Here is a 57671-nt window from a genome sequence, read left to right on the forward strand (position 1 = left end):
GATGAGGGTGACCTTGGTGCCGAACTTGGTCAGAAAGATCGCCTCCTCCATCGCGGAGTCGCCGCCGCCGACGACGGCGATGTGGTGGTCTTTGAAGAAGAAGCCGTCGCACGTTGCGCACGTGGACACGCCGCGGCCGGTCAGCTCCGTCTCGCCGGGGATGCCGAGGTGGCGCGGGGCGGCGCCGGTGGCGAGGATGACCGCCTTCGCGGAGTACTCGGTGCCCGCCACGCTGACCTTTTTCAGCTCGCCGCTGAAGTCGACGCTGTCCACCAGCTCCGGGCGCAGGTCGGCGCCGAACTTCTCGGCCTGGGCGCGCATCTCGGCCATGAGGTCGGGCCCCATGATTCCGTTCTGGAAGCCGGGGTAGTTCTCCACCTCGGTGGTGTTCATGAGCTCGCCGCCGAACTCGTAGCCCTCGAACACGAGCGGGTTCAGCTCCGCGCGCGCCGCGTAGAGCGCCGCGGTGTAGCCCGAGGGCCCGGAGCCGACGATGATGAGGTCGCGCACCGGCTCCTCGGACTCGTGCGAGGCGGGCGCCTGGGTCTCCGGGTCCTGCTTCAGAGTGACAAAATTAAAACCAGGGTTGGTCATTGGGTGCTACATCTCCCAGGTCGGCGGTCGAAGGTCGGCTGGCGGGGGCTTTCCGCCACCCGGTCAGTCTACTGTTGGCGCCGTGGGAGGGCGAGTCGCTCGCCCGCCAGCTCGGTGGCCTGTGCCAGAGCGGCGCGGGCCCGGGCGCGGCGCGATTTCACTGTCCCCGGCTGCACCCCCATCTCGCCGGCGGCGCTGTCGATGCTCAGCCCCATGACGTCGATAAGCAGCAGGGCCTCGCGCTGCGCGGCGGGCAGGGTGGCGAGGGCCTGGCGCACAAGGATGGTGCGGTCGAGGTGCGTCATCGGGTCGTGCGCGAGCGCCGGGTTGGCGTCGGCGTTGCACTCCCCGTCGTCGAGGCTGACGTCGCGGGAGCGCTTGTCGGCGGCCCGGACGTGGTCGAAGCCGGTATTCATGACCGGGCGGTGCAGCCACGTCGACAGCGTCGAGTCCGCGCGGTAGGTGTGCATGCTTCTCGACGCCTTAAACAGCGCCTCCTGGAGAATATCCTCCACGTCGTTCTCGTTGCGCGAGTAGCGGCGCGCGATATACGTCAGCCTGGTCTTGTGGCGTTGGACGATCGCCGCGAAGGCGCGCGGGTCCCCGCCCATGTAGGCCTCGACGAGCTGCTGGTCCGAGCGTTGCGCAGCGGTGGTGTCCGACATGTATCCCCCCAAAAAATGTGTGTGCCCCACCAGCATGCCCGCGCCGCCCGCCCCGGCGCAGGCAAGCCGTGCACACTAGAGTGCGCTTACTCGGGGAACGTGTGCCCGATGAGCGTGACCTCGCGCAGCTCGACCTCCTCCGGCAGCCACAGCACGACGCCGCGAAGGCGCTCCTCCTCGTCGACGTCGATGCCCTGCTGCCCGCCGCGCAGCGTGCCGCGGCCCAGCTCGGGGAAGCCGTCGAAGTCGGCCTGCTCCGGGGCGCTGCTCGGCAGTGCGAACAGGGCGTAGGGGCTGCCGCCGGCGGCGGCGGCAGCGTCGACGATGACCTGCTCGAGCGTGAACGCGGCGTCGTAGCTGAGCAGAAGGCCCACCCCGGGCTGCGAGGTCCACGTGGTGGCGCGGTCGCCGTCGGCGACCGCCTCGATCTCGATCCTTTCGCCGGACCCTGCGGCGTCGTTCCACAGCGTCGCCGTCAGCGGTGCGACGATCACGGCTGGGCCGCCCGCTTCGGCGCCCTCCTCGACCTGCTCCTCCACCTGCTCGATCTGTTCCGTGTTCACCGGCGAGTCCGGGTTGTCCCCGCCGATCACGTCGATGAGGTAGGCGGTCAGCGCGGCGGCGAGGACGACGGCGCCGATGACGAGGGAGAGGATGAGCACCAGCGAGGCCGGCCGGTAGGCCCGGCGCCCGAAGCCGCCGGAGAGCGCCTCCGGGTCGGGCTCCGGCTCGGTCTGCTCCGCCTCGACGGCCTCGCTGAGGTCGTGCACGCCCCGCGGGGGCTCGGATTCGTCGTGCTCGTCGCTCTCGCCGTCAGCGTCGCCGGAGCCGATCGCCTCCAGGGTCGCGGCGATGCCGCGGAAGTCCTCGGGGGTCGCGGAGTCGGCGTCGGCCAGTTCGCGGGTGGCGGCGTTGACGTCGTCGAGCTCGTCGGAGGTGACGTCGCTGGTCAGCAGCGCCAGCGCCGAGGCGAGCGCGCCCGCGTCTTCCTCTGCGGACGCCTCGGGCAGGACCGCCGGGAACGCGAGGCGCACGACGCCCTCGGTGGACACGCGCAGCCTGTTGCGGTTGTCCAGGCCGAAGGGGACGTTGACGTCGTGGGCGGCCCCGATGGCGTCGGCAAGCGGTGCGAGCGCGTGGGCGACTGCCTCGGGGTGGAGGGTGCGGCCGGATTCGGCGACGTCCTTGAGCGTGGCGCCCGGGATCCAGTCGGCGACGACGAGCGCGCCCGTGCGGTAGGACAGGATCTGAATGTTGTCGGCGACGGCGGGGTGGTTCAGCCCGGCGAGCTTGCGGGTGCGCCGCGCCACCCCGGCGGCGTCGAGCGCCGCCTGGCGCGGGGTGGCCGGGGCCAGCGGGGCCGTGCCGTTGGTGTCCACGAAGGTGAGCGCCACCATGCGCTCGGTGGACACCTCGCGGGCCTGCCAGAACCGCGCGCCGGTCGTCGCGCCGTGGTCGCGGATGAGGCGGAAGCGCCCGTCGGAGACGGACGCGCCCGGCACGAGGCGGGGGCCGCGCACCACGCCGGCGGACATCGGCGGCGGGACCGGGGAGGCGTTGAAGGTGTCCACGGCGAGGAACTGGTTGGACACGTCGCGCGGGTCGATCTCGCCGACCTCGAGGGCCTTGTCCTCGTCGTAGCTGATGAGGCGGCTCATGCCCGGGATGCGGGCGAGGGCGCGGCCGAGGTTTTGCACCTCCGGCAGGCGCGAGCGCGACAGGACGAGCCCGGTGATGATGAGGAAGGTCAGGCCCAGCACGGCGATCTCGACCAGGAACCCGATGGATGGCGCGCCGATGAGGCTGCCGAAGGCGACGGCGAGGTCGAGCCCGGCGACGTCGCGCACGAGGTAGCGCAGCACGAGGGTGGCGACGATGCCGACGACGGAGGAGCCGGCCGCCCACGCGGAGGTCCGCAGCACCGTCGGCGCCTCCAGGGTGCCCAGCTTGCGCTTGAGCAAAAACGCGCCGATGACGGCGCCGGCGATGAAGCCGAAGCCGTTGGCGGTGCCCAGCAGCACGACCACGTTCTGCGGCGACTGGGCGACGAACGGGGCGAGGTAGCTCAAGACGACCTTCGTTGCGGTGATGCCGGCGATGATGAAGGTCGGCGTCCACGCCTCCTCGCGGGCGTAGAAGACGCGCAGGTGCAGCATCACCAGCGCGTACGGGATGAGCGTGAACGCGGAAAAGCTCACCGTCAGGCCGAGGGTGCGGGCAAGGTCTGCGTCGAAGTTGCCGTAGGCGAACAGGGCGTGACCGATGTCGGGGCCGAGCGCCGTCATGAACACGATCATCGGGATGAGCGCGATGAAGGTCAGCTGCGTGCCGAGGGTCAGGTCGCGCACCACGGCCTGGTGGTCGCCGTCGGCGGCGTTGCGCGACAGGCGCGGCATGATGGCCGTCAACAGCGTGACGCCGATGACACCGTAGGGAACCTGCAGCAGCATCCAGTGCTGTTGGTAGATGAAGGGCGCGCTGCCCTCGGCGACGGAGGCGATGCGGGTGGTCACCACGTAGCCCAGCTGGCTGATGGCCACGTAGGCGATGATCGCCAGGGCCATCGTGCCGAAGGCCTTGAGGCGGTCGTCGATGCCCCACAGCGGCCGCAGGTCGATGCCCAGCTTCCGCAGCGCCGGCAGCATGATGAGGCACTGCACCACGACGCCCAGGGTCGTGCCCAGGCCCAACAGCAGCACGTGCGGGTTGTTCACCGCAGCGGGCGCCGCCGGGCTGAGCTGGCCCGGCACGAGCATGTACAGCAGCAGAACCGCGATGGAGACGAGGTTGTTGGCCACCGGGGCCCACGCGCCGGGGCGGAAGTGAGACTTCGTGTTCAGGATCGCCATGAACAGGGAGAACATGCCGTAGAAGAAGATCTGCGGCAGCAGCAGGTAGGCGAAGGAGGTGGCTTGGACGACGTTGACGCGGCCGTCGTCGTCAAGCATGACCCGCGTGAGCAGCGGGGCGGCGAGCAGCGCGATGACGGTGGCGATGCTCATGAGGGTCAGCGTCAGCGTGAACAGGCGCCGGATGAAGGCGGTGCCGCGGTCGGCGTCCTCCTTCTCCGCGCGCACCAGCACCGGCACGACGAGCGCGGTGAGCACGGAGCCCAGCACGATCTCGGTGATGAGGTTCGGCAGCGTGTTCGCGGTGTTGAACGCGGAGGCGACGGGCCCGCCGAGCGCGGCGCCGATAAGAACGGTGCGGATGAAGCCGGTGATGCGGGAGATGATCGTCGCCACCGCCATCGAGCCGGTGGAGCGCACCACGTCCGCGTTCGTCGTCTCCTCCCCCGTCCCGGCGGGGTCGGGCGGGGCGGCCAGCTCCTGGCCGGACGGGCTGACCGTCAGCGCGGAGCGGTCCTCGCCCGCGACCTCCTCCGGGGTCGGCTTCTTCGCGCGGGGTGCGGGAACGGGCGCCGGCGGCGCGGGGGTGACGATGCGTCTGCGCAGGCCAGCCCGGGGTGCGAGCGGTTCCTGGGGGGTCACGATGGGGGCTTCTCCTCTGGTGTATCCGGGCCACGCGGTGGCGCCGGAGCTGAGCGGGATGCGTCTACGGGCTCGTCGGACCGGGCTCGTCGGACTGTGCTGGAGCGGCGGGCCGAGAGGCGGGTCGAGAGGCGGGTCGTGCGGCGGGCGGAGAGTGCGCGGCCGTCGGCCCCCGGGCGCGCCGCCTGCGCCCCGCGGTGAACAGCAGCAGCATCGCTAGCACCACCGCCAGCGCGCCAAGCAACACCCAGCCGCGGGCCTCCACGCCCGCGGTGCGCACCGTGATGTCCACGGGTTGTGAGATGGGCACGCTGTTCGGCGAGGCGAGGAAGAGCTGCAGATTGGCGGGGGCGTCGCCCGGCAGGTCGGCCGTCATCTGCACCGTGTAGGAACCGCGGGCCGGGATGCGCAGGGTGCGCGGCACGTGCAGCCGCGCGCCCTCGGGACCGGTGTAAAGGATCTGGGTGTCCACCGGCAGCGGCAGCCCGTTCTGGGCCACGATGACCAGCGGGGAGGACGAGGAAGCACGGGTGTAGACGTTGCCGGGCGGGATGAGCGTGACCGAGGAACGCAGCGTGTTGAGCATGTCGCGGCTTCCCGCCAGGCGCTCCCGCGTGGCCTTTTCCGCCACCGGGTAGAAATCGCGCGCCCGCCGGCCCGTCGCGCTCAGCGCCACAAGCAGGTCGCGCCGCAGCGGCAACGTCGCCTCGTAGCGGGTGAGGGTGATCGCGGGGTCGTCGATAAGCAAGCCCGACAGGTCGTTGATGAAGCGGGCCTGCTGCCCCGCCGCGAGGATCTCCGAGTCGGCGTAGACCGCCGGGTCCTCGTGCGGGCTCCCCGTCGCGGCAGCCGGGGCGACGCTGGGGGAGGAGCCAGGTAGTCGTCGAGGGGCATCGGCTGCGCGGTCGTGGACACGAGGTCGCCCACCGCCGCCATGATCGTCGCGGCCGAGGCGGGGTCCCAGGAGGCGGGCGGGGTGACCAGGACCGGCTCCGGGGTCCCCTCCCCCGCCACGGAGCGCGAGGCGCGCACGGCGAGGCGCACGCCCGAGGCGGCGTTGACGGCGCGGGCGTGCAGGGAGTCGTCCTCCAGCGTGGAGCGCAGCCACGGGCGCGAGTAGCCGGTGGTTTCCGGGTGCGGCCCCACCTCCGCCAGCGTGGAGGCGAGCGCGTGCTGGTACTCCACGGCGAGCACCCCGGGGGACAGCCAGGCGAAACGCTCGGAGTCCCCGGGCAACTCCCCGGGCGAGGTTTCCGACTCCCGGAGGGTGTTCGACGCCACGAGCACGCGCACCGGCGTCGTCGGCGCGGGGGCGGCCGCCCCGGGCGCGCCGGGCAGGTCCTGGCGGTCCAGGGTCGTGCGCTGCTCCCCTTCGACGCGCCGGCTCGACGAGGGGTTCGCCGCCGTCTGCGCCGCGTCCCACGCCTGGCTCATCCCGCCGGTGGGCACGGTGGAGCGCGTGTGGTCCGCCCAGCCGAGGCCGGGGGCGACGTCCTGGCCCACGTAGCCGAACCCGGGCAGCACCACGTTGAACAGGCCCGGGTTGTCCAGGACGCGGCCCAGGGTGAACGGCCCGCGCTCGATGGCCTCGCGCATGAGCCACACGTCCCCGGTGTTCGCCACGGCGTTGAGGTCGGCGTTCGCCCAGGGCAGCGCCATGAGGCAGTGCTCGGCGGCGATGCCGGCGAGGCGCTCGAGCCACGCGGCGGCGTCTTCGCTGCCGCGGCCCGGCTCGCCCTCCGGGACGTCGTCGTCGCTGCCCCAGCTGTCGCGGAGGCGCTTCGGCTGCTGCGCAATGTCGGGGCGCGTCGAGGAGACGATGTAGCCGCGCGACATCCGTTCGGCGGTGTCCACGAGCGCCGGGTCCACCGCGAGGCAGGTGGCCGCGGCGACGGCGGGGTCGGAGGCGGCGTCCTCGTAGACGTCGACAAGCTGGCTCAGCCGCCCGCCCTCGGCGAGCTCGCCGGCGAGGGCGTCGGAGGCGAGCACGAGCGGAGGTGTCTCGGGCGCCTGGCCCGTCTCGCCGGGCACGATGTCGATCGGCGCGGACAGCGGAAACAGCATGGTAAGCCCGGGCCGGGGGCCGGAGTCCTCGCCGCGCACGTCGAGGTGGAAGCGCTCGGTGTCGAGCAGCCCGGTCTCGTCCGACAGCGCGAACATGAGCGGGTAGGTGGCCAGGCCCGGCAGCGGCAGCTCGTCCTCGAGGATCTCCAGGCTCAGCTCCGCGTTCTCCCCCGGCGCAAGCTGCGTATCGACGCCCCGCGGGCGCCCCACCACCCCGTACTCGGCGACGTCGGCGATCGCGGCGGCGCGCTGGTCCTCGGGCGAGCCGGTCGCCGGCCCGCGCCGGGGGGTGATGCTGAGCCCCGTGAGCGTCTCGTCGGAGGTGTTGGTCACCCGCAGCGTCACGGCGACGGGGTCGTGCGCGGCGATGGCCGCGGGCCCGGCGACGAGCTCGACGGTCGCGCGCTCGCCCTCGCCCGGGCGGATGTTGGGGTTGGCCCACTGCTGCGCCACCGCCGGGTTGGACGGGTCGGTGGGGATGGCGATGCCCCCGGCGGGAGCAGCCGCGGCGGGGCTGAGGGCGAGGGCGCCGGCCAGCGCAGCGGCGCATACCTGGGGCGCGCGCCTCATCGGGGGGTCGCCCTTCCGGCTTTGGCTTCCTTTCTGGCCAGCGCGGGCATCCTGTCGTGGGCGATGCGGGCGAGCTTGCGTTCGTCGGCGTAGGCGAGGCGCTCGATGAGTTCGCTCATGGGCACCCAGGCCACCTCGGTGACCTCGGGGTCGTCGTCGTTGAGGACGCCGTCGACGTAGCGCAGCAGGTTGTGGTGCACGGTTTTGTGGATGCGCACGCCGTCGGAGACGAACCAGTAGTCGATCACGCCGAGGGTGTCAAAGGCCTCCCCGGAGATCCCGGTTTCCTCCCACACCTCTCGCTCGGCGGTTGTCCATTGGTGTTCCCCGTCTTCGACGTGGCCCTTCGGCATGGACCACAGAAGGCGCCCGCGCTTGTCCAGTCGGCCGATGAGCGCGACGTAGATGCGCGAGAGGTCGACGTTGCCGCCCGGCCCGACGGCCTCCGCCATGCCGGAGACCACGAGCCCGCCTGCCGACGTCTCGTCGCGCGTCTCCATCGCCGAGTCGTGCTGCGGGGGGCGGCGTTGCGCCGGGGCGCTGGCGCGCCCCCGCCCCGTGCGGCCGCGGCGGGAGGAGTTTTTCTTCCGCTTCTTCGCGGCCTCTCCCCGGTTGGTCTTCTCGTGAGAGCGCTGCCCTTTTCCGGCAGGACGAGACCCGCGGCGGCGCCGTCCGCGCCTGCGGGGACCCTCGCCCTGGGGGCTGGTGGAGTCGCCCGAGCTGGGCCTCGTTGTGTCACTCATTCGCTACATCGTATCCCCCCGCGCGAGGTTGTGGTATTTAGCAGGGCTGGGAGGAGGCGCGTTGTGGCCGGGTAAGGTGGTGTGGGTGACAACGCCAGACAACTACGCACCCGTGTTCGACCTCCCCGACCCGGCCGACCCCCTCGCGCGCGAGGCGTTGCTGGCGCGGGCGCAACGGGCCGTCGAGAAGCTTGCTGACGTGCTGGAACCCCTGGCGGCCCGCTTCGCCGAGAAGGGCGAGTCCCTCTACCTCGTGGGCGGGCCCGTGCGCGACGCGATGCTCGGCCGGCTCGGCCACGACCTCGACTTCACCACTTCCGCCCGGCCCGAGGTGATCCGCGAGGTGCTCGAGGCGTGGGGCGAGAAGGTGTGGGACACCGGCATCGAGTTCGGCACCGTCTCGGCGGTGCGCACGGGCCAGCAGGTGGAGATCACCACCTTCCGCTCCGACCTGTACGACGGCGTGACGCGCAACCCCGAGGTCACCTTCGGCGACACGCTGGAGGGCGACCTTGTGCGCCGCGACTTCGCGTGCAACGCCATGGCCATCGAGCTCGCGCTCGACGGCGGCGCCCTTGCCCCGCGCTTCCACGACCCGGTCGGGGGCGTCGAGGACGTGTTGCGCCGCCGCCTGGATACCCCGCAGAAGCCCGAGGTCTCGTTCCGCGACGACCCGCTGCGGATGTTGCGCGCGGCCCGCTTCGTCTCCCAGCTCGGCTTCACCGTGGCCGACAGGGTGCGCGCCGCGATGGAGGGCATGGCCGAGGAGATCGGGCGTATCACCGCCGAGCGCGTCCAGGCCGAGCTGGACAAGCTCATGCTCGGCGCGCGCCCCTGGGAGGGCATCGACCTGCTGGTGGAGACGGGACTCGCCGAGATCGTCCTGCCCGAGGTGCCCGCGCTGCGCCTGGAGATGGACGAGCACATGCAGCACAAGGACGTCTACCGGCACTCGCTGACGGTGCTGCGCCAGGCCACCGAGCTCGAAGACGAGGGCCCGGACCTCAAGCTGCGCTGGGCGGCTCTGCTTCACGACATCGGCAAGCCGGACACCCGCGCGGTCAAAGAGGGCGGCGGCGTGAGCTTCCACCACCACGAGGTCGTGGGCGCGAAGATGACGCGCAAGCGCATGCGCGCGCTCAAGTACCCGAAGCACGTCATCGAGGACGTCGGCCAGCTCGTGTACCTGCACATGCGCTTCCACGGCTTCGGCGAGGGCCAGTGGACGGACTCGGCGGTGCGCCGCTACGTCACCGACGCCGGCGAGCTGCTGCCGCGGCTGAACAAGCTGGTGCGCGCGGACTGCACCACGCGCAACCCAAAGAAGGCCCGCCGCCTGCAGCGCGCCTACGACAACCTGGAGGAGCGCATCGCCGAGCTCGCCGCCAAGGAGGACCTCGCCCGGGTGCGCCCGGACCTCGACGGCAACGAGATCATGCGCATCCTCGACCTCGAGCCGGGCCCCGCCGTGGGCCGTGCCTGGAAGCACATGAAGGAGCTGCGCCTGGAGCGCGGGGAGCTCGAGCACGACGAGGCCGTCGCCGAGCTGAAGAAGTGGTGGGAGGCCGAGAATGGCTGAGTACTTTTACGCCGACCGGTTGTTTAACGCCCTCGAGCGCAGCGAGCCCGAGGCGGGCTCGCTGCTCGTCGCCGCGCCCGGCATGCTGTCCGACGCCTTCGCGCGCACGGTCGTCCTGGTCCTCGGCCACTCCGCCGTCGGCACTCTCGGTGTGGTGCTTAACCGGCGCAGCGAGGTGGCGGTGCAGAACGTTCTGCCCGAGTGGGAGTCGCTGACGGCGGCGCCGCGGGCGCTCTACATCGGCGGGCCGGTGCGCCCCCAGGCGGGCGTGGCCGTTGGCGTGACCAAGAACGGCGTGGCTATTGAGGACTACCCGCAGTTCACGCGCCTGGCCAACCGGCTGGTGCACCTTGACCTGCACGCCCACCCGCTCGAGGTGGAGGACGCCCTCGAAGGGGTGCGCATCTTCGTGGGCACCGCGCAATGGGAGCCCGGCCAGCTCGACGGGGAGATCGAGCGCGGCGACTGGTTCGTCGCGCCCGCGCTTCCCTCCGACGTGGTAGCGCCCGCGGCGGTCGACCTGTGGGGTGACGTGATGCGCCGGCAAGCGATGCCGCTGCCGCTGTTTTCCACCTTCCCCGCCGACATCCAGGACAGTTGAGGGGGCCCGCGGTGTCGACCCCGGCCGGAGCCCCGCGCGGGCGCGAGATTCGCGAGGGCATCAAGGACGCGTGGCCCGTCGCGTTCGGCCTCATCCCGCTCGGCCTTGCCCTCGGGCTCCTCATCACGCAGGCGGGTTTTGCCTGGTGGTGGGCCCCGGTTTTCTCCACGGTGATCTACGCGGGGTCGATGGAGTTCCTCGCCCTCAACATGATCCTCTCCGGCGTGGGGCCGCTTTCGGCCCTGGTCACGGGGTTCATGGTGAACTTCCGGCACATCTTCTACGGCCTGACGTTCCCGCGCCACCTCATCCGCTCTCGGCTGGGCCGGGCCTATTCCACGTACGCTCTCATCGATGAGGCCTACGCCATCGCGTCGGTGAAAACGGCCCGCTCGGGCACGTGGCTCCTCACCACCCAGATCATGTGCCAGGCGATCTGGGTCGCGTCGAGCACGGCCGGCGCGGTGACCGGGCGTGCCCTGCCCGAGGATCTGGAGGGCCTCGGCTTCGCCCTGACCGCGTTGTTCGTCGTGCTGGCCTACGAGGCCTTCCTCGCCTCGCGCGACCTCTCCCCTGTTCTTCTCGCGGGCGGCTTCGCCGTGGCGTGCGCCGTGTTCTCCCCCGCGAACGTGCTCATGGTCGCGCTGAGCGCCTACTTCGTGCTCCTGCTCGTGCGCTTCTGGGTGCCGCGCGTGGACTCGGCTCTGCGGTGGGAGGTGCGGTAGATGGGTCTGCCCGTGGGCGTCTCCCTCGCCGCGGTCGCGGCCGTGCTCATCCCCGTCGGGCTGGTCACGCTGCTGCTGCGAGCACTCCCCTTCCCCTTCCTGCGCCTGTTCAAGGGCAGCCCGCTCACCGAGTTCCTCGGCGTGTACATGCCCGTCGGCGTCATGACGGTCCTCGTCGTGTACACGCTTCTCGACGCCTCAGCACTGCCCGGGGGCATCGCCGCCGGCCTCCTCGCGGTCGCGGTGACCCTCGGGGTCCACGCATGGCGGCGCTCCGCCGCGCTGTCTGTGGTCGCCGGGACGGTGTTTTACATGGTCCTGGTGAACCTTGTGTTCTGAGTACGGTGTTCTAGAGGTTCGGGAACTTCGCCCTCGCTTCCGCCCACAGCCCCTCGAACTCCTCGGCGCTCAGGGGCGTGGCGGTGATCCCCTCGAAGGCGGCGTATGTGTTTGGGTGGGGGACGACGTCCGCCGGCTCGTTGGCCTGGCCGTGGACGCGACCCTCGGCGTAGGCGCCGGTGATCGTCTCGGCAGGGTCGAGCTCGATCATCCGCACCATGGTGCACTGGGTGGGTGAAAGCTCCTCGAGCTCGGCGATATTGAGCAGCTGGGCACCGAGGTCGGGCACCTCGTAGAGGATCCGAACGTAGTGTTTCACGTGAAACATCTCCTAGACGCGGGGCGGGGGTTACGCTTCTCGAGCGTAGCGCGCCGCCGTCGCGGAGCAGATGATGAGCTGCACGAGGTGGTAGAGCATGAGCGGCACGATGAGGATGCCCAGCGCCGCCCCGCCGAAAATGACGCTGGCCATCGGTAGGCCCGCGGCCAGCGACTTCTGCGTGCCGCACATCTGGATGGCCACGCGGTCCTCGTAGGAGAAGCGCAGGGCGTTCGACACTGCCTTGGTGAGCCAGAGCATGGCGTAGACGAGGAGGAAGGCGACGGCGACGAGCAGGAGGATCTCCCACACCCGGACCTCGCTCCACACTCCGGAGACGACGCCCTGGGAGAAGGCGGCGTAGACGACCATCCAGATGGAGCCGCGGTCGACGAGCTTCGTGGCCTTCGCCCCCGCAACCTCGCCCGCACGCGGAACGACGTTGTGGGCGATTTGCCCCAGGACGAAGGGCAGCAGCAGCTGGAGCCCGATGTTGAGGAAGACGGTGGCGTCGACGTGGATTCCCTCGCCCGCCCCCATGAGCAGCATGACGAGGAGCGGGGTGACGACGACGCCCACCATGCTGGACAGGCTCGCGGCGACCACCGCGCCGGAGACGTTACCGCGCGCGATGCCCGTGAGCGCGACCGAGGACTGCACCGTCGAGGGCACAAGCATGGCGTAGAGGATGCCCTGGTAAAGGGGGTCCGAGATGAACGCCGTGGTGGGCCGCAGCGCGAGCCCGACGAGCGGGTAGACGAGGAAGGTGCAACCAAGGATGAGGAGGTGCAGCTTCCAATGGGTTAGGCCGCGCACGGCCTCGCGCGTGGACAGCCGGGCGCCGTAGAGGAAGAACAGGAGGGCGATGGCCACTGTGGTGGCCACGTCGACGACCTCGGCGAAGGTGCCGCGGGCGGGAAGGAGCACCGCGAGCACGGTGGCGACGAGGATCCCCTGGATCAGGGGATCTTTCAGGAAAGAAGGTACGCGCATGGGCACTAGTGTACGAAGCCGCCGCGCGTCAGTGCCCGTCTGGGCTTACGCCTCTGGGCCTACGCTTCTGGGCCTACGCTTCTGGGTCGGTGGCCACGAGGCGGTCCCCCTCCTCGGCGAGGTCAATCGCGCGCAGCCCGCGCAGCGCGGGGCCGGCGAGCACCTCCCCGTCGGCGATGTTGAACACCGAGCCGTGGGCGGTGCAGCGCACCGTGTCGCCCTGGACCTGGGTGATTTTCTGGAACTGGTGGGGGCAGCTCGCGGAGTAGGCGACGAACTGGCCCTCGGTCGGCTGGGCGATGATGACTCGGTTGAGGATCACGGCGCTGCCGACCGGAACCTCGGTCTTCGCTACATCCTCGGAGGGATCCCGGCCGCAGGCGGCGAGGAAGGCTCCGGCGAAGGTGGACGCGGTACCGAGGAGAAAGAGGCGGCGGGAGCAGGTCATGGTGACTGATAGTAGTGCCTCAGCGCGTCGCGCTCTTCATCTCCGACACGAATGTGCGCAACGCCTCTTTCAGCTCCCCGAGGTCGGAGTGGGCCTCGATGAGCGCGGCGATCGCCGAGCCCGTAATCGCGCCCGCCGCCCCGGCCTGGATCGCCGCCCGCACGTGCTCGGGTCGGGAGATGCCGAAGCCGAGCAACACCGGCGCCCCGCCGTAGCGGGCAACGTTGTCGACGACCTCGGCGAGCCCTTCGACGGAGGAGGCGCGCTCGGTGCCGGTCACGCCGTCGCGGGAGATGGCGTAGATGTAGCCGCGCGATTGCGCCGCCACCCCCTCGAGCGTGGCGGACGAGGCCTTGGCCGGGGCGATGTAGATCGGGTCGATGCCGTGGGCGGCGGCCGCGGCGCTGAAGGGGCCGGACTCGCGCACGGGGACGTCGGGAAGCAACATGCTGTCCGCCCCCGCCTCGGCGAACTCCCGGTAGAAGTTATCGAGGCCGCGGGTGAACGCGACGTTGGCGTAGACGAGCATGCCGATCGGCAGGTCGGGGAATTCGGCGCGGATCGCGCGGACCTGCTCGAGCGCCGCGTTGACCCCTCCTCCGTTGCGCAGCGCGCGGATGTGGGCCTTCTGGATCGTCGGCCCGTCCGCGACCGGGTCGGAGAAGGAGACGCCGAGCTCGAGGGCGTCGGCACCCGCCTCGACGACCGTGCGGACGATCTCGAGGGCGGCCTCCGGGGTGGGGTCGCCGAGCATGAGGAAGGGCACGAAGGCGCCCTCGCCCTTCTCCGCGAGCGCGGCAAACGTGGTTGCGTAGCGCGACATGTCTAGGTGTCCTTTCCGCGCGTGGTGGTGTCGATGACCCAGTCGGGGTGCTGCTCGAGGGTGGCGCGCACGTGTTCGACGTCCTTGTCGCCGCGCCCAGACAGCGAGACCACAATGGTCTCGGGCTCGGTGGCCTGTTCGGCCCGCTGGAGCGCGTAGGCCAGTGCGTGTGAGGACTCGAGCGCCGGGATGATGCCTTCGTAGGTGGACAGCAGCTGGAACGCGCGCAGCGCGTCTTCGTCGGTGACGGGTACGTACCGCGCTCGTCCGGTCGCTGCCAGGTGGGCGTGCTCGGGGCCGACCGCCGGGTAGTCCAGGCCGGCGGAGATGGAGTAGGACTCCTCGACCTGCCCGTCACTGTTGCGCATGAGGTAAGAGCGCGTCCCGTGCAGGATGCCGACGGTGCCCGCGGCGATGGCGGCGCCGTGCTTGCCTTTGCCCACGCCCTCGCCACCCGGCTCGGTGCCGATGAGTTCGACGCCCTCGTCGTCGATAAAGTCGGCGAACATGCCGATGGCGTTGGAGCCGCCGCCGACGCAGGCGACGACGGCGTCGGGCAGGGCCCCGGTTCGGGCGAGGACCTGGGCGCGCGCCTCCGTAGAGATCACGCGGTGGAACTCCTTGACTATCTTCGGGAAGGGGTGCGGCCCCGCCGCGGTGCCGAGCAGGTAGTGGGACTCGTGGAAGGTGGCCGTCCAGTCGCGCAGCGCCTCGTTGACGGCGTCCTTGAGCGTGCCGGAGCCGGAGTCGACGCCGACGACCTCGGCGCCCATGAGACGCATGCGGAAGACGTTGGGCTCCTGGCGGGCCATGTCGGTGGTGCCCATGTAGATGACGCACTCCAGCCCGAGCAGCGCGCAGGCCAGGGTGGTCGCGGTGCCGTGCTGGCCGGCCCCGGTCTCGGCGATGATGCGCGTCTTGCCCATCTGCTTGGCCAGCAGCGCCTGGCCGATCACCTGGTTCGTTTTGTGCGCGCCGCCGTGGACGAGGTCTTCGCGTTTGAGGAAGATCCGCGCGGGGCTGTCGCCGAGCGGCAGGTTGCGGCACTCGGTGAGCGGGGTGGGCCGGCCGAGGTAGTCGCGCAACAGCGCGCGGTACTCGGTGAGGAACTCGGGGTCCTCCCAGGCCTCGACGAACGCCCGCTCCAGCTGGTCGAGGGCGGGAAGGAGCGACTCGGGGACGTACTGCCCGCCGAATTCGCCGTAGTACGCGGGCAAGATGGTCCGCCCGCCGTGCGCGTTATCAATCATGGTTGTGCCTCTTTAGTAGTGGAAGTTTCGTATCGTCTGAAAGGCCGCGCGGATTGCGGCGGCGTCCTTGCGCCCGGGCTGGCCGGGGTACTCCACGCCGGAATTGAGGTCCAGCCCCGCGCACCCGACGCGCAGCGCCGCCTCGGCGTTTGCGGGCCCGATCCCGCCGGCGAGGAGCGCGGAGTCCTTGACCTCCTCGGGCACCTCGGCCCAGTCAAAGGCCTCGCCGGAGCCGCCGTCGTGCGCGTCGAGCACAAGCTTATCGACGTCGCCAAGCAGCGCCGTGGCCACTTGCGCCCCCTCGGGTTCCGTCATGGAGACGGCGCGCCACACCTCGGTCCCCTCCCCTACCTCGGCGCGCACGCGGCGCACGAGGTCGACCTCCGCCTCGATCGAACCCTGGTAGGGGGCGTGGACCTGTGCGGCGACCACGCCGTCCTGCACCAGCTCGTCCCACCCGGTGGTGCGGCGGGAGACCGCGACGTAGCGCAGGTTCGGCTCGTGCGCGATAATGTCCGCCGATGTTTCACGTGAAACATTGCGCGGCGAGGACTCCTCGAACACGAGCCCGCCGTACACGGCGCCGGCGGCGCGGGCGGCCTGGGCGGCACTCCAGGTGGTCAACCCGCAGACCTTATTGGCGCCGTAGACGAGAGAGCGCGCCGCGAGATCTACGTCGGGCTGGCCCGTGAGCTGCGAGCCGACGAGGAAGCCGTCGGAGTGCCCGCCGAGGCGGCGCACGGTCTCGGCGTCGCGGATCCCGGACTCCGAGACCACCAGCGTCCCCTCGGCGACGAGCGGCGCGAGGCGCGCGGAGCGCTCAAGGTCGATGGAGAGGTCGTGGAGGTTTCGGTGGTTAATGCCCACGATCCGCGCGCCCAGGCGCTCGGCGCGGCGGGCTTCCTCCTCGTCGATCACTTCCGTCAGCACGTCCATGCCCAGGCGCTTCGCCTCGCCCGCGAGCTCGCCGTAGGTCGCGTCATCGAGGACGCTGAGCATGAGCAGGATGGCGTCAGCCCCGAAGTAGCGCGCGGCGTGGACCTGCACCGAGTCGACGATGAAGTCCTTGCACAGCACGGGCAGGTGCGTCGTGGCGGCGACGGTGGCCAGGTGGTCGTAGTCCCCGCCGAAGCGCTCGGGCTCGCAGAGCACCGAGATGCCTGCGGCGTAGCGCGAGTAGGTCGCGGCGATCTCCCCCGGCTCGTAGTGCGCGCGGATGACGCCGAGGGAGGGCGAGGCCGCCTTGCACTCCATGATGTACTGCGCCCCAGGGCGGGCGAGATTGCCGTACAGGGAGCGCTCGGAGCGCGGCAGCGTCGCCGGGTCGACGTGGGCAATGCGCCGTTTAATTTCGTCAAGGTGACGGTAACGCGCCTGGACGATACCCTCCAGGACCGTGGGCATGTTAGGCACTGTAATCGGCCTCCTCGTGCGTCTCGAGCCACTTTTGCACCGCGCCGCCGGAGATGAGCTCGAGCGCGCGGGCCGCCCCGGCGGCCAGTGTGTCGGCCGCGCCGTAGAGGTAGAACATCGCGCCCGCGGAGGCGGCGATCGCGTCGCGGTGCGCGTCCGGGCCCTCCCCCCGAAGGTCGCGCGCATCGCGGCGGCGTTGGCGGGGCCGTCGCCGCCGGCGAGCTGCCCCAGGGTGTAGCGTGGCAGGCCGAGGTCCTCGGGCGTGACGGTGTACTGCTCGATCGCGCCGTCCCGGGTGAGTTCCCACACGAGCGTCTCCCCGTGCAGCGCGATTTCGTCGGTGCCGGCGCCGTGGACCACGAGGGCGCGGCCGCGCCCGAGCTCCTTCATGGTCTCTGCTATTAATTGGCCCAACCGAGGGTTGGCAATGCCCATAATTTGAAACTCCGGGCGTCCGGGCGAAAGCAGAGGCCCGAGGGTGTTGAAGATGGTGGGCACGCCGAGCGACTTGCGCACTGGCTGCACGTGGGCGATCGCCGGGTTGTAGGCCGGGGCGAAGAGGAAGGTGAAGTTGGAGGACTCGAACTGGCGCACCGCGCGCTCCGGGTCGAGGTCGAGGGGGATGTTCAGGGCCTCGAGCACGTCCGCAGAGCCCGACTTCGAGGACACGGAGCGGTTGCCGCACTTGACCATCCTCACCCCGCCGGCGGCCGCGACGAGCGAGGCCGCCGTGGTGATGTTGATGGTGTTTGCGCCGTCGCCGCCGGTGCCGGCGGAGTCCATGATCCCCTCCCCCGTCACCGGGAACGGGCGCCCGGCCCGCAGGAAGGCCCGCGCCGCCCCGGCGATGTCGGCGAAGGTCTCGCCGCGGGTGCGCACCGTGGCCAACAGAGCGGCGATGTGGACGTCGTCGTAGTCGCCCACGGTGAGCGGGGTGAAGGCCTCGATGGCCTCGTCGAGGGTGGGCGCGGGGTTGTCCAGGAAGCGCCGAAGCACCTCCAGTGCCTTGTCGCTCGCCATTATGTCGTGCCTTTCTTCATAAGTTCTGCCACGCAGCGGTCCAGGATCACGGGCCCGCCGGGGGTGAGGATGGATTCGGGGTGGAATTGCAGCCCGATGGACATGCCGTCGTCGGTTTCGGCGGCCATGACCACCGGGCCAATCGATGTGTCGGTGTGGGCCAGCGCGCGCATTCCGGGCGGCACCTCGGTGGCGCCGAGGGAGTGGTAGCGCGCCACGGGCACGCTGCGCCCGGCCCGGCCGGGCACGTCGTCGACCGTCAGGCCGCGGAAGAGTGGGCTGGCCAGGCCGGCGTCGTTAAGCTCCATGCCTATCGACGCCCCGTGCACCGCCCCGCACGGCCGCACCCGCCCCCCGTGGTGCTCGACGAGCGCCTGGTAACCGAGGCACACGCCGAGGATGGGCACCCGGCCCTGCGCCAGCGCGATGAGCTCCATCATGTTGCCCGCCTGCGCCGGGTACCCGGGCCCCGGCGAGAGGATGATCAACGCGGGCTCGGCGCGCATGATCTCGGCGGCGGTCACGGTGTTGCGGTAGACGGTGGTGTTGTAGGCGGCCAGCGAATCGACGAGGTTGTAGACGAAGGAGTCCTGGTTGTCCACGAGGACGATGCGCTCGCTCATCGGGTCACCTCCAGCTGCGCGCCGGCCGCGGCGGCGATGGCGCTTAACACGGCGTAGGCCTTGTGCAGCGTCTCGTCGGCCTCGGCCTGGGGGTTGGAGTCGCGCACCACGCCCGCCCCGGCCTGGACGGCGGCGCGGCCCTCGGCGACGAAGGCGGAGCGGATGACGATGCAGTTGTCCATGTCGCCCGTGCCCCGCAGGTAGCCGACGGCCCCGCCATAGGAGCCGCGCCGCACCCCCTCGAGCTCGCGGATGAGCTCGGTGGCGCGCAGCTTCGGCGCGCCCGTGAGCGTGCCCATGTTCATGCAGGCGCGGTAGGCGTCGAGCGCGTCGAGGTCGCGGTGCAGGGTGGCGGTGACGCGGGAGACCAGGTGCATCACGCGCGAGTAGCGGTCGACCTGGAGCAGCTCCGCCACGCGACGGGTGCCCGGTTCGGCCACGCGCGCCATGTCGTTGCGGGCGAGGTCCACGAGCATGGTGTGCTCGGCGACCTCTTTGGCGTCGGTACGCAGCTGCAGCTCCATGCGCGTGTCCAGTTCGTGGTTGACGGTGCCGTCGGGGTTCAGCCCGCGCGGGCGCGTGCCCGCGATGGGGTACAGCTGCACCTCGCGCGTTGCGGCGTCGAACTTCAGGTTCGATTCGGGCGAGGCGCCGAACAACTCGAAGGGGCGGCCGTCGCGCCCCAACCCGCGCAGGTAGAACATGTACGGCGAGGGGTTCATCTCGCGGAGCCGCTGGTAGGCGGCGAAGGCGTCGGGGCACTCGGCGGTGAAGGTCCGCGCGGGCACGACCTGGTAGATGTCGCCGTTGTCGATGTTTTCCTTGAGCGTGTCGACGCCCCGCCGGAACCGTTCATCCGGGACATCCGCCGTGACCGTCAGCGTAGTTGTGGTCGCCGGCGCCGGAGGCGTGGTGGGCTCGGCGGCGTTGATGCGGGCGGCGAGACCGTCGAGGTCGGGGGCGTTCCGTCGAGGGTGATGCCGGCGAGGTAGGCGGTGCCGGAGCGGTGGTCGATGCGCAGGAGGGTCTCCGCAAGCACGAACTGGTAGTCGGGGTAGGTGTTCGCGGACTCGCCAACCTCCGGCAGCGTTTCAAAGGTGGCCAGGTAGTCGAAGGCCATGCCCCCGGCGAGGAAGGGGAAGTCGCCTTCGAGGTATCCGGCGCGCGTGGTCAGGGCGCGCAGTACGTCGGCGCTCGAGGGGGCGACGAGGCGCTCGCGCTCGTCGGCCGCGGCGGAGGCGGGAAAGCGGTAGGTGTTCTCCCCCACAGCGTGCTCGCTCAGGCGGTGGGCGAGGTTGGCGGCGATCACCTCGCCGGAGGGGGTGAGCGGCTCGACGCAGACGAGGTCGTCGTTGCACGTGACGCGGAGCGAGGCCTTGAGAACCGCCACTGACTGTAGCCCGGAGCGGGTGGTGATGTCGGCGGACTCTAACAGCACCGCGCCGTCGGCGTGCGTCCCGCCGATGTGGGCGAAGAGGCTCGAGGCGTCGGCGTGGTAGCGCACCTCGGTGCGCGCCGTCGCGGGTGGGGGGTTCCTCATGCGTACGTCCTTGTGTGTCGTGACTGATGTGTCGTGATCCGCACCGGGGTACTGGGAACAAAAAGGACCCGCGGTGCTTGGTTGTCCAAGCTGGCGGGCCGAAAGGGTGACTAGGTGGGTGGCACGCCGTCTATGCGCGCCACCACCACTGCCCGAAGGCAGCGGCCGCGGAGAATGTTGCTGAAGTCACAAAGGAGAGGGTATCGCGCCGGGGGCCACCGCGCAAGCGAAGCGGCAATGTTTCACGTGAAACATTGGGCTAGCGCCCCTCGTCCGCCCGGCCGGCGGCGCGGCGCAGGGCGTCGATGTCCACCTCGTCCGCGCCATTTTCTGAGGCGGCGTTCTCTGAGGCGGCACTGGCGAAGGCAGCGGCGCGGGCGCCGACGTTGCCACCGACGGAATAGGCGATGACGGCGATGACGATGAGCACGACGGGCGCGACCCAGAGCCAGCCCGAGGCGATAAAGGCGAAGGCCGCGCCAAAGGCGAGCGCGACCCCGCCAAAGATCCACACGGGTCCGGCGGCCTTGTGCGCGTGGTCCCACGTGGCGCGGTCCCTGCGCACCTCGGCGACCCGCAGCCCGAACCACGGGTTTCCGGGCAGCTTCCCTGCGGCGGCGACAGCGCCGAGGACGATAAGGACGAGGGCGGCGAGAAGCGTGACGGCGCCGACAAGCAGGTTCACTACAGTCATGCGGCCAAGTGTAGTGGGCGGGGGTAGCGGCTAAAAAAGGTCGCTGATTAGGCCCGACGCGGCGCACTGACGTATAGGTTAAGGGTCACCTGTCCCCTACCTGTGGCCTGCATCGAAGGCCGCGTGAAAAGGCTCCATATGAGATCGAAACTACTGAAGTCGCTGCTGTTCTGGGTGGTTGTGGCCATCATCCTCGGCGCCCTCTGCAGCCTCTTCTTCCCCGTCTGGCTGGCCCGCGTCTTTGTCACGTTCAACGGCCTGTTCTCCAACTTCCTCAGCTTCTTCGTCCCCGTCCTCATCTTCGCGCTCATCACCCCGGCCATCGCCGGTTTGGGGCGAGGCGCGGGCAAATGGCTAGGTATCACCGCGGGCATCGCGTACGGCTCGACGATCATCTCCGGTCTGATCGCCTGGGGTGTGGCCGCAGGCCTCTACCCCACCCTGCTGGCCGGCCACGAGCTTGTCACTGACGTGGACAACCCGGAGGACGGCGGCCTGAGCGCCTACTTCACCGTCGAAATGCCCGCGCCCTTCGAGGTCATGGCGGGTCTGCTGCTCGCCTTCGTCGTGGGCCTGGGGATGACCGCGGTGCGCTCGAACACGATGTACTCGTTCTTCAGCGAGCTCGAGTCCGTCGTGATGAAGGCGGTCACCGTCTTTGTCATCCCGCTGCTGCCGGTGTTCATCTTCGGCACCTTCCTCAACCTGGGCATGAACGACGCCCTCGGCTCGACGATGTCCGCCTTCGGCATCGTGCTCGTGCTGTCCATCGTGATGACGATCGTCATCGTGCTGCTGCAGTACGTCATCGCGGGCGCGGTCGCGGGACGCAACCCCTTCACCGCGCTGAAGAACATGCTGCCCGCCTACTTCACCGCGCTGGGCACCTCCTCGTCGGCGGCGACGATCCCGGTCACCTACGCTTCGACCCTGAAGAACAAGGTGGACGAGAACGTCGCCGGCTTCGTCGTGCCGCTGTGCGCGACGATCCACCTGTCCGGCTCGATGATGAAGATCACCCTGTACGCCCTGGCGATTGTTTCGATGTCCGCGCTGCCCATCGGCGCCGGCCAGGTCCTGGGCTTCATCCTGCTGCTGGGCATCATGATGATCGCGGCCCCCGGCGTGCCGGGCGGCGCGATCATGGCGGCGGTCGGCTTGCTGCAGGCGAACCTCGGCTTTGACGAGTCGATGGTCTCGCTCATGATCGCGGCCTACATCGTCGTCGACTCTTTCGGCACCGCCGCGAACGTCACCGGCGACGGCGCCATCGCGATGGTGGTCAACCGCTTCGCGGCCGGCAACATCCAGGGCCACGAGCTCAAGAACAAGCAGCTTGGCGACGCCCCCGCGGCCTAACCCCTACAGCCGCTCCCCCGTGCGCGCGTCGAAGGCGTGCAGGCCCCCCTCGGCGACCTGCACGCGCAGCGCGTCGCCCCGGCCGTAGCCGGCGCGCGGCCCCGTACGCACGACGATGTGGCCGGTGGAGCCTTCGGCGCTGCCCTCCGACGTCCAGCCCCCGCCCGCCAGGGCGCAGTAGAGATAGGAATCAGAGCCGAGCTCCTCGACGAACTCAACCTCGAGCGGGATGCCTGTGGAGGTCTCCTGGGTCACCCGCAGCGCCTCCGGCCGGACGCCGAGGATCACCTCACCCTCGGGAAGCTCCACCGGGATCTCCGCCGCCCCGAGCCGTGCCACGCCGCCGCTCACGGTAAAGCGCGCGAGGTTCATGGCGGGGGAGCCGATGAAGCCGGCGACGAAGACGTTGCGGGGGTGGTCGTAGAGCTCGCGCGGGGTACCCACCTGCTGCAGCACACCGAAGTTGAGCACGGCGATGCGGTCGCCCATGGTCAGCGCCTCGGTCTGGTCGTGGGTGACGTAAAGGGTGGTCACGCCCATGCGGCGCTGCAACGCGGCGATCTGCGTGCGGGTTTGCACGCGCAGCTTGGCGTCGAGGTTGGACAGCGGCTCGTCCATGAGGAAGACCTGCGGCTCGCGGACGATGGCGCGCCCCATGGCCACGCGCTGGCGCTGCCCGCCGGAGAGGGCCTTCGGCTTGCGGTCGAGGTAGTCGCTGAGGTCGAGGGTGCGGGCGGCCTCTTCGACGCGCCGGTTGATCTCCTCCTTGTCCATCCCGGCCAGGCGCAGCGCGAAGCCCATGTTCTCGCGCACGGACATGTGCGGGTAGAGCGCGTAGTTCTGGAACACCATGGCGATGTCGCGCTCGCGGGGCTCCAGGCCGGTGACGTCGCGGCCGTCGATAAGAATGCGCCCTTCAGTCGTCTCCTCCAGGCCGGCGAGCATACGCAGCGCGGTGGACTTCCCGGAGCCTGAGGGTCCGACGAGGACGAGGAACTCGCCGTCGGCAAGCTCGAGCGAAAGCTTATCGACGCTCGGCCCGCTCGCGCTGGGGTACACGCGGGTGGCCTGGTCAAAAGTTACTGTTGCCATGTTTCCTCCATCGGCGGGGACAAGATGCGTCAAGTATAAGGGGCCATGTTTCACGTGAAACATGGGATTTTCCGGCGGTCGTATCCTTGACCTATGAGCGCGGAGATTGTCACCACCCTATTCCTGGCCCACCCCGACGATGCCGGGGAGGCCTACGAGCGCTACGCGCGCCGGGTGCACGACTCCCCCGCCCTCGTTCACGCGCTGTCTCCCGGCCCGCACCCGATCGACGAGCCCTACTCGCTGTGGGACCTGCGCACCGAGGCCGCCTACGGCAACCTCGCCGCGCCGGAGCAGATGCAGCTGTACGAGGCCAACGCGCTCGTCGATTTCACCGGCGTCGACCGCGACGACGTCATCGACTCTTTCTTCCTCGACGACCCTTTCAGCGCCGCGCGCTTCCCCTCCACGATCGGCGGCCTCAGCGGGATCACCACGCGCGACCCGGTCGACCCCGGCGACGCGCTCCAGCTCATCACCGTCGTTTACCTCAGCGCCGAGGGCGCCGAGGAGGAGGTGCAGGAGCTGTTCACGCAGCTGCTCGAGAGCTGCCGCGCGGTAGCCTTCGAGGAGGAGATCGCGCCCGTCGAGGCACTGGACACGCCGGACCTCGTCGGGCCGCTGTGGATTCGCGACGCCACGCTCAACATCATCGGCCGCGGCGACAGAGTCTTCTCCCCCGCCAAGGAGGCGTGGGCCGGGTGGCTGCTCACGCCGGACACACTTCGCGACGTCGAGGACCGCATCACCGAGAAGTTCGGGCCGCAGCGGGTCATCATCGCGCGGGCGATTGCGGAGCCCTTCTAAAAGCTTAGAATTGCGAACTATGGACTTCGGAAAACAGATCGCGCTCGTCGCCGCCCTCGCCGCAGCCGCCGGAATCGGGGCGGGCGGCTTTGCGGCTACCACCGTTGACATCCCCTCCCCCGACCAGGTGGCCGTCACCACCGCCGGCGCCCCGCAGGTCGTCGTCGACGACCCGGACGACATCCTCACCCCCGACGAGGAGGCCCGCCTCCGCAGCGACGTCGAGCGTCTCGACGCCCCCGACACCGTCACCACCCTCTACTACCTGCTGCTGGCCACCACGCACGACAACGTCAACGATTCTGTCGAGGAGTTCTTCCGCGCCAACCACCCAGAGGCGATCGGTGAGGACTACTTTGCTGACGGGGTTCTCATCCTTGGCGCCGGCACCGATCAGCGAGCCGTTTTCGCCTTTGGGGGCGAGGACGTCGCCGACCAGCTCCGGCTCCGCCCGGGCGAGCGCCTCGAAGAGGTCAACGACGCGATGAAGCCCGGCATGCGCGACAACAACATCCCCGCCGCGATGTTCGCGGGCGCCCGCACCGCCACCGACGCCGAGGCGATCGCCGAATCCGCGGTCAGCGACGCGGAAAGCGACCGCGGCACGCGCGCCGCGTTGAGCGGCGTCGGTGCCGGCGCGGCCGTCGCCGGCGTCGGCGGTGGTGTGGTGGTGGCGAACCGGAGGCGTCGTAAAGCAATTGCCCAAGGCCGCGAGGACTACGACCTGGTGACCCGCGAGTACGCGCAGCTGGCGCAGCGCCTCGACGCGGTGGATATCCGCGCCAACTCCCTGACCTCCGAGTTCGCCAACGAGGAGCTGCGCAAAGACTGGGCCGAGGTGCAGCAGCGATTCCTGCGCATGCACGACAGCGTCTCCGGCGCCGGCGGCATCGGCGACATCAACATGGACGACGACAAAGAGGTGCTGGCCAACCGCGACAAGCTTGCCGAGGCCGCCCGCACCGTCCGCCACACCACCACCGCCGAGAAGAACATCAACCGGCTGTTCGAGGTCGAAAACGGCAACGCCGCCGCCCGCCGCTCCGACCTGACCAACCTCCGCGAAGACGTCATGCGCGCCGCCACCGAAGTCAAAGACAAGGAACTCAAGGCCCGCCTGCGCGACCTGGAAGAGCGCATCAACTGGCTCGACCAGAACCCCGAGGCGCCCGACTACATGGACCGCTTCGTCCGCGTCCTCGGCGACTACCAGCTCGTCCTCGACCTCGTGCGCACCCGCCAGTTCAGCGACGTCAAGGAACACAACGAGCTCGAGCGCCCGCGCGTGTACCAGGAGAACTACTACTACCCCAGCTACGTGCCCTACGTCGTGCTCGCCGACTGGCACTCCTCCAACGTCGCCGCGGAGCAGGCGCCCTCGTCGTCCGCGACGAACTCCTCGTTCAGCTCCGGGTTCTCGGGCTCGGGCGGGTCGAGCGGGTACTAGGGCGCACCTGGTCTGGTCGACCTGGGGTTGTGTGCGCGGGTTGGTGTTGAGGTCGACTGTGGTCGACGTCAGCGTGTTGGGCTCGGTGGCGACCTGGGGTTTTGCTCGGCTGTTTTCCTTGAGGTCGACTGTGGTCGACGTCAGTGTGGTGGGCTCGGCGGCGACCTGGGGTTTTGCTCGGCCGTTTTCGTTGAGGTCGACTGTGGTCGACCTCAACGTGTTTGCCCCCGCGGCGACCTGGAGTTTTGTACCCGCATCGGCGTTGAGGTCGACCGTGGTCGACGTCAGCGTGCTGGCCCCCGCGGCGACCTGGAGTTTTGTACCCGCATCAACCTTGACGTCGACCGTGGTCGACGTCAACGCACACCACCCCAACGCGACACCCCAACAACCTCGACATCCGGCACGACCACACCCCCGTGGCTACACTGGCGGCACCTGAGTCACCGACCGTGAATACACGACAAGGAGCCCGAATGGCACTGCAGCAACCGGACGGCGGCCCGCTCGAGGGGATTGTCGTCGCGGACTTCTCCCGCGTCCTCGCTGGCCCGTACGCGACGATGATTCTGGCGGATCTGGGTGCGACCGTGATCAAGGTGGAAAGCCCCGCCGGTGACGATACGCGCCGGTGGGTCCCGCCGAAGCGCGGGGAGGTGGGCACGTACTACCTCTCGGTCAACCGCAACAAGAACTCGATCGCGCTGGATCTGAAGGACCCGGAGGACCTGCAGACGGCCTACGACATTATTGACCGTGCTGACGTGCTGATCGACAACTTCCGCGTCGGCAGCCTGGACAAGTTCGGGCTGGATTCGGAGTCGGTGGCGCGGCGCTGGCCGGACATCATCCACGCGAAGATCACCGGCTTCGGTGAGCGCGAGGGGGCGCAGCTGCCGGGCTACGACATGCTCATTCAGGCGGCGAGCGGTTTCATGTCGGTGACGGGGGATCCGGAGGGGCAGCCGCAGAAGGCGGGATACGCGGTGTTTGATGTGTTCACCGGTTTGCACACGGCGGTCGGGATCCTCTCGTCGCTGCTGCGCCGAGAGAAGAAGGGCGGCGGGGAGCTCATCAGCACGAATTTGCTGTCGGCGGCGCTGTCGTCGATGGTCAATATCTCCTCCGCGGCCGTCGCCTCGGAGGCGCCGCTGCCGCGCACGGGCAACGACCACACGTCGATCTTTCCGTACGGGCCGTTCCCCGCGAAGGACCGCGACGTGGTCATCTGTGTGGGCAACGACAAGCAGTTCGCTACGCTTGTCGACGCCCTCGGGGCGCCCCACCTCGCGGAGGAGGAGCGCTTTGGGAGCGTCGAGAAGCGGAATGCGAACCGCGAGGACCTGAGGCCGCTGCTCAACGAGCGTCTGGCGGAGAGGACCGCGGACGAGTGGATCGAGGTGTTCCGCGCGCGGGGCCTGCCGGCCGCGCCGATCCTGTCGGTGCGTGAGGCGGTGGGCTTCGCGGAGGAGCTCGGGCTGGAGCCGGTCGTGCGCCTGCCTAACCGGGAGGGCACGGACGAGGTGCCGTACGTGGCGAACCCGCTGGAGTTGAGCTCCGGCGGGGTGCGCTACACCAAGTCGGCGCCGGAGCTGGACGAGGACCGCGCGGACATCCTGGAGTGGATCGCGGCGACGCCGCGACGCTGATTGTTGCGCGGCATCCGGTGCGGCTTACCGGAAAGGGTATTAATCACCGACTCTGTGACGCAGAACATAGTTTTCTGGTAAAACTAATCCCCAATGTGATGTAGGCAACCCACCAGCACGAACGGGGATGTATGAGCACCTTCGGCCGCCGAGCGTTTCTCAAGGGCTCCGCGCTTCTTGGCGTGGGCGGGCTCCTGTCCGCCTGCGGCGGGCCCGCCCAGGGGGCGGACGGCCAGATGGTGTGGGTGACGTTCAACGCGGGCACCGGCACGTACAACGACGTCGCGGCGATCGCGAACATCATCACGGCCGAGTCGGGCACGCGCGTGCGGCTCATGACGGGCGATACCGGCATCGCGCGCGTGGCACCGCTGATCTCGCGGGTGGCGGACTACGCCCGCGCCGGCGACGAGACCTACTACGCCTTCGAGGGCGACGACGAGTACGCCTCGGAGACGTGGGGCCCGCAGCCGGTGCGCGGCGTGTGGAACCCGCCGGGCAACTACGGGGTGTTCACGCTGCAGCGCTCGGGCATCGAGACGGTCGCCGACCTGCGCGGCAAGCGCTACCCGCGGCTCATCGCCTCCACCTCCATTAACTGCAAGCTCGAGGCCATCTTGAACTTCGGGGGCCTGACGCCTGACGACGTCGAATTGGTCGACATCGCCTACTCCGAGCAGATCGGCGCGGTGAAGGCGGGACACCTCGACGCCGCCTACAACAACGTGGTCGGCGCGACGATCGAGGAGCTCAACACCACCGACCCGATCCACTGGCTTCCCCTCGGAGGCGGCGCCCCGGAACAATATGCCACGTGGGAGGACCTTGCCCCCATGGTCACCCCGGGCACGACCCTCGATGCGGTGGGCCACAAGGGCGAGCCGATTACGAACCTGCAGTATTCCATCCCGCTGAGCACGCTGTCGGACCGCCCGGCCGACGAGGTGTACTCGGTGCTGAGGTCCATGCACGACAACTTCGACACGCTGCGCGGGATGACGCCCGACATCAAGAACTTCGCCACCGACCGGACCCTCGTGGTGCCCATGGTCATCCCCTTCCACGACGGCGCGATCCGTTTCCTGCGCGAGGAGGGCCGCTGGAACGACAGCCTGCAGCGCCGCCACGATGCGCTGCTCGACCGCGAGCAGGCGATGGCGCAGGCCTGGCCGGGGTTTTGGCGGGACAACCACCGCGCCTACCCGGACCGGCAGGGGCCGAACTCGCTGGCCGCGGCGTGGCGCGCGTGGAAGAAGGACAACCTGCCGGCGCTGCCGCCGGCCGACGACCCATCCGCGGCCGCGTAGGAGGAGGGCACCATGACGACGGCAACGCTACCCACACCTGCCCCCGCCTCCCCCGAGCAGGCGACGAAGGACACCAACCCGCGGCTGACCACCCCGTGGCGCATTGTCATCGGCGTGCTCACCGTCGTGGGAATCGTGATCACGATGAACCAGGTCTACTTCTGGAACCTGTTCGGCCTGTCCATCCCCACCAACTCGTTCCTTTACCTCGTGCTGGCGGCCTTCGCCCCGATCGTCCTCATCGTCAGCCCCCTGCGCGCGGGGGACGGGGCGCGCCGGGGCGTGCCGGCCTACGACATCCTCTGTATCGCGGTGTTCATGGCCAGCAGCATCTGGCTCGCGCTGCACGGGCCGGATATCTCCTACTTCGGCTGGTCCATGGTGCCGCCGCCCCTGGCGCAGGCGATCAGCGTCGTCTACTGGGCGCTGGTGCTGGAGATTCTGCGCCGGGCCGCCGGGTGGATCGTGGCGCTCCTTGCGCTCGTGGTGTCGCTCTACCCGCTGGTCGCGGGGGCGATCCCGGTGGGCTTCCTGCAGGGCATCCAGTACGACTTCCTCACCCTGGCGTCGATGCACGCGATGGGCGGCGAGTCCATCCTGGGCCTGCCGCTGCAGACGGCGGCGAATATCTTGGTGGGCTTCCTCCTGTTCGGTGTCGTGCTGCAGCACACGGGCGGCGCGGCCTTCTTCAACGACCTTGCCACCTCGCTGTTCGGCCACTTCCGCGGCGGTTCGGCGAAGGTGTCGGTGACCAGCTCCGCCGCGATGGGCATGATGTCGGGTTCGGCGGTGTCGAACGTGCTCACCACGGGCCCGATGACCATCCCCACGATGATCAAGGCGGGCTTTAGCCCGAAGACGGCCGGCGCCGTCGAGGCGACGGCCTCCTCCGGCGGGTCGATCACTCCCCCGATTATGGGCACCGCGGCGTTCCTCATGGTCTCGTTCGTGGGCGTGCCCTACACGGAGATCCTCATCGCGGCCTCGATCCCGGCCTTCCTCTACTTTTTGGGCATCTACCTGCAGGTGGACGGCTACGCGGCGGCGCGCGGCCTGAAGGGCATAGACAAGGCGCAGCTGCCGCGCACCCTGCCCACCCTCGCGCACGGGTGGCCCTACATCCTGGCGCTTGTGGCGTTGACGGCGGCGCTGCTGTTCGCCCCGAGCGAGGCGCAGGTGCCGTTCTGGGTGGTCGGCCTGCTGCTCGTCATCGCCATCGTGCTGCCCAGCGTGACGTTCGGCGTGAGGGAGCTCTCCGACCTGCTGCTGGAGGCCGGAAAGACGATCGGGCAGATCATCGGCATCATCGCCGGCGTCGGGCTGATCCTCGGCGGGCTGTCCGCCACCGGCGTTTCCCTCTCGCTCTCGCGGGACCTGGTGGCCATCGCCGGGGAAAACGTGCTGTTCATCCTGATCGTCGGCGCGCTGGCCTGCTTCGTGCTGGGCATGGGGCTAACCATCTCCGCGGCTTACGTGTTCCTGGCCATCGTGATGGTGCCCGCCCTGACGGCGCTGGGCGTCAACCCGATCGCCGCGCACCTCTTCGTCATCTACTGGGCCTCGGTCTCCTACATCACCCCGCCGGTGGGCCTTGCGGCGATCGCGGCGTCGGGCATTTCGGGCGCCAGCGCGATGGGGACGAGCATCGAGGCGATGAAGTTCGGCGCGGTGAAATACATCGTCCCCTTCGCCTTCGTGCTCAACCCCGGTCTGGTGGCGCAGGCGCCGGGCCAGCAGATCGCGTTCGCCTTTGTCACCTCCGTCGTCAGCGTGTTCGCCCTCGGCTCCTGCTTCACGGGCTACCTGCAGTTCGTGGAGGCCCGGATCGGCCTGTTCACCCGCGCGTTGCTGCTGGTGGGTGGGCTGTTGGTGTTCCTGCCTCAGGTGGGGGTGTCGGCGGCGGGCCTTGTGTTGATTCTCCTGGGCGTTGCTGCGGGCGTCGTTAGTAAAAGGCGGCCTGCGCGTGCCCACTCGTAACCAGAAAGAAGCTGTTATGTCTCGTACCGAATTCAAAATTGTCCTCTCCCCCGCGGAGGCCCTCGCCGACGTCCACGACGGGGCATCGCTCGCCGTCGGCGGCTTCGGCGCGGTGGGCAACCCGTTTTTTCTTCTCGACGCCCTCATCGAGCGCGGCACCCGCGACCTCACCGTGTACTCCAACAACCCCGGCACCCTGATCGGGAAGGAGCCGGTCGGGCTGGCGAAGCTCTTCGAGGCCGGCCAGGTGTCCCGGTTCTGCGGCTCCTACATCGGCAGCAACGTCTACGTGCAAAGCGCCTACCTGGAGGGGCGCCTCGACGTGGAGCTCGTGCCGCAGGGCACCCTGGCGGAGAAGCTGCGCGCCGGCGGCGCCGGCATCCCGGCTTTCTTCACCCCGGCCGGATACGGCTCCGCGGTGTCCGAGGGCGGGCTGCCCGTGCGCTACGGCCCCGACGGCGAGGTGGTGGAGGAATCGCAGCCGAAGGAGACGCGCGAGTTCTCCTTCGGCGGTGCGCAGCGCGGCTACGTGCTCGAGGAGTCCGTCAAGGCCGACTTCGCGCTCGTGCGCGCGTGGCAGGCCGACGAGGACGGCAACCTGGTCTTCCGCAGCTCGGCGCGCAACTTCAACCCGGACTGCGCGATGAACGCTAAGGTCACGATCGTGGAGGTAGAAAAGCTCGTCCCCCGCGGGGCGTTGGACCCGGCGGGCGTACACGTGCCCGGCATCTTCGTCGACCGCATCGTGCCGCTCACCTTCGAGCAGGCGCACTACCGGCCGGTCGAGGTGCCCACTCTGCGGGTGGACGACGCAGACGGCGCCCCCGCGGGCGACGGCGAGGCGGGGGGCTGGTCGCGCGAGCAGATCGCGCAGCGCGGCGCGCGGGAGCTCAACCCCGGCGAGTACGTCAACATCGGCATCGGCCTGCCCACCTTGGTGCCCAACTACATCGACGATTCGAAGGGCATCATCCTGCAAAGCGAGAACGGCATCCTCAAAACCGGCCCGTTCCCCCTGCTCTACGAGCTGGACCCGGACACCATCAACGCCGGGAAGCAGACGGTGACGGTGCGTCCGGGCGCCTCGTTCTTCAGCTCCTCGACGAGCTTCGCCATGATCCGCGGCGGCCACGTCGACTCGGTCATCCTCGGCGCGTTCCAGGTCAGCGAGCGCGGCGACATCGCGAACTGGGGTATCCCCGGCAAGAAGATCAAGGGCATTGGCGGGGCGATGGACCTCGTCGAGGGCGCCCGGCGCGTCATCGTGCTCATGGAGCACACCGCCCCGGACGGCAGCCCGCGCATCGTCAGCAGCTGCACCTACCCGCTGACGGGCCGGGCGGTGGTGGACACGATCATCACCAATCTCGGCGTGTTCCAGGTCGACGAGCACACCGGGCTCACCCTGACGGAGCTCGCGCCGGGCGTGGAACTCGACGAAGTGAAGGAAAAGACGCAGGCCCCCTTCGCCGTCGACCTGGCGGGCGAGGGGGCGACGGCGTGAGCACTCCCCCGCGGGCGGGACGGACCCCGCCCATATCGTTGCTGGCAGGCACACACACCCACCACTAACCATGAAGGAGCAAGGACCCATGACCGACGCAACCGACCTGATCAACTTCGACGCCCTGCTCACCCCGGAGGAGGTGCAGTGGCGCGACTCTGTGCGCGCCTTCGTGGAGGAGGAGATCAAGCCCCACGTGGGCCAGTGGTACGAGGACGCCTACGTGCCGCTCGAGCTGATCCCGCGCTTCGCGGAGAAGGGCATGATCGGCGCGCACCTGCCCGGCTATGGCTGCCCGGGCCGCACCGCCGTGGAGTACGGCCTGTCCATGCTGGAGGTCGAGGCGGCCGATTCGGGCCTGCGCACGATCTTCTCGGTGCTGGGCTCGCTGGCGATGACGTCGATTCACAAGCACGGCACGGAGGAGCAGAAGAACGAGTACCTGCCGAAGATGGCGCGCGGCGAGCTGCTCGGCGCCTTCGGCCTGACGGAGCCGACGGCGGGCTCGGACCCGGCCTCGATGATCACCCGGGCGACGTGGAAAGAGGGCGAGGGCTGGCTGCTCAACGGCGAGAAGCGCTGGATCGGCCTGGCGCACCTGGCCGACATCACGGTGGTGTGGGCAAAGGTCTCCACCGCGGACCTCACCGCCGCCGGCCACGAGGCACCGGAGGGCCGCGAGGAGACGGTCGCCGGCTTCCTCGTGCCCAAGGGCACCCCGGGCTTCGACCCCCAGCCGATCACGAAGAAGCTGTCCATGCGGGTGTCCACGCAGTCGCATATCACGCTTGACGACGCCCTCGTGCCCGCCTCCAACATCCTCTCCGCCCGCTTCGGCCTGAAGGCGCCCCTGATGTGCCTGAACGAGGCCCGCTACGGCATCGGCTGGGGCGTGCTCGGCGCGGCCCGCGACTCCCTGGAGCAGGCGCTGGCCTACGCGCTGGAGCGCACCCAGTTCGGCCGCCCCCTGGCCAGCTTCCAGCTGACGCAGAAGAAGCTCGTGGACCTGGCGGTGGGCCTGAACCAGGGCTACCTGCTGGCCCTACACGTCGGCCGCCAGAAGGACGCCGGCACCCTCGACATCAGCCAGATCTCGGTGGCAAAGCTGCAGAACACGCGCGTCGCCATCGACATCTGCCGCGAGGCCCGCACGATCCTCGGCGGCAACGGCGTCACCCACGACTACTCGCCGATCCGCCACGCGGCGAACCTGGAGTCGGTGCGCACCTACGAGGGCACGGACGAGATGCACACCCTGATCCTGGGGCAGAAGATGACCGGGATCAACGCGTTCTCCTGATCGGGGGTTGAGGCGTGGGCAGGGTGCGCTACCTCTGCATCATGATCGGCGGCTTCCTCGGCCCCTTCGCCGGGCAGTCGCTGTCGGTGGTGCTGCCGGAGTTCGCGGCGGATTTTGGCATCTCCCTGCGCTTGGCGTCGCTGACGATGACGGCGTACATGCTGCCGTTCGCGTTCATGATGCTGGTGTCCACCTACTTGGTGCGCACCCTCTCCCCTACCCGCGTGGTGCGTGTCGCCTACGCCACCATCGCCTGCGCGTCGGTGGTGCTCGTGTTGTCGCCCGTGTGGTGGGCGTTTGTGGCGGCGTACATCGTCGCCGGGATCGCGAACGCGTTCACGGCGCCGCTGCTGCAGCTGATCCTGCGGCACATCACCGCGCCGGGCGAGCTGGGCAAGGCGATGGGCACCTACGCTGCGATGCAGGCCTTCGGGCTTTTCTCCGCTCCGCTGTTCGCGGGTGCGGCGGTGACGGTGGCGTCGTGGCGTTGGATGTACGTCGCCCTTTTCGCTTTCGCGGTGTTCATCGTCTGCGTCGGCCTGCCCGCGGTGCCGCCCTCCGGGGCGGTGTCGGAGGCGGTGCGGCTGCCGCCCGGCCGGGTGCTGCGCGCCGTCTACACGCTGCTCGCCATCGGCGCCGGCGTGGTGGGCATGGGCTTTCTCATCTCCCTGCACGTCGAGGCGCTGTTCGACGCCCCGCCCCTTACCCGCGGCCTCATCGTCATGGCCGGCGGGCTCACCGCGTTCCTCTTCGCCCGCCCCGTCGGCGGGCTCGCCGACACGCGGGGGCCGCGCCCGCTCATCGTCGGCTCGTTGCTCGTCGGTGCGTGCGCCATGGTGGGCGTCGGGGTCGCGCCCTCGATGGTGGCCATAACGCTGCTGTGGGGCGTGGCGGTGCTCGCCGCGCAGGGGGTGCAGGTGGGTGTGAATATGCTCATTTTGGCGTCGCCACGCGGGGCCCAGATCCTGTCGACGATCCAGGCCTTCCGCTTCTTCGGCAACGCCCTGACGCCGATCCTTATTCTGCCTCTGTACGGCGTGGCGCCGCTGCTCGGCTTCGGGGCGGCGGTGGCGTTCCTCCTCGTCGCGGTGGTGCTGAACGCGGAAGCGCTGCGAAAATGACGCGGCGGCGGACGTTCCCGTTCTAGGTCAGAGCTCGCGCAGGAGGGTGCGAACGCGGGCGTCGATGTCGTCGCGGATGAGGCGCATGCGTTCCATCCCCTCGATGCCGCGCGCGGAGGGTTCGTCGGTGCGCCAGCGCTCGAGCGTGCCCCGCGCGCCGGGCGGGAGGGTGACCTCGGCGTCGGCGCCGAGCACGACCACGCGGTCGACGGAGGCGAGCAGGTCGGGGTCGATGCCCTTCGGTCGACCCTGGGACATGTCGGCGCCCGCCTCGGCGATCGCCGCGACGGACTCCGGGTTGAGGCCGGCCCCGGGGGCGGTGCCCGCCGAGTAGACGGCGACGGCGTCGCCCGCGTGGTGGGTGGCCAGCGCCGCCGCCATCTGGGATTTTCCGCCGTTGCCGACGCAGATGAACAGAACTGAGGGGGCCATGGGGGTTCCTTTCGGGTGTTTAGCTGTGTACCGCGTGCGCGCGGGGTGAGGCGTCCCAGCGGGGCCGCAGCCACAGCATGACGTAGACGAGGCCGACGAGCACGGGGATTTCGATGATCGGGCCGACCGTCCCGGCGAGCGCTTCGCCGGAGGTGGCGCCGAAAGTGCCGATGGACACCGCGATCGCGAGCTCGAAGTTGTTGCCCGCGGCGGTGAACGAGACGGCCGCCGTGCGCTCGTAGGTGAAGTCGGCCACCCTGCACACGAGCAGGGAGAGGAAGAACATGCCGATGAAGTAGCACAGCAGTGGCAGCGCCGTCCGTGCGACCGCGCCGGGCTGGGTGGTGATCTGCTCGCCCTGCAGCGCGAACAGCAGCACGACGGTGTAGAGCAGGCCGATGAGAGCGAGGGGGGAGATCGCGGGCAGGAACGTGGATTCGTACCAGTCGCGCCCGCGCACGCGCTCCCCCACCACGCGCGAGAGTGCCCCCAGGGCGAGGGGGATGCCCAAGAACACGAGCACCGAGGTGACGATGGCGGTGAAGGAGAAGGCCGCGGTGGCCGTCGGCAAGCCGAGCCATGCGGGCAGCACCTGGAGGTAGAACCAGCCGAGCACGCCGAACATGAGGACCTGGAAGAGTGCGTTGAGGGTGACCAGGACGGCGGTTGCTTCGCGGTCGGCGCAGGCCATGTCGGTCCAGACGAGGACCATGGCGATGCAGCGCGCGAGGCCGACGATGATGAGGCCGGTGCGCAGCTCGGGCTGATCGGGCAGGAAGAGCCAGGCGAGGGCGAACATGAAGGCGGGCCCGACGACCCAGTTGAGCACGAGGGAGACGCCCATGAGGCGGGCGTCGGTGGCGACCTCGCGGGTGGAGTCGTAGCGGACCTTCGCCAGCGGCGGGTACATCATCACGAGCAGGCCGATCGCGATGGGCACGGAGACGCCCCCGACGGTGAGGGAGTCGAGGAAGGGCGCGAGCCCGGGCACGGTGCGGCCGAGCAGCAGGCCGGCGGCCATGGCCAGCAGGATCCAGAGGGGAATGAAGCGGTCCAAGAGCGACATGGCCCTAAATATAGACCACGGTCGATATAATCGACGCATGCTTGTCGACGCCCCACCGTGCTGCCCCCTCACCACCGAGCCGCTCTCCCCCGCGGACGCCGACCGCCATGCCGCCGCGTTCAAGGTGCTGGGCGAGCCGGTGCGCCTGCGCATCATCTCCCTGCTCGCCGCCGAGGGCTGCCCGCCCACCACGGTCGGCGAGCTGGCGGAGGCGTTGGAGCTGAGCCAGCCGACGGTGTCGCACCACCTCAAGCGCCTCACGGAGGCCGGTTTTCTTGCCCGGCGCCCGGAGGGCCGCCGCGTGGTGCATACGGTGCGCCCGGAGCTGTTTGCGGACTTGAGGACGGTGCTGTCCGTTGGCTGAGCACCACTCCGCGATCGTCGTCGGCGGCGGACAGTCCGCCCTGGCCACGGCCTACTACCTGCGCAAGTACGGGGTGGACTTCCTCATCCTCGACGACCAGGACGGCCCCGGCGCCGCGTGGCGCCACGTGTGGCCCTCGATGACGCTGTTTTCCGCCAGCGAGTTCTCCAACCTGCCCGGCTGGCCCATGCCCCACTACCCCGGTTTCCCGCCCGCGGAGCACGTCGTGGAGTACCTGGCGGAGTACGAAAGGCGCTACGACCTGCCGGTGAAGCGCCCCGTGCACGTCGACCGGGTGGGCCACGACGGCGCGGTGTTTCGCCTGGACACCACCGCGGGCGCCTACACGGCGGACGCGCTCGTCGCCGCGACGGGCACGTGGTCGGCGCCCTTCGTGCCCTTCTACCCCGGCACGTTCGACGGCGAGCAGTGGCACTCGGCGCGCTACCCCGGCCCGGAGCCCTTCCGCGGCGCGCGCGTTGCGGTGGTGGGGGGCGGGAACTCGGGCGCGCAGATCGCCGCGGAGCTCACCGAGGTCGCCGACGTGACGTGGTACACGCGTCAGGAGCCGCGGTGGATGCCCGACGACGTCGACGGCCGCGTGCTGTTCCGCCGCAACCGGCAGCGTGTGCTGGCGATTCAGTGCGGCGAGCCCGACCCCGGCGCGGACTCGAACCTGGGCGACATCGTCGCCCTTCCGCAGGTCCGCGAGGCCCGCGACTCCGGCCGCCTCACCGCGACGCCCATGTTCGACTCGCTCGACGAGGTCGACGCCGATCACCTCATCTGGTGCACGGGCTTCCGCCCGGCGCTTGAGCCGGTGCGCTCGCTTCTCGACGCCCCCATTCCCCTCTTCCTCGTCGGCTACGGCGACATGGTCGGCCCGGGCGCGGCGACAATCACCGGCGTGGCGCCCTTTGCCAAGCGCGCGGCCCAGGGCGTGGCAAATGTTTCACGTGAAACATCGTCGGAGTGAGGGGCGGGGTGGGCTGACTACTGAGCCGACACGCCCATAAGCGGGTCGCGGATTTCGATCCCGCGCTGCTTGTTGTAACACACTGTGGCCGCTCCCAGCTCTTCTGATCGCGCCGCCGTCGGGGACGAGCAATCCCACCCGTCGAACGACACCGAGATGGTATTTCCCATACCTTCTTCGAACTTCCTCGCGTCGTAGCGGTCAAGGACGTCCATGGCCTCCGCGCACGTGATTTCGCCCGTGACGACGTCCGCCAGGCGGTGCCCCTCCATCGCGCCGCACATTATTGGGCCCTGAACGAGTACGTCCGTGCCGGTCTCGTACCCCATCCCCGGCTGCGCCAGGGCCTTCTCTGTCAGTTCCCGGGAGCTGAGCACTGGGCCCTCGGTCACGATGCGATGATCCGCCCCCGCGATCTCGAAAGCGGCGGAGTCGGAGGTGCACACCAGCGACTCGTTGTCCGGCTTCGCGCACTGAACGTTGCCGAGGTTCACCCACTGCCCCGGCTTGAGTTCGGCCGTGGCGGGCGGGATGCCTTCCGCGTTGGTGTACGCCACGCCGTCGGCCGAGATCTGAACGGCCCCGGGCCGGCCGCCGTCCACGTCGGGCACCGATTTGTCGGGGGTGCCGAAGCACGTGACAGCGCCGTAAAAAACGCATTGGCTCGCTGCGCCGCCGTTGACGAAGGAGAACATCTTCGATCCGTCTGCGTCGAACAGTGTCGGGCTCACCTGCTGCAACTGCGTGACATCGACGGAACGCACGGAGGCAGCCGGCGCGGCGGAGGTGGAGTGAGTGCTGGGTGTGTGCGTCTCGACGGTCGGTTCAACCGTCGTCGTCTGCGTCACCGTCTGCGGCTGCGGAGGTTCCGTCGTCGCTGAGCATGCGGAGAGGGTCAGCGCTGCGGCCGCCACAGCAGTAGGCAGAACGATCGTCCGGGCTGGGGTGTACATAATTGTGAGTATGCCAGGTGATATGGGGCTGAGGTGCGGGGTTGGGGATTGGTATCCGCGCGGGGCGGGTAGATCGTCGCGTGGGCGGGCGCCGGAGGGCCGCTCGTTGTTCGTGGAGGCGGGCGGCTCATCCCCGCCTGCGCTGGGAACGCGGATTTGTTAGGGGCCCTGGTGCGTCGGAGGCGGCTCATCCCCGCCTGCGCGGGGAACCCCACCCGGAGCTTGACATGTGGAGCGATGAGTACATGGAGATCGTGGAATTGGCCTAACTGTCCAGCTATCTTTGGGCCCATGGTCTTCTTAAGTCGAGATAAACAACTCGTGGACGATCTCCTCATCCGTGTCAGTCAGCTGGAAACAACCGTGTCCGAACTCGCCGCGCGGGCCGGTGTGCGGCCCCCCGCGTATACGCCCCTGGTATCGCAAGCCGTGCGGGATCTGAGCAACCAAGGAAACCACATCGCCGCGGTTAAAAAGCTGCGGGAGGAAACTGGCCTCGGTCTCCTCGCAGCCAAGCGGGTTGTTGATGATCTGCGGGGCCATACTCCGCTCTAGAACCGGCGGTACCTGCCAGCAAAGTTCGCCAGGATGCGGTCGTCCACTGTGAGGTCGACTCCCTCGGTCGCGGCGAGGAGCTCGTCTAGCTGTACTTCCCCGTGACGTTGTGAACGCGTTGTGCGGGGGTGAGGCCGTCGATGGCGGTGTGGGCTCGATGGTAGTTGTACTCGTGGATGAATTCCGTATACGTCTGCTGCTGGGCCTTTTCGCTGGTGTATGGGCGGATGTAGGCCCATTCCTGCATCAGGGTGCGGTTAAACCGCTCGACCTTGCCGTTGGTCTGCGGCCGGTACGCCTTGGTGGAGACATGCGTAATCGTGCCCAAGGGCGGCGTTGCACGCCGTGGAACGGTAGCAGGCTCCGTTATCGGTCATCACCCGTGTGACCTCGACACCGTGGAGGGAAAAGAACGCGCAGGCACGCCGCATAAAACCGGCGGCGGTGTTTTTCTTTTCGTCGGTCAGGATCTCCGAGTACGCCATCCGTGAGTAGTCATCCACGGCGTGATGCAGGTAGGAATACTCGCGCCCGGCGGGTGCACCAGCCTGTTTTTGTGCGTTGCGGGCGCGGCCCGCCCGGCGATCCTGTTCAGAGCCACGCCCGTGCACGCGCCAGCCGCCACCGTCGGGGATGCGACTGAGCTTTTTGATGTCGACATGGATCATGTCCCCGGGTTGGCTGCGTTCATAGCGTACTGGTGGTGCTTTGCGCACCGGCAGGCCGGTGGCCTGGTCGATGCGGGCTAGTTTCGGCATGGTGGAGCGCGCGACACCGAGATGGCAACCGATACGGTGTGGGCCCCACTGGCGGGTAAACCGCAGTGTGATGATGCGGCGCTGGGTGCGCATCGGCAGCTGGTGCGGGCACGTGCGGGGACGGTGTGACCGGTCGGTGAGCACTTCGCCACGGCGTGCCCGGCTCACCCACCTGTTGACGGTGGCTGGTCAGACCTGGAAGCGTTCAGCGACCCGGCGCTGCGTCCATCCGTGGGTGATGACCAGCTCAACCATCCTTGCTCTGCCGGTCGGGGTCAAAGGTGCGTTACGGTGTGTCATGGAAGCCTTCCGGATCGGTGTTCGTGTGGATACCTACTCCACTACCGGAGGCTTCCCCCATCCGCTCACACCGTTCACAACCTCCCGGGGAAGTACACCTAGATACGGTTGTTTCTACTTCGGTTCGGGGGTTCTCGAGCAGCTCCCCCCCCCAAGCGGCAAGGAAGAACCCGCCGGGCGCGGATGTGGCGGAAACGACGAGCAAACGGGGCGTGATCATAGCGGGTTTCCTCTGGGGTGCTTGTGGCTACGGCAGGAATGATGTGGCGCCGGCCGCCGCCGCACGCTTCCCAGGATAGGTTTCACGTGAAACGGGGCGACTGTGATGCGATAGCGCACGTGAGGGCCCCCGCAACGCACATGTGGGGACCCATTCTGGGATGCCGCCCGCACACTGGATCACCTTTGATGTGACGTGCCCAGCGAGAGGAGCGGCGAGCTAGGGGTGCAGGTCTGAATCAGTGCGCTCGAAATCTCGAGCCTTGTGTTTTCGGTTTCTTCTCGCGTGTTGTGGCTCTATATAATAGCTAGCTTGTAATAAGGTGTGAATAAGATAGGACATAATTCAATGCATGCCCATGGCGCCAGATAGTACACGTGACGGAATCGCGGACCTCCGTACAGAAGAAAAATGCCTTCTGGACTGGCGATTCGTCTTTGACGAGCGGTTGATTGGGAGCGGCACTATATTGTCCAATTGGTGATCTAGAGATCACTCTCCCGGGAATTTGCAAGGTTTACCCCTGTTCTCAGCTGCATCCACGATTGGAGAAACATGCGTAAATTCAGCGGCGCATTTGTCATTTCCCTTGCCGCGGCCGTGATCGCACAGAATGCTTCCGTCAGTTCTGCACAGGTTGCAGACTATTCGGCGGAGTTCTCTGCGCGGACAACCCCATCGTTCACAGGTTCCAACACGTCGTACGCCAACTCTAACGAGGCCTCAAAGCTTTCCACGGAGCTGCAAGAAGCGCCAGACGGTTTTGAGCCATCGTACTCTGCACTTTTTGCTCGTCACGGGTCCCGCACCTCAAGCGATTCGGGATACTACGACAGGCTAATCAACGGCCTTGAAGCTGCTGGACGGGTGGACTTCTTTGGTGGAGCTCCCACTCGAACTGAGCTGGGCAAAGAGATCGAGGATCACCTCCGCCAGCTTCGGCAGCTCCACGATCAGATCGGCGGAGGAAACCTTACGGGCCTTGGCCGTGAAGAATCCCGTGAACTCGCGGATAGTTTTGCTGAAAGGAATCGAGAGCTCCTTTCGGATAGTGAAGCCAAGCTGCGTCTAGAAGCCTCCACAAAAGGGCGCTCAATTGAGACGGGCGAGATTTTCGCACAACAGTTGATTGCCCATCGATTCGTCGTTGCACAGATTCCTGATAGGGCAACACAAAACAAAGAAGTCTTGCAAAACCAAGATGTCCCCGAGTCACCAGCTCAGCAGCGTCGGGAAGCTTACCTGCAGACGGATCCGGGTTACCAGGCTGTGAAGGGCATCCCGGAAAACTGGACAGCAGAAGTTCAGCCGTATGCGAATGCTGTATTTGAGCAGCTGCAAGGCTCGCGCAAGCCCTCTTTTTATGGGTACTGCGGCGGGCGCGCCAGAGATCTGTTTGAGGCGCGTGCATTCTCAGAATTGATGTCGGTTGAACGAGAAGCAGCTGGTGTCGGACCGTTCCCCGCTATTCCCGGGGCAGAGGACATGTACCGGTCCGTGCAGCAGTGCACCGCAATTGACGAATTCTATAAGCGCGGCGTCGGGTTGGAAGGGCAGGACCACTCGAACGCAAATGGCTTACCTCTTCTCAACCAGATTTTCGCGGGGATCGACGCCTCCGAAAACAACGAAGAGGTTGGGCAGCTTCTTTTCAGCCACAACGAGATTCTGACCCCGTTCAACGCCGTTCTTGCTATCCCGGAGATTGGTGCGAATCAGAAATTCCGCCCGGGCGAGCTGTTTAACTATGAGACCTATCCGGTTCTTAACCAGGCGCAGTCGGACCCGATGATGGGGAACATTGAATGGAATGTTTTCAAGCATGAGAACGGAACTCGGTTGGTGCGTATGCAACACAATGAACGGGCCGTACATTTTGGCCGTTCGTGCAAACCGATCAATGAAGAGTTTGACTACTTCTATCTTTACGAAGATTTGAAGGCCTGTTTGCCGGATGCGGGTCAAAGCATCCCATCCGAGGACGAGTTGTCTAAAGCGCGAAAACTCTTGCAGGAAGCGCTGAGCGAGGAAGAACTGATTCAAATTGTTTCGGTCATAGAGAACGAGGACGGTTCGACCACGTTGAAGCTTTCGAACGGGCAGGTAGTCACGGTTCCGCCGAACAGGCAAATCGTGGGGACGGAAGAAACCGGGAGCGCGGTGATCATTAAGTTGAGTGATGGCTCGGTGATCGAGATCGCTAAGGGCCCCAAGGGTGAACCCGGTGAGCAGGGCCCCAAGGGTGAACCCGGTGAGCAGGGCCCCAAGGGCGAACCCGGTGAGCAGGGCCCCAAGGGCGAACCCGGTGAGCAGGGCCCCAAGGGCGAACCCGGTGAGCAGGGCCCCAAGGGCGAACCCGGTGAGCAGGGCCCCAAGGGCGAGCAAGGCGAACCGTCTAGGATCGTTGCCCAAGGGGTCGATGGTGAAGGCAATACAGTGCTGACTTTCTCGGATGGCACCGTTGTCACCATCCCAAGCGGGGCATTGTCGATCGAGCGACAGTATCTCGACTCCGAGGGGAATACGGTGGTCGAGTTTTCGAACGGCCAGAAGATCGTTATTGCTTCACCCGCCCCGAGCAAGAGCAGCTCGGGATCGTCGTGGTCGGATTCCTCCTCTTTGACCGCCGTGGGTTCTTCAGCGTTCGCTGCTGGTGGTGTGGTAGTTGCTTTTGTGCTGGCCATTGCGGCAGTTGTCGGGGGTTTGCTGGGCATTATTCCGCTGGCTCCTCCGATTCAGTCTTTAATTGATCTCGTACAGCGGTAGGGCGGCTTTCTGAGTCTCCTTCACTGCACTCCTAAGCGGATTCCATTACAGCTGGGCTTTTCCCCGGCACCGAGTGTTTGGTAGGAGGAGCAGGAACCAGTCGCTCTGAGCGCGACGGAGCCGCCGCTATGCGCGCGGCCGTAAGGAATGCCGTGGAGCTAGGGCGCGATCCGGGGTGGAATCACCCTTAGGGGCGCGTCTTAGTTCATTGCGAGCATCCTGCCGGACTTTTGGTCGTCGGCTGTGCTTTTCTACCACGGCACGGAGATTCGGCCTCGACGGCCCCCGCCGATGTCGCTCAACCCCAAACGCGCGCGCTCGATGCGACATAATCATCTTTATGTCATACTTTGCAGAAGTGCTTGAGCAGCTCCGCGAGAACCAGCCGCAGGCTAAGTACGGGATTGCCTTTGAGAAGTTGATGGTCAATTTCTTCCGCACCTCCCCCTCCCTGGCGGAGCAGTTCGATGAGGTGTGCCGGTGGGCGGACTGGCGCTATAACGGGGGCCTCGCGGACACGGGGATCGACATTGTGGCGCACCGCAAGGACGATGACACGTGGGTTGCCATCCAGGCAAAGTTCTACAAGCCGAACACGAGCATCCACAAAGCGCACATCGATTCCTTCTTTGAGGCTTCGGGGCAGTCCTTCGAAACGGAGAAGGGGCGCGAGCATTTCTCGCACCGGTACATCATTGCAACGACGGACAAGTGGTCAAAGAACGCGGAGGCGGCGCTGGCAAACCAGGTGATTGAGACCAGCCGCATCGGCATGGCCGACATTGCGGCGGCACCGGTGAACTGGGATGTGGTCTTCCCCGGCTCCGAGATGCAGATCAACCTGACCCGCAAGGAGGCATTCATGCCGCGCAAGCACCAGGCCGAGGCGATCGAGAGCGTTGTGGGCGGGTTTGAGGCACACGACCGCGGCAAGCTGATCATGGCGTGCGGTACGGGTAAGACGTTCACCGCGCTGCGCCTCGCGGAGCAGATGGCGGAGAACAACGGCGGGAAGGCGCGCGTTCTCTTCCTCGTGCCGTCGATCGCGTTGTTGTCGCAGACGCTGCGTGAATGGACGGCGCAAGCGACGATGGAGATGCGCAGCTTCGCGGTGTGCTCGGACACGAAGGCCAGCCGGGCGGCGGAGGATATCGCCCCGTATGACCTTGAGGTTCCCGTCTCCACCAGTGGCGGCAAGCTCGCGGAGATCTTCGCCAGCGGCAAGCACGCGAAGGGCCTGCATGTCGTCTTTTCTACCTACCAGTCCCTGCCCGCGGTCCACGACGCGCAGCAAGAGGGCCTGGAGGCCTTCGACCTGGTCATTTGCGATGAGGCTCACCGCACCACCGGTGTGACGCTGGCCGGCGAGGACGCCTCGAACTTCGTGCGTGTCCACGATGGGGCGTACATCGAGGCGACCAAGCGCCTCTATATGACGGCGACGCCGAGGCTTTTCGACGACGCCGTCAAGGGCAAGGCCGCCGACCACTCCGCGGAGCTCGCCTCGATGGACGATGAATCTATCTACGGCCCCGAGTTCCACCGCCTCGGCTTCGGCGAGGCCGTGGAGCGGGGCCTGTTGACGGACTACAAGGTGTTGGTCATGACGGTCGACGAGGACGTCGCCGCAGAAGCACTTGCCCACTCCCCCAACGATCTGGTCAATCTCACCACCGCCTCCGCGATCATCGGCGCGTGGAACGCACTGGCCAAGCGTTCGGGCAAGCTGCAGGGCGGCAAGGACGGCTTCGAGGTCGGGGCGGCGCCGATGCAGCGTACCGTCGCTTTTGCGAAGGACATCAGGCATTCCCAGCAGATCGCCGATGCGTTCCCCACCCTCGTCTCGGCGCACCAGGAGATGCTGCGCCAGCACGCCGAACCCGGCGAGGCCAGCCTGCACAACATCGACCTGTCTGTCTCCGCGCAGCACGTCGACGGCACGATGAACGCCCTCGAGCGCTCCAACAAGATCACCTGGCTCGAGGCGGACATCCCGGCCACCGAATCGCGTGTGCTCACTAACGCGCGCTGCCTTTCCGAAGGCGTGGACGTTCCTGGCCTGGATTCGGTGATCTTCTTCAACCCGCGCAACTCCATGGTGGACGTCGTGCAGTCCGTGGGCCGCGTGATGCGCAAGGCCGAGGGCAAGGACTACGGCTACATCATTTTGCCGGTCGCGGTGCCCCCGGGGGTCAGCCCTTCGCAGGCGTTGAATGATAACGCCCGGTTCAAGGTGGTGTGGCAGATCCTGAACGCCCTGCGCGCCCACGATGATCGCTTCAACGCCAAGATCAACTCCATCGCGCTCAACGAGGGCGACGCGACGAAGCTGCCCATCGACGCCGACCACGTGGATACGCCGAAGAAGAAACTCGACGCCAGCGACGCGGCGCCCGCCGACAGGGCGCCGGATGAGGACGTCGCAAAGCAAGTTGCGCTGTTCTCGTTGGAGCAGTGGCAGGAGGCGATCTACACCAAGCTCGTGGACAAGGTGGGCACGCGCACCTACTGGGAGGACTGGGCCGACGATGTCGCAACCATCGCGCAGTCGCACATCACCCGCATCAAGGCTTTGCTTAACGACGCCAACCCGGCGCTCACCACAGAGTTCACGCGCTTCGTCGAGGGGCTGCGCGGGAACCTCAACGACTCGATCACCGAGGACGAGGCAATCAGCATGCTCTCGCAGCACCTCATCACCGCCCCGGTGTTCGACGCCCTCTTCGAGGGGCACTCCTTCACCCAACACAACCCCGTCGCCCAGGTCATGCAGCGCATGACCGACGCCCTCGAGGCCGCGCACCTGGAGACCGAAACGGAGTCGCTGGAGAAGTTCTACGAATCGGTGCGTGTGCGCGCCTCGGAGGTCTCCAGCGCCTCCGGGAAGCAGCAGGTGATCAAGGAGCTGTACGAGCGCTTCTTCCAGAAGGCCTTCAAGAAGCAGGCCGAGTCCCTCGGCATCGTCTACACCCCGGTGGAGATCGTGGACTTCATCCTCCGCGCCACCGACGACCTCTCCCGCGCCCACTTCGGCAAGGGGCTAAGCGACGAAGGCGTGTGCATCCTCGACCCCTTCGCCGGCACCTCCACGTTCACGGTGCGCCTGCTGCAGTCCGGTTTGATCCGCTCGGAGGACATGGCGCGCAAGTACGCGAGCGAGCTTTTTGCCACGGAGATCATGCTGCTGGCCTACTACGTCTCGGCCGTGAACATCGAGACCACGTACAACGCGCTGCTCGCAGAGGAAGCGACCCGCAACGGGGAACCCGCACCGGACTACGTGCCCTTCTCCAACATCGCGCTCGCCGATACGTTCCAGATCCACGAGGACGGCGACATCCCCGACCTGCAGATTTTCCGCGAGAATAACGCCACCATCGAGCGGCAGAAGAAGGCCCCGATCAACGTGGTGATTGGCAACCCGCCCTACTCCGCCGGCCAAAAATCCGCCAACGACCTCAACGCGAACCTGAAGTACCCGAGCCTGGACGCGCGCATCGCGGAGACCTACGCTGCGCACTCGACAGCCACGAACAAGAACTCGCTCTACGACTCCTACCTCCGAGCCTTCCGCTGGGCCACCGACCGCATCGGTGACCAGGGCGTCGTCGCGTTCGTTTCCAACGGCGGCTGGATCGACGGCAACACCGGCGACGGGGTTCGTCTCTCGATGGCTGAGGACTTCACGGATCTGTATGTGTTCAACCTGCGGGGCAACCAGCGCACCGCAGGCGAGCAATCCCGCAAAGAGGGCGGAAAGGTCTTCGGCTCAGGTTCGCGCAATACCGTGGCCATCACGATCGGTATCAAAGACCCGGAAAAATCGGGCTTCCAGCTGCACTACCGGGACATCGGTGACTACCTTCCGGCCGAGGAAAAGCTCCGCATCGTGTCTGTGTCCAGCATCGAGAGCATCGACTGGCAGGACATTACCCCGAACAGTGAGGGCGACTGGATCAACCAGCGCTCGGAAGAGTTTGCAACGTGGCCGGTGATCGGTGAGAAGAAGGGTGTCTCGACGACGTTCTTCACGACCTTCTCCCGTGGATTATCGACGGCCCGAGACGCCTGGGCATATTCGTTCTCCCGAGATGCGCTGCTTGAGAACCTTGAGACACTGACCGACACCTACGCGGAGGCGACCGCTGAACTCCATAAGTGGGCCAATCAAAAAGGGGTCACGAAACCGACGGAGGCGGATGTCACGACGTTTCTGCAGCAGAACCTGCAGTTTGCGGACACCGCCAAAATCTCATGGAACCGGACCTTAAAGAATCTTGCTGCGAAAGGCACCACGATCAACGTAGACCCGCAGCGGGTCTACTCCTCGCTCTATCGTCCTTTTGCCGGTCAGCGGGCGTACTTCGACCAGGCCTTGAACGACATGGTTTACCAGCTGCCAACGATGTTCCCGACGCCGGCTCATCGAAATATCGGATTCCTAGTCTCAGCGGCGGCAGCATCGGCTCCTTTTACTTCACTCGGCAGCGTACTTCTCCCCGATCTAGTATCAGTTGCAGGCGCGGGAAATCCCGGCCAGTTCTTCCCCCGCTTCACCTGGTCACGCCTCGACGCCGATGGTGGGTTGTTCGGTGAGGGGGACGTCGCTAAGCACAGCTCGGAGACGAGCATCTACGGCGAGATCGGTGAGGTCGTTGACGGGTACGTGCGCGTGGACAACGTCACCGAGGAGATCAAGGGAATCTACCGGGATGCGCTCGGTGCGGACATCACGGGCGATGACATCTTCCACTTCGTGTACGGCAAGCTGCACGATCCCGCGTACCGCACCAAGTACGCGGCGGATCTGAAGAAGATGCTGCCGCACATCGAGACGCCGACGGATCGGGCGGAGTTCGACAGGTTCTCTGCTGCGGGCAAGGAGCTGATGGGTCTGCACGTGGAGTACGAGTCCGTGGAGCCGTGGCCGCTCGATGTCCAGGTCAAGGGCGATGAGGCCGACCGCGAGACGTGGCGCGTGACCAAGATGCGGTGGGCTAAGCGCAAGGACCCGGAGACCGGCAAGGGCGTCAACGATGTGACCACGCTGATCTACAACCCGAAGGTGACCATTAGCGGCATTCCCGCCGAGGCGGAGGAGTATATGCTGGGCTCGCGCAGCGCCCTGGCGTGGATCGTCGACCGCTACCAGGTGAAGAAGGACAAGGCCTCCGGCATTGTCAACGACCCGAACGACTGGGCCGACGAAGTGGGCAACCCGCGCTACATCGTGGACCTGATCGGGCGCGTCACGCGCGTGGCGGTTGAGACGGTGCGAATCGTGGATGGGTTGGGCGGAAACGGCTGACGAGGCGTGGCATCCGACTCCATCTAGTGCGGTTGTTCCTCAGAAGTCTCAATTTCCCGCAGTTGAGGCCAGCGGCGCTCGACAGTGTCGCCATCATTCCTATACCCGATGACCTTGAGCTTCTTCCAATACGCGATGTGCACGTAAATGTAGGAGCTGCATTAACCATTGGCTTGGCCCAGGGTACGCGGCCCGGCTTCCGCAGCTAACAGAAAGACGCACCTAGCCACCGGGATAGAGGTCATCGCAGCCGGCGTGGTTGCCGGGAGGCCTTCGACACCCCGCCGTCGGGTGGATCACCCGTTTGACTCGGGCCTATAGCACAGGCTGGCCGACGGCGCTCTTAACCAGACTCAACTGCTACCGCCTACTCCTCATTGACGAGGTCGGCTACGTTTCGGCCGTCGCAAGTGGGCTACTTTTCAAGCGTCGCTAACGGCCATGGTTATGTTATTCCAACCGAAACTCTAGTCCAGCGCCGCTACTAGTCACGGTTAGTAGGCTAAAGGAGTGGTCGAATCGCTTTCCGCAGATGCCGTCGTTGCTTCTGTATTCAGTGTCCTGACGGTCCTACTTGCACACCGGCTCAATGAGTATAAACCTCCAACGCAACGCTACATCGCCTCAGTAGAAAAGTTATTTGAGTTTGCAAAATTGTCGAGCCTTGAAAGGCTGGATGCCTATACCCTCGATAACCGAAAGAGTGCTTATGTACTGCGCATGCACCGGGTCCATGTTCGGGAGATCTTGGAACGAGATTCTTTCGAACTGGCAAAAGCTCTTTACAAGCCCGATAGAGTGCCTATCGCTATCTTGGCCCTTCAACTCGCCTGTCAAGCCGCCCTTTTTTATATTTGTTACACTACCTCCGCAGGCTGGCTGAAGGTCGTTTGCATCGGTCTACTCCTTTTTCAGTCCTATTCCACGGGCAAGTCAATTAATTTGATATTGCGAGTGCGCAAATCTTCCAAAATTAACTCTGCCATGATCGAGCAGGTGCTCGATCATAAATGGCTAACCTTTTGAGTGAACCGAAACGAATGAGACAGTTGACGCCAGAACCACGAATTGGCCAAGATCAAATGGTCACGTCCTCATTGGGCGAGTCGCGGGGACGCTGCCGACTGGGCTACTTTTCACGCGCCGCCATCAAGTCGGACACGCTGCTTTCACGCAATCGGTCTGTCACAATAGGAAGATGGGCGCAGATCAGAACTCCTCGTTTACGGATCAAGGTATCCCCACTCACCAGCAGCTTGTTGTGCCAATCTTGAAAGCAGTAAAAAGCCTTGGAGGTTCCGCCAAGACGAATGAAATTGAAGAGTCGGTCCTGGAGCTGATTCCCGGCTCAGAGCAGTTGGTACAGATCACTTATCAATCGCGGCCGCAGATGTCTGTATTGGTGGACCGCATTGGGTGGGGGCGCTCGACAGCCAAACGCATTGGTGCCCTCGAGCAGCCAGCAAGCAGGATGTACCTCCTTACAGATATTGGAGCTGAGATTCTCAAACTTGCCGACGACGAGGCTTACGAAAAGGTTCGGGATCTGGACAGAGAAGCTTTTCGCGCCCGGAGAAAGCAAAAGGAACTCGAAGCACCTACTAGCAGCCCTACCCACCAGGAGGAACTTCCGGATGATGACATTCTGGCTGATTCGAGCGAAGAACAGAAGGAAGCCGACTGGAAGAGCCAATTGCTCGGGCGTCTTCACCAGCTATCCCCAGAGGCTTTCGAAAAGTTCGTCATATATCTGTTGCGCCGGCAAGGATTGAAACTCCAGCATTCAGGCGGTCCGGGCGACGAGGGGGTCGATGCAATCGGCACCGCCCCTCTGAGCTCGGTTCTTTCGACGCGTGTCGCGGTGCAGGTTAAACGATACGCACCTGATGGCAAGCCAATCGGCCGAGAGACGGTAGCGCTGTTTCAGCGCGATGCGCAAACGAAGGGGGCGGAGCGTGCCATCATCGTGACACTGAGCCGTTTCACGGAAAGCGCACGAAAGGCTGCCACTTCCACAATCCCGACGGTCGATCTGATAAGTGGTGACCGGTTAGCGGAGCTCATTCGGGAGGACGGTGAGTCTGGGGTAACGCTTCGTCCAACCGTGGACCTCGGTTGGTTTGACAAGTTTGAGTAGGAGGCGCGCAACCTTTCCCATGTGGCCAGAGGAGAAAGAATAGACATTCAAACTGTCGTGTTGTTGCACTACCGATAGTTTGACTAGGTATCTTGGGCGCATGACATGGCCATCCGTCAATTTTGAGGAACTGCCCCAGCGGTCGTCGCTGGAGGGGCTTTCTCGCCGCGCCCTGCGTAACGCCCCGTCGACATACAGGAGCGCCGTCGTGCCTGCGATCGCGGATGCGCAGCTCGACCTTGACGCCGACATGGTGTCGGAGGTGGAAGATGTCACGCTCGCGGTGAAAGAGTTTGACCTATATAACGCCCGCCATTCTCCCCTCCTGCTGCGCAGTGAATCGCTCGCGTCCAGCCAAATTGAGCACCTGACGTCGTCCGCGCGCCGGATCCTGGAAGCGGAACTCACGGACCTCGCCGGCACCAACGCCCGGTTGATCGTCGCAAACACGAGGCAGATGCAGGAAGCGGCGGCGATGGATGGGGCGTCGACAAGCGTGCTCCTTCACATGCACGACGTCCTTCTCCGGGAGTCGGCTCCGGAGATCGCGGGTAAGCTCCGCGAGCAGCCGGTGTGGATCGGCGGACACGACATGTACCCGCGCGATGCGCTGTTCGTGCCCCCGCACCACACGCACATCCCCGCGCTGATGGAAGACCTCGAGGCCTTCAACCGGCGCCGTGACCTGCCTATTCTCGTTCACGCCGCCCTGGCCCACGCCCAGTTTGAGACGATCCACCCTTTCGCGGACGGCAACGGCCGGACGGGGCGCGCACTCGTGCACGTGCTGCTGCGGCAGCGCGGCCTGACCAGGGAGACGTCCCTCCCCCTCTCCGCGGGGCTGCTGGGGGATCTCGATTCCTACTTCGCTGCGCTCGACGCCTACCGGGCGGGCCGACCGGCCGAGATCATCGAGCTCTTCGTTCGCTCGGCCCTCGGCGCCGTGGAGAGGGGGACGTGGCTCGCGACCGAACTGACCATCCTGCGAGAAGAATGGGAAAGCATGCTGACCGCCCGCGGCGGCGCGCTGGTGTGGCGCCTCATCCCCCTCCTGCTGCAACGGCCGGTGGTCACCTCGAAGATCGTCGCCGAAGAGCTTGGTGCGAGCCAGGTCAGCGCCCGAAACGCGCTGGATTCCCTCGAGGAGGCAGGCATCCTGGCGTCCGCGAAGCTGGACAACCGAACCCGCGCGTGGAGGGCCGTTGAGGTGCTCGCGCTTCTCGACGGCTTTGCCACCCGCACCGGACATCGCCAAGCCCCGTAACGCCTCAAGCCCCGTAATTGTTCAGAAGACCGAAATGGTAGCGGTGTGGTGAGTATCTGGTAGCGCCTGAGTGGGTACCCGGTAGCGGTATCTCACTCAGGCGTTGCCGGTTGTTATGCGTTGGTGGTCAGGCGCATGTTTGGTCCTTCGAGTGTGATGATTTCGGCGCCGGAGACGAGTCGGTTGAGGATTGACTCGGAGATCACGGCGTCGGGGATGGACTTGTACCACTCGTGTGGGGTGAACTGTGAGGTCACAATGGTTGAGACTTTGCGTTCCCGCCCGGCGAGGGTATTGAGTAGTTGGTGCGCGGTCGCGGCATCAACAGGTGTGGTGAGAAAGTCATCCAGGACTAGGACGTCGACGTCGTGGAGTTGCTGGATGAACTTCAGCCGTGTGGGGTTATCGGGTTGGAGGACTGCCAGTTCGGCGGCGAGCATGTCGGTGCGGTAGAACCGTGCGGAGTAGTCGTTGCGGCATGCTGCGGTGATGAGTGCTTGGGCGAGGTAGGTTTTACCAACTGAGGATTTGCCCAGGATGACGATGTTTTGGCCCAGGTGGCACCATTGTCCGTGAGCGAGTCTGCTGACTTGCTCGGGGTTGATGTTGCGGTCAGGCGTGCACACCACGTTTTCAAGGCAAGCATCAAGGTTTGGCGATCGGGATGCTTTAAGCAGTTTGCTGATGCGTCGTTCACGCCTGGCTGCGACTTCTTTATCGAGTGCGTAGAGCACCTTTTGGGAAAACGTCCACGTGTCGAAGGCGGGATCGTTGGCGATATCGATGACGCTTCTGCCGAAGGCAGTCATCCGCAGTGCGGTGAAGTCTGGTTCGCCCCGGGTTTAATGGAGGGTAGGAATTTGGAAAAGGAGCCCTATACATGCCCTCGAAGTACTCGCCTGAGTTGAGGCAGCGCGCCATCGAATTGGTGCTGCATGCGCAAGCTGACCCTGACACGTCTCGTGGTGCGATATCCCGCATCGCTGTCGAGCTCGGAATGAGCAAGGAAACTCTGCGCGGATGGGTCCGCGCTCATAAACAATCCGGCGCGGCAACCCCGGCTGAATCGGTGGATCTTGCAGCGGAAAACCGCAGGCTGCGGGCTGAACTGATTGAAGCGAAGCGCGCTAACGAGATTTTGAAAAGAGCATCAGCTTTTTTCGCGGCGGAGTGCGAGCGCCCACACACGTAGTCGTCCGGTTCATCGACGACAACCGGGAGGAGTTCGGGGTCGAGCCGATTATTCGCGCCCTTTCAGCAACCAACGCGAAAATCGCCCTGAGCACCTACTACGCCTACAAATCCCGGCCTGAATCATCTCGATCTATCCGCGACCGACAACTACGCAAAGCTTTGCGTGCCATCTACGACGACAACTACTCCTGCTATGGAGCGCGCAAACTATGGGCCGAGGTCAATCGCCGAGGCGACTTCGGTCACCTCGCCCGGTGCACCGTCGAGCGCCTCATGGCACTCGAAGGCATCCGTGGTATCCGGCGCCGGAAGAAAAAGCCCTCGACCCGCAGCGCTGCCCCCGATAACTGCCCAGTCGACTTGGTCGAGCGCGACTTTTGTGTCGATGCGCCGAACCGGCTGTGGGTCGCGGATATCACATACATCCCCACGCGTGTCGGGTGGGTGTATGCCTCGTTCGTTCTCGACGCGTGTACACGGGAGATTGTTGGCTGGCAGATCACCAACCACATGCGCCCATCACTGGCTAAAGACGCGCTCGAGATGGCCTTGTCAGCGCGCGTGCGCGCCGGTGAAGATGTCTCCGGTCTGATCCATCACTCAGACAGGGGCGTGCAGTACCGGTCGGTCGTCTATGGAGAGACCTTGGCTCAGTCGCAGGTTATCGCTTCGGTTGGCTCGCGGGGAGACTCCTACGACAACGCGATGGCAGAAGCGCTGAACTCAGTGTTCAAAGCTGAACTCATCGACCGTAGGACCTGGCCGGGGCTGCGAGATGTTCTCGTCGCGACGTCGACATGGGTCGGCTGGTACAACAACCGTCGTGTGCACTCGGCGCTAGCGTACCGCTCACCCTGCGAGGCCCATCAGGAATACACCGCCGCGAACACCCAAGCGGCCTAATCGACAACAATAGGACCCTCTACAAAACTCGGGGCTTGACAGTCGGCCAGGACGGATTCGTCAAGGAAGCGATCTGTTGGCGGGGTTGGTGAGGACATGGGTTTTAGTTTCCTTTCTTAGCGAGGTTGTCCATGCTGAACTGGTCTGCACCGCCAAGGAACGCGCCGGTGGTGTCCCGGTCAGCGGCTACAGGTCGGGCGGGTTGGTTGGTTGTGGTGCTGCGCGGGGGCTGGTCAAACCCGCGTGGTCGGGTTGCGTGTTCCTTGCGGACAGCGGCCATCATGTTTTTGACTGCGGTATATGACACTGCCCGTCGGCTGCCGTCGTTGGCGGTCAGGCGTTGGCATGCTTCTTCCAGGATTGGTTTGTTGGCATGCTTGCCCATCGACAGCACGTTTCGGCAGGACTGGTATGCCTGGGCCGGGATGGCTTTCGCCGTGATGAGTTCTTCGATGACCTTGCGCGTTGCCGGGCCAACTTTGCTGGCTTCGCGATAAAAGTAGTCGCTTGTCCACAGTCCACGGGTGGAGTCCATTCCAGATGGAATGTGCTCGTAGTCAGTGACATAGGCCCCACGCTTATGTGAAACCCGGTGGGTTGCCACGGTTGCCCCTTGGTCAAAGACGGTCAACATCTGGCCGGTGATGCGCACATCGACAGTGCGGCCAACAAGCTGGTGCGGAACGGAGTAACGCACTGTTGCAACCGTGACATGGAAATCCGGGGCCACTTTTGCCCGTTTCCACTCGGTGTGTTGCCACGGGGTTGCCGGCAGATCCGCAAGCAGATGCTGTTCGTGCTCTTCAAAGAGATCCCTCCGGCTTGACTGCTGGCTGCGAAACGGCACGGACGTGTTGATTGCGTCGACGAAGCCCACAATCTTTTCGTTGAGCTCGTCAAGGTCAACACACTGGTGGCCATTAAGCGCGTGGATGACTTTGTGTGTGACGATCTTTACCGCAGCTTCCACATTTGCTTTATCCTTCGGACGACGCGCGCGTGTGGGAAGTGCTGCTGTGTTGTAGTGCTCCAAGAACTGCTGGTAGGTGTCGTTGACCTTCCGATTCCTATCGGCAGTGCTGATCGCATTCGACGCCGTCGACGCGTTATCTGGGACAACAACCTGGCAGACCCCACCGAAGTAGTCAAACGCTTGACGGTGAGCATCAAGCCAGGACTGTTGCCGCTGGTCAGCACACGCACATGCAAAGAGCATCCCTGAATATGGCAGCGAGGCGACGAAAACACTGACTTTCGCACCCGGTGTGCCCGCCGGGTCGTACAGGCGCATCTTGGTCCCAGCCCAGTCCACCTGCATCGTATGCCCTGGTGCATGGGTGATCCGGGCGGTAAGCCCGGCCGCGTCGACATGGGAGGCAACCAGTTGGCGGAACCGGTCATAGCTGTAGTGACGCTGGCCCAGCTGGGCCGGCGTTGTGGTGGAGCGAGCCCACAATACTTGCAGTGTTAGCTTCACCCGTCCTGTGCGTGCTTTGACGACCGCGTCAAAGTCAATCGGGACGAACTCGCCTTGCCCGCTACTGCGTCTATCTACGAATATCTCGTCCAACTCGTCATCCGTCAACGCCGCGACCTGTTCAACAGTGGTCAGACCAAGGCTTCGCAGTGCTTGGTTCGCTCGTGAAATCGCGCGGTGCGAGCATCCGAGCTGGTGTTCAATCTGGCGGTAAGAACGCTGCCGAATCAGCAGCGTCATCACCGCACGGTAATCCGTCATAAGCGGACTCCTTCCAGTACGAGCCGCACCCGAGTGGTGCGGCTACCGGAAGTATCACCTTGAGCGCTGTGAGCTGCTACCGGATACTCACTGAAGCGCTACCGGAAAGTCACGACGCTGCTACCAAATAGCCGGTCGCAACACCGTAATGCCCGATGTCTAACGTGAAACGTCTTTGGCAGCCATTGTGGCATGTCACGGCTGCCTCGCGCAGTCATGAGACCCCACGCGATGTGCAGCTAGCTGTACTCCCCCTGCACAGCCTGCCGCAAACGCTGCACTGCGTAGTCGAAAACGATTCTCTCCTGCTCGATGCGCAGGCATCCGCCTGCCGAGCGACCACGCAGGAATTCGAGCGTCAACGTCTCCGCCGGGGTGAGCAGTCGCGGGGTGAAGCGGCTGGGTTGCGGTTCCTCCACCGCCAAGTCCTCGTGGTCGCGCGCTGTGTCGATATCCATGAGGACGGACCGGGCGCGAGGCAGGTAGCGGCGCACGATATCGAGGATGTACAAGCCGTGGGAGTCGAGGTCGCCCCAGTACAGAACGTCTGCCTCGGCAAGTCCTGGAAGTTGCGCGGCGAGCGTGTGGGCGTGTAGTCCACCGCCGAAGACGGCTACGGTGCTGTCCAGCTTCGGCAGGGCAAGGAAGGTCTGGTGGTTCTCCACAATGAGCACCTTTTCGGCAGGCAAACCACCGATATCTGTGACGGGGCAGGCCCAATGTCTCGCCGCGCCCGCACTGTCGAGAGTGCGCAGCTCCACCATCTGGGGCTTCGGCCGGAACTGTAGCGGCCCGGCCACGGCTTCGACGACGGCTCGGCGCGACTCCAGCCACTTTGTGTCAACGCCGAAGATGGGCAGTTCGCGGATGTAGTAGTCGGTGGGGTCGTGGGTTCGCAGCCAGCTGATGACCTCGATGTACTGGTTGACCGTTGCATCATCCCAGACCTCCCACGCGGCGAGGCGTCCGATCAATGGAGAGCGCACGTCGTCTCCGAGTTCTTCGCAGACGTGGTCCAGCACGGTGTTGATCCTGCTCCAGTGCCTCTCCTCGCCGGCCACGCGGGCGGCGGCTGCGGGATTGTTCAATTCCACGCGCGCGGGTAGCGAGTAGGTGCCCAGGTAGCCGAGCTTCTTGTCCTCCCACACGGAGGGTATGGTGCTGCGATTCCACTCGTCGATCCAGGAGCGCACCGAAAGGCCGTCGTCACGCTCTGCGGCCCTGCCCGTCGGGGGCTGGAGGTTGATGGTCAGCCCGGTGAACTCGCCGCCCAGCCACGCGCGGTGGTTGCGCGAGTAGAACGTCGCAGCCCGGGCGCGCACCTCTCTAGGCGTCTTCATCCGCCACCTCTTCGATGGTCAGCGAACTTGTCCGAGAGCGCTTCCGGTCGGGGCACTCGACCATGAGCACTCCCCCGATGTAATCCTGCACCGTCTGCAGTAGCTTCTCCGGGGTGGCCAGGATCATGTGGAACCCGAACTGGCGGAAGGCGTCCATGGCGGCGCGCGTGAACTCGGTGTCGGCTCGGTCGAAGGCCTCGTCGAGCACGATGGTGCCAAAGCGCGGGTAAATCTCCCCGTCCAGCTGCACCGTCGAGTTGCGAGCCTGCGAGGCGGACATCCCGGTGCCCGTGAGCCGGTAACGCAAGGCCGCCGCGAGGCAGAACGAGGAAAGCTTCTGGGCCTGGCCCCCGGACAGGCCCTCGGCTGAGTCGTAGACCGCGCCGCGCGCCCCGTCGGCGCTGTACTCCACACCCAAGAACTTCACGTGTTCGCGTGTGTCCAGCCGCAGCTGGCGCTCGCGCGGTGAGGTGTTGTCGGAGACCGTCACCGCGTCAATCACCGCGCGCAGTTTGTGGAAGCGCTTTTCGCTTTCCTCCTGGTCAGCGTCGTTGATCATGCCCTCCATTGCGGCGTCGAGAAGCTCAACGAAACCCCGGGTGATTGCTGGCTGCGCTTCGCGCACCTCGATCGTCAGATGCGTGCCCGGGTAGAATTCCACCTCCGCCAGTGAGTCGTTGATCATCTGAATCGAGTTGCGCGTCTTTGTCGCCGCGTCCCGGATGAGCCGTCGCAACCTTCCCAGGTGCTTGTGGGTTTGGTCGCGGAGCATCTCCCGGAAGCGCTGTTCGAAGCGCGGCAGATCATCGGACTCGAGACGCGCAAGCTCTTTGAGGAAGTCCTTCTCCCAGGCTGCATCGGCACTGAGATCGCCTTGGCGCTGTGGCCAGCGCAGAAGGTAGCGGTTCATGGCGTCGCGAAGCTGGCTGTCGTAGCGGCTGGAACGGTCTTTCAGCGCCGCCAGCCTGTCCTCAATGACCCTGGTGAGCCGGTGTGAGAGGCGGTCGATGTTGTCGGCGCGGATGGAGCGATCGATCGCGTGGCAACGCTCCTCGAGCCGTGCGTCCACTTCCGCCGGCACCACGCGCTCCCCCACCTGCAGCCGTGCCTTCTCCAGGATCGCCTCCGCCTGCTGGAGCTCGGTGCGCAGTCCGCCCCGGGTCCCGAGAAGCTCCTCCAGAGTCTTCTCTATGTCCCGCCGGGCGGCCTGAGCCGACGAGAGTTGCTTCTTCAGGGCCGCTAGCTCCGTGTTACCGTCGGTCAGATCGTCGACGAGCTGCTGAGCGTCGCCAAGCTGAGCGGTGGTGGCGGCAACATCGATGTCAGCGAAGTCCCTCGTT

The 57671-nt window shown here is 66.5% G+C and carries 45 protein-coding genes, 3 pseudogenes and 1 other annotated feature (2 of these 49 cut by a window edge); of the genes and pseudogenes, 22 read left to right on the forward strand and 26 right to left on the reverse strand.

The window, feature by feature from the left end; all coding sequences use genetic code 11:
- The 6 genes from trxB to BLT81_RS10865 form a co-directional block, all read right to left on the reverse strand.
- Positions 1-594: the 5' portion of a thioredoxin-disulfide reductase gene (gene trxB / locus BLT81_RS10840; protein ID WP_019193567.1), read on the reverse strand. It extends 414 nt beyond the left edge of the window; 594 of the gene's 1008 nt are visible here — the first part of the coding sequence; the start codon lies at positions 592-594; its stop codon lies beyond the left edge, outside the window.
- A gap of 68 nt (positions 595-662) precedes the next feature.
- Positions 663-1259 (reverse strand): sigma-70 family RNA polymerase sigma factor, encoded by a 597-nt coding sequence (locus BLT81_RS10845; protein ID WP_019193566.1) that lies wholly within the window; start codon positions 1257-1259, stop codon positions 663-665.
- A gap of 86 nt (positions 1260-1345) precedes the next feature.
- Positions 1346-4750: a murein biosynthesis integral membrane protein MurJ gene (locus BLT81_RS10850; RefSeq protein WP_019193565.1), complete on the reverse strand. Its 3405-nt coding sequence runs from the start codon at positions 4748-4750 to the stop codon at positions 1346-1348.
- Positions 4751-4814: 64 nt separating this feature from the next.
- Complete coding sequence (locus BLT81_RS13135) at positions 4815-5498, reverse strand: DUF6049 family protein (protein ID WP_083337273.1); 684 nt, start codon at positions 5496-5498, stop codon at positions 4815-4817.
- Positions 5417-7384 (reverse strand): hypothetical protein, encoded by a 1968-nt coding sequence (locus BLT81_RS10860; protein ID WP_083337274.1) that lies wholly within the window; start codon positions 7382-7384, stop codon positions 5417-5419. Before BLT81_RS10860 ends, BLT81_RS13135 begins: the two co-directional genes overlap by 82 nt.
- On the reverse strand, positions 7381-8127 hold the full coding sequence (locus tag BLT81_RS10865; RefSeq protein ID WP_081582857.1) for an NUDIX hydrolase: 747 nt from the start codon (positions 8125-8127) through the stop codon (positions 7381-7383). The genes BLT81_RS10860 and BLT81_RS10865 overlap by 4 nt, the downstream gene beginning before the upstream one ends.
- Before the next feature lie 112 nt (positions 8128-8239).
- Between BLT81_RS10865 and BLT81_RS10870 the strand changes: the two genes are divergently transcribed.
- Genes BLT81_RS10870 through BLT81_RS10885 form a run of 4 tightly spaced genes read left to right on the forward strand, consistent with a single transcriptional unit; the run spans position 8240 to position 11371 of the window.
- On the forward strand, positions 8240-9706 hold the full coding sequence (locus BLT81_RS10870; RefSeq protein WP_051011445.1) for a CCA tRNA nucleotidyltransferase: 1467 nt from the start codon (positions 8240-8242) through the stop codon (positions 9704-9706).
- On the forward strand, positions 9699-10307 hold the full coding sequence (locus BLT81_RS10875) for a YqgE/AlgH family protein (RefSeq protein WP_019193561.1): 609 nt from the start codon (positions 9699-9701) through the stop codon (positions 10305-10307). The genes BLT81_RS10870 and BLT81_RS10875 overlap by 8 nt, the downstream gene beginning before the upstream one ends.
- A gap of 11 nt (positions 10308-10318) precedes the next feature.
- Positions 10319-11032 carry an AzlC family ABC transporter permease gene (locus BLT81_RS10880; RefSeq protein ID WP_019193560.1) on the forward strand — a complete coding sequence of 238 codons (714 nt, stop codon included), beginning with the start codon at positions 10319-10321 and terminating at the stop codon, positions 11030-11032.
- A complete protein-coding gene (locus BLT81_RS10885) occupies positions 11033-11371 on the forward strand; it encodes a branched-chain amino acid transporter permease (protein WP_019193559.1) in 339 nt (112 codons plus the stop codon).
- A gap of 10 nt (positions 11372-11381) precedes the next feature.
- On the opposite strand, the gene BLT81_RS10890 is transcribed toward BLT81_RS10885, so the two are convergent.
- The 10 genes and pseudogenes from BLT81_RS10890 to BLT81_RS10935 all read right to left on the reverse strand — a co-directional run bounded on the left by BLT81_RS10890 (position 11382) and on the right by BLT81_RS10935 (position 20494).
- Positions 11382-11699 carry a hypothetical protein gene (locus BLT81_RS10890; RefSeq protein WP_019193558.1) on the reverse strand — a complete coding sequence of 106 codons (318 nt, stop codon included), beginning with the start codon at positions 11697-11699 and terminating at the stop codon, positions 11382-11384.
- A 21-nt stretch (positions 11700-11720) separates the two neighbouring features.
- Positions 11721-12683, reverse strand: a complete 963-nt coding sequence (locus tag BLT81_RS10895) for a bile acid:sodium symporter family protein (RefSeq protein WP_019193557.1) — start codon at positions 12681-12683, stop codon at positions 11721-11723.
- A gap of 73 nt (positions 12684-12756) precedes the next feature.
- Positions 12757-13131, reverse strand: a complete 375-nt coding sequence (locus BLT81_RS10900; protein ID WP_019193556.1) for a Rieske (2Fe-2S) protein — start codon at positions 13129-13131, stop codon at positions 12757-12759.
- 19 nt (positions 13132-13150) lie between these two features.
- Entirely contained in the window at positions 13151-13954 is an 804-nt protein-coding gene (gene trpA, locus BLT81_RS10905) for a tryptophan synthase subunit alpha (protein WP_019193555.1), read from the reverse strand.
- 2 nt (positions 13955-13956) lie between these two features.
- The gene (gene trpB, locus BLT81_RS10910; RefSeq protein ID WP_019193554.1) at positions 13957-15204 is read right to left on the reverse strand and encodes a tryptophan synthase subunit beta; all 1248 of its coding nucleotides are present in this window, start codon (positions 15202-15204) and stop codon (positions 13957-13959) included.
- 12 nt (positions 15205-15216) lie between these two features.
- Positions 15217-16623, reverse strand: a complete 1407-nt coding sequence (gene trpCF / locus BLT81_RS10915; RefSeq protein ID WP_040421079.1) for a bifunctional indole-3-glycerol-phosphate synthase TrpC/phosphoribosylanthranilate isomerase TrpF — start codon at positions 16621-16623, stop codon at positions 15217-15219.
- Positions 16610-17637 (reverse strand): annotated as a pseudogene (gene trpD, locus BLT81_RS10920) (anthranilate phosphoribosyltransferase). Before trpD ends, trpCF begins: the two are co-directional and overlap by 14 nt.
- Positions 17637-18260 (reverse strand): glutamine amidotransferase-related protein, encoded by a 624-nt coding sequence (locus BLT81_RS10925; RefSeq protein WP_019193552.1) that lies wholly within the window; start codon positions 18258-18260, stop codon positions 17637-17639. Before BLT81_RS10925 ends, trpD begins: the two are co-directional and overlap by 1 nt.
- Positions 18257-19800: pseudogene (locus BLT81_RS10930) on the reverse strand (anthranilate synthase component 1). The gene BLT81_RS10925 and the pseudogene BLT81_RS10930 overlap by 4 nt, the downstream one beginning before the upstream one ends.
- 259 nt (positions 19801-20059) lie before the next feature.
- Positions 20060-20494, reverse strand: a complete 435-nt coding sequence (locus tag BLT81_RS10935) for an SdpI family protein (RefSeq protein ID WP_040420966.1) — start codon at positions 20492-20494, stop codon at positions 20060-20062.
- Positions 20495-20632: 138 nt separating this feature from the next.
- Between BLT81_RS10935 and BLT81_RS10940 the strand changes: the two genes are divergently transcribed.
- Positions 20633-21853: a dicarboxylate/amino acid:cation symporter gene (locus BLT81_RS10940; protein ID WP_019193549.1), complete on the forward strand. Its 1221-nt coding sequence runs from the start codon at positions 20633-20635 to the stop codon at positions 21851-21853.
- 3 nt (positions 21854-21856) lie between these two features.
- On the opposite strand, the gene BLT81_RS10945 is transcribed toward BLT81_RS10940, so the two are convergent.
- Positions 21857-22945, reverse strand: a complete 1089-nt coding sequence (locus tag BLT81_RS10945; protein WP_019193548.1) for an ABC transporter ATP-binding protein — start codon at positions 22943-22945, stop codon at positions 21857-21859.
- A 93-nt stretch (positions 22946-23038) separates the two neighbouring features.
- Here BLT81_RS10945 and BLT81_RS10950 point away from each other — a divergent pair, with 93 nt between their 5' ends.
- The 8 genes from BLT81_RS10950 (at position 23039) to BLT81_RS10985 (ending at position 34057) form a co-directional block, all read left to right on the forward strand.
- A complete protein-coding gene (locus BLT81_RS10950; protein WP_019193547.1) occupies positions 23039-23752 on the forward strand; it encodes a hypothetical protein in 714 nt (237 codons plus the stop codon).
- Positions 23753-23771: 19 nt separating this feature from the next.
- Positions 23772-25199 carry a DUF5129 domain-containing protein gene (locus tag BLT81_RS10955; protein WP_019193546.1) on the forward strand — a complete coding sequence of 476 codons (1428 nt, stop codon included), beginning with the start codon at positions 23772-23774 and terminating at the stop codon, positions 25197-25199.
- Positions 25200-25675: 476 nt separating this feature from the next.
- On the forward strand, positions 25676-26848 hold the full coding sequence (locus tag BLT81_RS10960) for a CaiB/BaiF CoA transferase family protein (RefSeq protein ID WP_019193545.1): 1173 nt from the start codon (positions 25676-25678) through the stop codon (positions 26846-26848).
- Positions 26849-26979: 131 nt separating this feature from the next.
- Positions 26980-28155: a TAXI family TRAP transporter solute-binding subunit gene (locus BLT81_RS10965; protein ID WP_019193544.1), complete on the forward strand. Its 1176-nt coding sequence runs from the start codon at positions 26980-26982 to the stop codon at positions 28153-28155.
- A 12-nt stretch (positions 28156-28167) separates the two neighbouring features.
- Entirely contained in the window at positions 28168-30132 is a 1965-nt protein-coding gene (locus tag BLT81_RS10970) for a TRAP transporter permease (RefSeq protein WP_019193543.1), read from the forward strand.
- Between the two features lie 16 nt (positions 30133-30148).
- Complete coding sequence (locus BLT81_RS10975) at positions 30149-31636, forward strand: 3-oxoacid CoA-transferase (protein WP_019193542.1); 1488 nt, start codon at positions 30149-30151, stop codon at positions 31634-31636.
- An 88-nt stretch (positions 31637-31724) separates the two neighbouring features.
- Positions 31725-32936 (forward strand): acyl-CoA dehydrogenase family protein, encoded by a 1212-nt coding sequence (locus tag BLT81_RS10980; RefSeq protein ID WP_019193541.1) that lies wholly within the window; start codon positions 31725-31727, stop codon positions 32934-32936.
- 23 nt (positions 32937-32959) lie between these two features.
- A complete protein-coding gene (locus BLT81_RS10985; protein ID WP_019193540.1) occupies positions 32960-34057 on the forward strand; it encodes an MFS transporter in 1098 nt (365 codons plus the stop codon).
- Between the two features lie 27 nt (positions 34058-34084).
- On the opposite strand, the gene BLT81_RS10990 is transcribed toward BLT81_RS10985, so the two are convergent.
- Positions 34085-34489, reverse strand: a complete 405-nt coding sequence (locus tag BLT81_RS10990) for an arsenate-mycothiol transferase ArsC (RefSeq protein ID WP_019193539.1) — start codon at positions 34487-34489, stop codon at positions 34085-34087.
- Positions 34490-34508: 19 nt separating this feature from the next.
- Positions 34509-35555 (reverse strand): ACR3 family arsenite efflux transporter, encoded by a 1047-nt coding sequence (gene arsB, locus BLT81_RS10995; RefSeq protein ID WP_019193538.1) that lies wholly within the window; start codon positions 35553-35555, stop codon positions 34509-34511.
- Between the two features lie 37 nt (positions 35556-35592).
- Here arsB and BLT81_RS11000 point away from each other — a divergent pair, with 37 nt between their 5' ends.
- Both BLT81_RS11000 and BLT81_RS11005 read left to right on the forward strand, forming a co-directional pair.
- Positions 35593-35919 (forward strand): ArsR/SmtB family transcription factor, encoded by a 327-nt coding sequence (locus BLT81_RS11000; RefSeq protein ID WP_019193537.1) that lies wholly within the window; start codon positions 35593-35595, stop codon positions 35917-35919.
- Entirely contained in the window at positions 35912-36895 is a 984-nt protein-coding gene (locus BLT81_RS11005) for an NAD(P)-binding domain-containing protein (RefSeq protein ID WP_019193536.1), read from the forward strand. The genes BLT81_RS11000 and BLT81_RS11005 overlap by 8 nt, the downstream gene beginning before the upstream one ends.
- Before the next feature lie 17 nt (positions 36896-36912).
- Here the strand turns inward: BLT81_RS11005 and BLT81_RS11010 are convergent, their stop codons facing one another.
- From BLT81_RS11010 to BLT81_RS11020, 3 genes and pseudogenes are all read right to left on the reverse strand, one after another.
- On the reverse strand, positions 36913-37848 hold the full coding sequence (locus BLT81_RS11010; RefSeq protein ID WP_155860788.1) for a hypothetical protein: 936 nt from the start codon (positions 37846-37848) through the stop codon (positions 36913-36915).
- A gap of 300 nt (positions 37849-38148) precedes the next feature.
- A complete protein-coding gene (locus BLT81_RS11015; protein WP_019193534.1) occupies positions 38149-38391 on the reverse strand; it encodes a hypothetical protein in 243 nt (80 codons plus the stop codon).
- A 97-nt stretch (positions 38392-38488) separates the two neighbouring features.
- Positions 38489-39461 (reverse strand): annotated as a pseudogene (locus BLT81_RS11020) (IS481 family transposase).
- 775 nt (positions 39462-40236) lie between these two features.
- Here BLT81_RS11020 and BLT81_RS12805 point away from each other — a divergent pair.
- From BLT81_RS12805 to BLT81_RS11040, 5 genes are all read left to right on the forward strand, one after another.
- Positions 40237-42447, forward strand: a complete 2211-nt coding sequence (locus BLT81_RS12805; RefSeq protein ID WP_155860787.1) for a histidine-type phosphatase — start codon at positions 40237-40239, stop codon at positions 42445-42447.
- A gap of 340 nt (positions 42448-42787) precedes the next feature.
- Positions 42788-47755, forward strand: a complete 4968-nt coding sequence (locus BLT81_RS11030; protein ID WP_019193530.1) for a DEAD/DEAH box helicase — start codon at positions 42788-42790, stop codon at positions 47753-47755.
- A 510-nt stretch (positions 47756-48265) separates the two neighbouring features.
- Positions 48266-48781 (forward strand): hypothetical protein, encoded by a 516-nt coding sequence (locus BLT81_RS12810; protein ID WP_155860786.1) that lies wholly within the window; start codon positions 48266-48268, stop codon positions 48779-48781.
- A 172-nt stretch (positions 48782-48953) separates the two neighbouring features.
- Positions 48954-49892, forward strand: coding sequence for a restriction endonuclease (locus BLT81_RS11035; protein ID WP_019193529.1), 939 nt, complete (start codon positions 48954-48956; stop codon positions 49890-49892).
- Between the two features lie 100 nt (positions 49893-49992).
- On the forward strand, positions 49993-51156 hold the full coding sequence (locus BLT81_RS11040; RefSeq protein WP_040420960.1) for a Fic family protein: 1164 nt from the start codon (positions 49993-49995) through the stop codon (positions 51154-51156).
- Positions 51157-51269: 113 nt separating this feature from the next.
- Here BLT81_RS11040 and BLT81_RS11045 read toward each other — a convergent pair whose 3' ends face one another.
- On the reverse strand, positions 51270-51965 hold the full coding sequence (locus tag BLT81_RS11045) for an ATP-binding protein (RefSeq protein WP_083337275.1): 696 nt from the start codon (positions 51963-51965) through the stop codon (positions 51270-51272).
- Positions 51966-52036: 71 nt separating this feature from the next.
- On the opposite strand from BLT81_RS11045, the gene BLT81_RS11050 reads away from it, so the two are divergent.
- Both BLT81_RS11050 and BLT81_RS11055 read left to right on the forward strand, forming a co-directional pair.
- Positions 52037-52348: a transposase gene (locus tag BLT81_RS11050; RefSeq protein WP_019193526.1), complete on the forward strand. Its 312-nt coding sequence runs from the start codon at positions 52037-52039 to the stop codon at positions 52346-52348.
- Positions 52309-52437, forward strand: a sequence feature (AL1L pseudoknot). It overlaps the preceding gene by 40 nt.
- Complete coding sequence (locus BLT81_RS11055) at positions 52327-53253, forward strand: IS3 family transposase (protein WP_019193525.1); 927 nt, start codon at positions 52327-52329, stop codon at positions 53251-53253. Its footprint overlaps the feature before it by 111 nt. Before BLT81_RS11050 ends, BLT81_RS11055 begins: the two co-directional genes overlap by 22 nt.
- 103 nt (positions 53254-53356) lie before the next feature.
- Here the strand turns inward: BLT81_RS11055 and istA are convergent, their stop codons facing one another.
- From istA to BLT81_RS11070, 3 genes are all read right to left on the reverse strand, one after another.
- Positions 53357-54991 carry an IS21 family transposase gene (istA, locus tag BLT81_RS11060; RefSeq protein WP_083337276.1) on the reverse strand — a complete coding sequence of 545 codons (1635 nt, stop codon included), beginning with the start codon at positions 54989-54991 and terminating at the stop codon, positions 53357-53359.
- A gap of 239 nt (positions 54992-55230) precedes the next feature.
- Positions 55231-56331 carry a Wadjet anti-phage system protein JetD domain-containing protein gene (locus tag BLT81_RS11065; protein ID WP_040420958.1) on the reverse strand — a complete coding sequence of 367 codons (1101 nt, stop codon included), beginning with the start codon at positions 56329-56331 and terminating at the stop codon, positions 55231-55233.
- Positions 56318-57671: the final stretch of an ATP-binding protein gene (locus BLT81_RS11070; RefSeq protein ID WP_019193522.1), read on the reverse strand. The gene runs 1997 nt beyond the window's last position; only the last 1354 of its 3351 coding nucleotides appear in the window; the start codon falls outside the window, past its right edge; the stop codon is at positions 56318-56320. Before BLT81_RS11070 ends, BLT81_RS11065 begins: the two co-directional genes overlap by 14 nt.

The sequence above is a fragment of the Corynebacterium timonense genome, assembly GCF_900105305.1.
Classification (GTDB): domain Bacteria; phylum Actinomycetota; class Actinomycetes; order Mycobacteriales; family Mycobacteriaceae; genus Corynebacterium; species Corynebacterium timonense.

Bases quoted from the DNA above. Each gene is read 5' to 3' on its own strand.
- BLT81_RS11045 (WP_083337275.1), bottom strand. From the start codon at position 51,965: ATGACTGCCTTCGGCAGAAGCGTCATCGATATCGCCAACGATCCCGCC.
- arsB (WP_019193538.1), bottom strand. From the start codon at position 35,555: ATGTCGCTCTTGGACCGCTTCATTCCCCTCTGGATCCTGCTGGCCATG.
- BLT81_RS10925 (WP_019193552.1), bottom strand. From the start codon at position 18,260: ATGAGCGAGCGCATCGTCCTCGTGGACAACCAGGACTCCTTCGTCTAC.
- BLT81_RS11050 (WP_019193526.1), top strand. From the start codon at position 52,037: ATGCCCTCGAAGTACTCGCCTGAGTTGAGGCAGCGCGCCATCGAATTG.
- BLT81_RS10950 (WP_019193547.1), top strand. From the start codon at position 23,039: ATGAGCGCGGAGATTGTCACCACCCTATTCCTGGCCCACCCCGACGAT.
- BLT81_RS10955 (WP_019193546.1), top strand. From the start codon at position 23,772: ATGGACTTCGGAAAACAGATCGCGCTCGTCGCCGCCCTCGCCGCAGCC.
- BLT81_RS10860 (WP_083337274.1), bottom strand. From the start codon at position 7,384: ATGAGGCGCGCGCCCCAGGTATGCGCCGCTGCGCTGGCCGGCGCCCTC.
- BLT81_RS10890 (WP_019193558.1), bottom strand. From the start codon at position 11,699: ATGTTTCACGTGAAACACTACGTTCGGATCCTCTACGAGGTGCCCGAC.
- trpB (WP_019193554.1), bottom strand. From the start codon at position 15,204: ATGATTGATAACGCGCACGGCGGGCGGACCATCTTGCCCGCGTACTAC.
- BLT81_RS10875 (WP_019193561.1), top strand. From the start codon at position 9,699: ATGGCTGAGTACTTTTACGCCGACCGGTTGTTTAACGCCCTCGAGCGC.
- BLT81_RS10885 (WP_019193559.1), top strand. From the start codon at position 11,033: ATGGGTCTGCCCGTGGGCGTCTCCCTCGCCGCGGTCGCGGCCGTGCTC.
- BLT81_RS11010 (WP_155860788.1), bottom strand. From the start codon at position 37,848: ATGTACACCCCAGCCCGGACGATCGTTCTGCCTACTGCTGTGGCGGCC.
- BLT81_RS10935 (WP_040420966.1), bottom strand. From the start codon at position 20,494: ATGACTGTAGTGAACCTGCTTGTCGGCGCCGTCACGCTTCTCGCCGCC.
- BLT81_RS10845 (WP_019193566.1), bottom strand. From the start codon at position 1,259: ATGTCGGACACCACCGCTGCGCAACGCTCGGACCAGCAGCTCGTCGAG.
- BLT81_RS11000 (WP_019193537.1), top strand. From the start codon at position 35,593: ATGCTTGTCGACGCCCCACCGTGCTGCCCCCTCACCACCGAGCCGCTC.
- BLT81_RS10945 (WP_019193548.1), bottom strand. From the start codon at position 22,945: ATGGCAACAGTAACTTTTGACCAGGCCACCCGCGTGTACCCCAGCGCG.
- BLT81_RS10980 (WP_019193541.1), top strand. From the start codon at position 31,725: ATGACCGACGCAACCGACCTGATCAACTTCGACGCCCTGCTCACCCCG.
- BLT81_RS10900 (WP_019193556.1), bottom strand. From the start codon at position 13,131: ATGACCTGCTCCCGCCGCCTCTTTCTCCTCGGTACCGCGTCCACCTTC.
- BLT81_RS10970 (WP_019193543.1), top strand. From the start codon at position 28,168: ATGACGACGGCAACGCTACCCACACCTGCCCCCGCCTCCCCCGAGCAG.
- BLT81_RS11065 (WP_040420958.1), bottom strand. From the start codon at position 56,331: ATGAAGACGCCTAGAGAGGTGCGCGCCCGGGCTGCGACGTTCTACTCG.
- BLT81_RS11035 (WP_019193529.1), top strand. From the start codon at position 48,954: ATGGGCGCAGATCAGAACTCCTCGTTTACGGATCAAGGTATCCCCACT.
- BLT81_RS10940 (WP_019193549.1), top strand. From the start codon at position 20,633: ATGAGATCGAAACTACTGAAGTCGCTGCTGTTCTGGGTGGTTGTGGCC.
- BLT81_RS10965 (WP_019193544.1), top strand. From the start codon at position 26,980: ATGAGCACCTTCGGCCGCCGAGCGTTTCTCAAGGGCTCCGCGCTTCTT.
- BLT81_RS10990 (WP_019193539.1), bottom strand. From the start codon at position 34,489: ATGGCCCCCTCAGTTCTGTTCATCTGCGTCGGCAACGGCGGAAAATCC.
- BLT81_RS11030 (WP_019193530.1), top strand. From the start codon at position 42,788: ATGTCATACTTTGCAGAAGTGCTTGAGCAGCTCCGCGAGAACCAGCCG.
- BLT81_RS12805 (WP_155860787.1), top strand. From the start codon at position 40,237: ATGCGTAAATTCAGCGGCGCATTTGTCATTTCCCTTGCCGCGGCCGTG.
- BLT81_RS10960 (WP_019193545.1), top strand. From the start codon at position 25,676: ATGGCACTGCAGCAACCGGACGGCGGCCCGCTCGAGGGGATTGTCGTC.
- trpA (WP_019193555.1), bottom strand. From the start codon at position 13,954: ATGTCGCGCTACGCAACCACGTTTGCCGCGCTCGCGGAGAAGGGCGAG.
- BLT81_RS11015 (WP_019193534.1), bottom strand. From the start codon at position 38,391: ATGGCCCCGCAGATCATCAACAACCCGCTTGGCTGCGAGGAGACCGAG.
- istA (WP_083337276.1), bottom strand. From the start codon at position 54,991: ATGACGGATTACCGTGCGGTGATGACGCTGCTGATTCGGCAGCGTTCT.
- BLT81_RS10895 (WP_019193557.1), bottom strand. From the start codon at position 12,683: ATGCGCGTACCTTCTTTCCTGAAAGATCCCCTGATCCAGGGGATCCTC.
- BLT81_RS10865 (WP_081582857.1), bottom strand. From the start codon at position 8,127: ATGAGTGACACAACGAGGCCCAGCTCGGGCGACTCCACCAGCCCCCAG.
- BLT81_RS11040 (WP_040420960.1), top strand. From the start codon at position 49,993: ATGACATGGCCATCCGTCAATTTTGAGGAACTGCCCCAGCGGTCGTCG.
- BLT81_RS10975 (WP_019193542.1), top strand. From the start codon at position 30,149: ATGTCTCGTACCGAATTCAAAATTGTCCTCTCCCCCGCGGAGGCCCTC.